The sequence below is a fragment of the Actinoplanes oryzae genome, assembly GCF_030757795.1.
Taxonomy (GTDB): Bacteria; Actinomycetota; Actinomycetes; order Mycobacteriales; family Micromonosporaceae; genus Actinoplanes.
The window spans coordinates 1-57,671 of record NZ_JAUQWH010000009.1 but is presented as its reverse complement, the minus strand read 5'-3'; the positions used below and the strand labels follow the sequence as shown (position 1 = coordinate 57,671).

The following is a 57,671-nucleotide window of genomic DNA, read 5'->3' as shown; positions in this document are numbered from 1 at the left end:
CACAACTTCCCCGAGGTGCTGGCCTACCGCGACGCCCGGGTCGGCGAGCTCGGCCTCAACCTGGTGGTCGCGAGCGTGCAGGAGGCGATCGACACCGGGATGGTGCGCGAGCTGCCCGACGGCACCCGCAACCGGATCCAGACCCCGGTGCTGCTCGCCGCGGTGGAGAAATACCGCTTCGACGCCCTCTTCGGCGGCGCCCGGCGCGACGAGGAGAAGGCCCGGGCCAAGGAGCGGATGTTCAGCTTCCGCGACGAGTTCGGCCAGTGGGACCCGAAGAACCAGCGCCCCGAGCTGTGGTCGCTCTACAACGGGCGGCACCACCCCGGCGAGTCGATCCGGGTCTTCCCGCTCTCCAACTGGACCGAGCTGGACGTCTGGCACTACATCGCCAAGGAGCGCATCGAGCTCCCCAGCATCTATTACGCCCACGACCGCGACGTCGTCGAGCGCAACGGCATGTTCTACGCGGTCAACGAGTTCATCGTGCCCCGCGACGGCGAGACCGTGGAGACCCGCCGCGTGCGCTACCGCACGGTCGGCGACGCCTCCCAGACGGCTGCCGTGCTCTCCGACGCGGACACGGTCGAGAAGGTCATCGACGAGGTGGCCGCCACCCGGATCACCGAGCGTGGCGCGACCCGCGGCGACGACAAGGTCAGCGAGGCCGCCATGGAAGACCGCAAGCGGGAAGGTTACTTCTGATGAGCCAGTCAGTGCTGGAGCCCGAGGCCGCGGCGGCCCGCAACATGGACATCCTGCGGTTCGCCACCGCGGGCAGCGTCGACGACGGCAAGTCGACCCTGATCGGCCGGCTGCTCTACGACACCAAGACGATCTTCGCCGACCAGCTCGAGGCGGTCGAGGCCGCCAGCGCCTCGCGCGGCGACGAGTACACGAACCTCGCGCTGCTCACCGACGGCCTGCGCGCCGAGCGGGAGCAGGGCATCACGATCGACGTGGCCTACCGCTACTTCGCGACGCCCAAGCGCAAGTTCATCATCGCCGACACCCCGGGCCACATCCAGTACACCCGGAACATGGTCACCGGCGCCTCCACGGCCGACCTGGCGCTGATCCTGGTCGACGCCCGCAAGGGCCTGGTCGAGCAGTCCCGCCGGCACGCCTTCCTGACCAGCCTGCTGCGGGTGCCGCACCTGGTGCTCTGCATCAACAAGATGGACCTCGTGGGCTGGGACAAGGAGGTGTACGACCGGATCGCCGACGAGTTCACCTCGTTCGCGGCGAAGCTGGACATCACCGACCTGACGATCATCCCGATCTCCGCGCTCGAGGGCGACAACATCGCCTCCCGCTCGGAGAAGAGCCCGTGGTACGAGGGCCCGTCGCTGCTGCACCACCTGGAGCACGTGCACATCGCCTCCGACCGCAACCTGGTCGACGTGCGCTTCCCGGTGCAGTATGTGATCCGGCCGCAGTCCACCACGGTCACCGACTACCGGGGCTATGCGGGGCAGGTCGCGTCGGGCGTGCTCAAGCCCGGCGACGACGTGCTCGTGCTGCCCTCGGGCATGACCAGCAAGATCGCGGCGATCGACACCGCGGACGGCCCGGTCGCCGAGGCCTTCCCGCCCATGTCGGTGACCGTCCGGCTGACCGACGAGATCGACATCTCGCGCGGCGACCTGATCTGCCGGCCGCACAACGCCCCGGCGGTCGCGCAGGACATCGAGGCGATGGTCTGCTGGATGGACGAGACCGCCCCGCTGCGCATCGGCGGGAAATACACCATCAAGCACACCACACGCACGGCCCGCACGGTCGTCCGTGGCCTGCAGTACAAGCTGGACGTCAACACGCTGCACCGCGACGAGGACGCGCCCGAGCTCAAGCTCAACGAGATCGGCCGGGTCCGGCTGCGCACGACGGTGCCGCTGCTCGCCGACGAATACCGGCGCAACCGCACGACCGGCGGCTTCATCCTGATCGACGAGGCCACCAACCGTACGGTCGGGGCCGGCATGATCATCGAAGCCGGCTGAGCCCCGGCTCGCTGTCCACCCCGATCGAGCCGCCCATCACCTCGGCCGTCCCGCGTCACCCGGCGCCCGTCCCGCTGCTCGCGGGGCGGGCGCCGTCCTTTTGTCGCGTTCGGATGATGGTGTCATCGGCTAGTGCCGGTCGGGTCGCCGTAGCAGGCTCGGGGGCATGCGACGGTTCCCGGCCGTGGTCACCGCGGTGCTCATGCTGCTCACCCCGGCTCCGGCGTCCGCCGCGCCGCCGCGGGGGCACAATCCCGTGTCGGCGAGCTTCGCGGACACGTTCGCGGACCCGATGGTCGTGCGCGGCGACGACGGCTGGTTCTACGCCTACGGCACCACTGATCCGCTGCGTGAGGGCGAGCGGACCCCGCACCGCATCCCGATGGCCCGGTCGGCCGACCTCAGGCACTGGGCGTACGTGGGAGATGCCTTCGCCGCCGGCCAGCGCCCCGCCTACGCCGCCGCGAACACCTCCTACTGGGCCCCGGACGTGCGCAGGATCGGCAACCGCTGGGTCATGTACGTCACCGTCACCGAGACGACGACCGCCCCCGGCGCCTCGGCCATCGGTGCGGCCACCGCGCCCACCCCGACCGGCCCGTGGACCTTCGCCGACGAGCCGGTCGTCGCGCCCCGGCCCAGCGGCGACGGCGGCTGGTGGTGGACGTTCGACCCGGCGCAGGTGACCACCCCGGACGGCCGCCGCTTCCTCTACTACGGCAGCTACTACGGCGGCGTCTGGACCAGCGAGCTCACCGCGGACGGCCTGCACCGCACCGGTACGCCCACCCGCGTCGCCATCGACAACAAGTTCGAGGGCTCCTTCGTCGTCCGCCGCGCCGGCTGGTACTACCTGTTCGCCTCCTCGGCCAACTGCTGCGCCGGCCCCACCACGGGCTACTCGGTGTCCGTGGGGCGGGCGCGTGACCCGCGTGGCCCGTTCGTGGACAAGCTCGGCCGGCCGCTGAACACCTCACGCGCGGGCGGCACCCCGGTCATCGCGCCCAACGGCAACCGCTGGGTCGGCACCGGGCACAACGCGGTGATCAGTGACGGACACCGGGACTGGTTCGTCTATCACGCGATCGACCGCGGGGACCCGTACCTGGACGAGCCGTCCGGGATCAACGAGCGGCCGATGCTGATCGACCGGCTGGACTGGATCGGGGGCTGGCCGACCGTACGCGCGGGGGCCTGGGCCTCCGACGGCCGCGACTCGGGCACCGCGCGGGAGCCGCAGCCCGGCCGCCCGCTGCCCCGGTGGTCCGATGAGTTCGACTCCAAGCAGAAGAGCTGGACCTTCGTACGCCCGGATCCCGCCGTCACGGTGACAGGCGGGCAGCTGCGCTGGCCGGTGCAGGGCGCCGACCTGACCGGCGACTCGGACGACGCCGGGGTGCTGCTGCGCGCCGCCCCGCCCGGGAACTGGATCGCCGAGACCCGGCTCACGCTGCCGCTGGGCGAGGACAGCGTCCGCAACTACCAGCAGGCGGGCCTGATCGCGTACGTCGGCGACGACCTGTTCGCCCGGCTGTCCGCGGTCGCCATCGGGAATACGCGGCAGGTCGAATTCGGTCACGAGATTCCCTACGCGGGCACGACCTCGTACGGCGGCACAATCGCCGGCACGCCGGGGCTGACCACCACGTGGCTGCGCCTGGCCCACCGCGTCGACCCGCGCAACGGCGAACACGAGTACCGAGCCGGGGTGAGCCGCGACGGCCGCACCTGGACGTGGGGCGGCGTGTGGACGCTGCCGGCGGGCACCCACCCGCGCATCGGGCTCGTGGCGCACGGCGGCGCCACGCCGCCCGTCACCGCGTCCTTCGACTACCTGCGGTTCAGCGGTCTCGCTGGGTAGCGTCCTCGATGGCCTCGGAGACCGACCCGGTGATGTCCCCGGCGGGCACGGCGATGCTCTCGGCCTCGTCGTGCAGCTGCTTGTCGTGGTCCCGGGTCGGCTGCGGCTCGGGCGCGGTGCCGTCGCCCGCGAAGCCGAACTCGTTGGGCTGGTTCTCTTCCCGCTGATCAGTCATGACCCGTCGCATACCCGCGCGTTCGCGCGGGTATGCGGGCCTGTCGCTCAGAGCTTGCGGGCCCCCGGGCCGGGCGTCGCCGACCAGGTGGTGGGGGCGGTGAAACCCTTCTCCTGGTACGCGCGCTCGACCGCGGCCGTGGTCTCGGCGGCCTTGTCCGCGTCGACCAGGGCCAGCACGCACCCGCCGAAGCCGCCGCCGGTCATGCGCGCCCCGTAGGCGCCGGCCGCCAGCGCCGCCTCGACCGCCACGTCGACCTGGGCGACGGTGATCTCGAAGTCGTCGCGCATGGAGGCGTGCGAGGCGGTGAGCAGCGGGCCGATCTCGCGGACGCGGCCCTCGCGCAGCAGGGCGACGGTGTCGAGCACGCGCTGGTTCTCGGTGACGATGTGCCGGACGCGGCGCTTGATCACGTCGTCGCCGATCCGGGCGAGCGCGGCGTCGAGGTCGCCGATCGCCACGTCGCGCAGGGCCGGGACGCCGAGCAGGCGGGCGCCCTCCTCGCACGACTTGCGCCGGGCGCCGTACTCCCCGTCGACGTGCTGGTGCGGGGCGTTGCTGTTGATGATCAGCATGGCGAGCCCGGCGGCCGCCAGGTCGAACGGGATCTGCTCGACCTCCTCCGAGCGGCAGTCCAGGAAGAGGGCCTTGCCCTCCTGGCAGCGGATGGAGGCCGACTGGTCCATGATCCCGGTCGGGGCGCCGACGTAGACGTTCTCCGCGCGCTGGGCGACCGCCGGCCGCCTGTCCACGGGCAGGTCGATGCCGCCGAGGTCGACCAGCGCGGTCAGTACGGCCGACTCGAGCGCGGCGGAGGAGGAGACCCCGGCACCCAGGGGCACGTCCGACGAGAGCGCGATGCGGGCCGGCGGCACGTCGAACCCGGCGTCCTGCAGGGCCCAGACGACGCCGGCAAGGTAGGCGGCCCAGTCCTTGACCTCGCCCGGCCCGGTCGTGCCGAAGCTGACCGGGGCGTCGGCGAAGCCGGAGCACACGGTCCAGCCGGGCCCGTCGTGCCGGGCCGCGGCGGCCACGACCTGCTGGGGCAGCGCGAAGGGCAGCACGAAGCCGTCGTTGTAGTCGGTGTGCTCACCGATCAGGTTGACCCGCCCGGGCGCCGCGTAGAGCGCGGTGGGCTCGGAGCCGTAGGTCGAGGTGAAGGCCGCTGCGGCCGAGGACGCGACTGTCATGTGCTTGATCCCATCACGCCAGGTTGTGGGACCGGTAGAACGCCCAGGCGTCCCCGATCATGTCCGCCAGGGTGTTCTTCTCCGGGACCCAGCCCAGCTCGTCGCGGGCCCGCTGCGACGACGCGACCAGGGTGGCCGGGTCGCCCTCGCGCGGCGGGGCGATCTCGAGCGGGATCTCCGCGCCGGTGACCTCGCGGGCCACCTCGACGACCTGGCGGTTGGAGAAGCCGTTGCCGTTGCCCAGGTTGTAGATCTTGTGCTCGCCGGCCGTGGCCGCGTCCAGGGCCAGCAGGTGGGCCCGGGCGAGGTCCTGCACGTGGATGTAGTCGCGCACGCAGGTGCCGTCGGCGGTGGGGTAGTCGTCGCCGAAGAGCTGCAGCTTGTCGCGCTTGCCCGCGGCGACCTGCAGGGTGATCGGGATGATGTGCGTCTCGGGGTCGTGCCGCTCGCCGACCTGGGTGCCGTCGGGGCGGATCAGGGCCCCGGCGACGTTGAAGTAGCGCAGCGACACCGCGGCCAGCCCGTGCGCGAAGGCCTCGGACGTGAGCGCGTAGTCGAAGGCGAGCTTGGTGGCGCCGTACGTGTTGGTCGGGGCCTTCGCCGCGCCCTCGGTGATCGGGTTCTCGCTCGGGTTGCCGTAGACCGCGGCGGTGGAGGAGAACACGAAGCGCCGGACGCCGGCCGCCCGGACCGCGTCGAGCAGCGCCAGGGAGCGCTTGACGTTGTGGTCCCAGTAGAGCTCCGGCTTGTGCATCGACTCGCCGGCCTGGATGAGCCCGGCGAAGTGCAGCACCGCGTCGAAGCCGGCCTCGGGGGTCAGCACCGTGGCCGCGTCCTTGATGTCCGCCTCGACGAACGTGGCCCCGGGGGCAACGGCCTCGCGGTGCCCGTTGCTCAGATTGTCCAGGACGGTGACCTCGTGCCCGGCCTCCAGCAACAGCCGGCTGGTGACGCTGCCGACATAGCCGGCGCCTCCGGTGACGAGCAGTTTCACGACTTTGACCTCCGGTCGACGACGCCAGCCACGCTCAGCGTAGGCGGCGCTGCTGTGCTCCGGCTTGCGGAACCCTGTGTTCGAGATTCCACCAAATTCGATCAGAAGTCAACATGCTCGAACATCGACCACCCTTCGTCGGCTTCCCTCCCAGCCAGGCGCGCCAGCGCCGGGCCCAAGTCGCACTTCGCCCGTCGATGGTTGGGGCGCCGATTTCCGGCCGGGCGCTCTTTCCCGGCCGGAAATCGGCGCCCCAACCATCGGCTGCTTTTGGGCGAAGTGCCCGCCGAGCGAAGCGAGGCCATGTGACAGCTGCTTTTGGGCGAAGTGCCCCGCCGAGCGAAGCGAGGCAATGTGGCACCATGGCGCTCATGTCCGACGCCGTTCACCGCCCCCGGGTGCTCTCCGGCATCCAGCCGACCGCCGACTCGTTCCACCTCGGCAACTATCTCGGCGCGGTGCGCAACTGGGTCGCGATGCAGGAGACAGCCGACGCGTTCTACTGCGTGGTGGACCTGCACGCCATCACGGCCGGGCACGACCCCGTGGCCCTGCGGAACAGGACGCGCCTGTCGGTCGCCCAGCTGCTCGCGGTCGGGCTCGACCCGGAGCGCTGCACCCTCTTCGTGCAGTCGCACGTCCCCGAGCACGCCCAGCTCGCCTGGGTGCTGAGCTGCATCACCGGCTTCGGCGAGGCCGGCCGCATGGTGCAGTTCAAGGACAAGTCCGCCAAGCAGGGCACCGACAGCGCCAGCGTCGGGCTGTTCACCTACCCGATTCTGCAGGCGGCGGACATCCTGCTCTACCAGGCCGACGCGGTGCCGGTCGGCGAGGACCAGCGGCAGCACCTGGAGCTGACCCGGGACCTGGCGCAGCGCTTCAACAGCCGGTTCGGCAAGACGTTCACGCAGCCCGAGGCGTACATCGTCAAGGACACCGCGAAGATCGTCGACCTGCAGGACCCGAGCTCCAAGATGAGCAAGTCGGCGTCCTCGCCCAACGGCATCATCGAGCTGCTCGAGGAGCCGGGCCGGTCGGCCAAGAAGATCAAGTCGGCGGTCACCGACACCGGGCGCGAGATCCTCTACGACGAGGTGAACAAGCCGGGCATCAGCAACCTGCTGACGATCTACGCGGCGCTCACCGGGCGGACCATAGACGATCTGCTGGAGGCGTACGACGGCCGCGGCTACGGCGACCTGAAGAAGGACCTCGCCGAGATTGTCGTCGACTTCGTCAAGCCGATCCAGGAGCGCACCCGGGCCTACCTCGAGGACCCGGCGCACCTCGACAAGGTGCTCACGATCGGGGCGGAGAAGGCGCGCGCGGTCTCCGCGGCGACCCTGGCCAAGGCCTATCAGAACGTCGGCTTCCTCGCGCCGGCGCGCGGGGCCTGAGGCCGGTGGGCCCGCTCGATCCGCCCGTCACCCGCATCGGGGTGGCGATCGACATCCCGGAGCCGTGGGGGCCGCTGCTCACCCGGCGCCGGGCGGAGGCCGGCGACCCGCAGGCGGCCTGGACCCCGGCGCACGTGACGCTGCTCGGCCCCACGGAGATCGACCCCGAGGCGCTGCCCCGGATCGAGAAGCACCTGGGGGCCGTCGCGGCGGAGCACCGGCCGTTCTCGATCCACCTGCGCGGCACGGGTACGTTCCGGCCGGTCACCGAGGTGGTCTTCGTGACGCTGGCGGTCGGCATCAGCGAGTGCGAGCTGCTCGCCGAGGCGATCGTGGCGGCTCCGGGGGTGCACCGCGACTCGCGGTTCCCCTACCACCCGCACGTGACCGTGGCACAGGACGTGCCCGGCGCGGCGCTCGACGCGGTCTTCGACGATCTGGCCGAGTTCGACGCGCGGTTCGAGGTGCCCGGATTCACGCTCTTCTCGCACGACCTCACCGACGGCGAGCGGCCCTGGCGGCGCCGTCGCGAGTACACACTGGGTGGCCTGCGACACCCGTAGTGGATCTTTCGGTACGGTCGGGCGCGTGAACGCCATCGACCGGGCGTACGCGGCGGTCGAGCAGCGCATCCTCGCTCTGCGGCACCGCTCGCCGTACTTCGACCACCTCGCACGCGCCGTCCTGCGCTACGACGAGGTGCTGGGCGGGCGCCTGGCCGCGGCCATCGCGTACTACGGCTTCTTCGCGGTGTTCGCGCTGGCCCTGATCGGCTACTCGGTCTTCGGCTTCCTGATCGACTCGAACGTCGGGCTGTTCGACATCGTGCAGCGCTTCCTGCGGGAGAACCTGCCCTTCCTCGACATCAAGGCCATTCTCGACAGCGGCAAGACCGTCGGGATCGTGGGCATCGTCGGCCTGGTGTTCACCGGCATCGGCTGGATCGAGGCGATCCGCTCGTCGCAGCGGCTGATCTGGCGGCTCAACGAGCAGCCCGGCTACATCGGCGTCCGGCAGGTGGTCGACCTGCTCGTGATGATCGGCATCCTGCTGCTGCTCATCGTGTCCGTGGGTGCGGTCTACGGGCTGGAGACGCTGCTGACCTGGGTGGCCGACGGCCGGGCCGGCACGGTGCTGTCGGTGATCAGCACGCTGCTCACGCTGGGCATCGACATGCTGCTGGCGGCGGCGTTGCTGGCCGCGGTGCCCCGGCTGCGGATGACCGTACGCCGCATGGCGCCCCCGGTCCTGCAGGTCGGCATCGGCATCTACCTGCTCAACACGGTCGGCAAGTCCTTCGTCGGCCTGATCCAGCGCAACCCGGCGTACGGTCTGGTGGCCAGCGCCGTCGGTGTGCTGGTCTACCTCTACGTCTTCAACCAGTTGCTGCTTTTCGGGGCGTCCTGGGCGGCGACGAGCCCGCACGGGCGGGTGGTGGACCTGTCGGCCGACGACAAAACCGCCCCGGTGGGACAAAATACCTGGATTCGGCACAACCGCCCGGAATGATGAGGCCCGTGGGCACACTCGTGACGCTGCACCTGCCGCCGGACTCGCCGGTGGCACACCTGCCGTGGATCATCACCATCGGCGCGCTGAACGACGACGAGGAGTGGGAGCCGCTCGTCTGCGGCCCCTACGAGCGGCCGCACGCCCTCGCCCTCGCGCAGGCCGTCGTCGCGGACGAGGAGCTGATGGCCGTCGTCGAGCCGCTCCTGCCGCTCGCCGACGCCGACGCCATCCGCAGCGAGGTGGCCCTGGCCAAGACCGGGCAGCCGGACGATCTCGAGGCGGAGAGCTTCGGCGACGACGAGCCCCGGCACACCACTCCCGGCCGGCCGCCGACCGAGGCCGAGGTCCGCGAGGGCTTCGCCCGCATCGCCGCCCAGCTGTCCGGCGGCTAACGGGCGAGCAGCGCGTGGAGTCCGGCGAGATACGTCGCCTTGTCGGGCGTGCCGATGAGCGTGTGCTGCAGCGCGTATCCCGGCAGTGAGCCGAACAGCACGGACGCGACCGCCTCGGGATCGGTGCCCGGCGGCAGCTCGCCGCGCTCGACGGCGCGCCGGGCGAGAGCCACGAAGGGCGTGCGCATCTCGCTGTAGCGCGCCTTGACGATCTCGGCGATAGCCGGGTCGCGCAGGGCCTCGCCCCACACCTGGATGCCCAGCGGGAACATCCCGCCCGGGGCGACCTGCGCGTCGACCAGGTCGAGGGCCCGGCTCATGGCATCCCGCAGGCCCAGCTCCGGGTCGTCCGAGACCTGCGTGAGGCCGGCGGTGATGGTCCCGGTGAAGGTCTGCGAGATCGCGTTGATGATCTCCGTCTTCGACTTGAAGTAGCGGTAGACCGCGCCCACCGAGAGCCCGGCCTCCTGGATCAGGTCCTGCATCGACGTGTTGTGGATCCCGTTGCGCAGGAAGCAGGTGCGGGCCGCGGCGAGGATCTGCTCGCGGCGGGCGTTCAGGTGGTCCTCGGAGACGCGGGGCATGCGCCAACTGTAAAACGAACGATCGTTCGTTGACAGTGCCGGGACCCGACGCGCATGCTCATGCAAAAGAACGAGCATTCGTTTTAGGAGTTGGTCATGACTCGCACCCTGCGACCGCTGCCCCTTGCCTTGCTGATAGCCGTCGCCGTCGTCGCCCTGCAGGCCCTGCTCGTGCCCCTCTTCGCGGGCCCCGCCTCGCACCTCGCGCCGCGCGACCTGCCGCTCGCCGTGGCCGGCCCGCAGCCCGCCGCGGAACAGATCGTCGCCCGGCTCGAGGCGGGCCGGCCCGGCGCGTTCGACCTCGAGATCGTGCCGGACGGCGACGCCGCGATCCGCGACCACGAGGCGTACGGCGCGATCGTCGTCGGCGCCGCCGGACCCGAGATGCACGTCTCCTCGGCCGCCGGCCCCACCGTGGCGGCCCTGCTCACCCAGGCCGCCGCCGAGATCAGCCCGGGGCGGCCGGTGACCGACGTGGTGCCCACCGCGGCGGGCGACCCGCGGGGTGCCGGCTTCGGCGCGGCGTTCCTGCCCCTGGCGATGACGAGCCTGGTCGCCGGGACGCTCGCCTTCCTGTTCGTCCGGCGGCGCGGGGCGCGTCTGCTGGCCCTGGTGACCTACGCGGCCGGTGCGGGCCTGGCCGGCGCGGCGGTGCAGCAGTACTGGCTGGACGTGCTGCCCGGTGACTACTTCGCGGTGTCCGGCGGCCTCGCGCTCTTCTCGCTGGCCGTCGCCGCCGCCGTGTGCGGGCTCGGGGCCGTCGCCGGTCGCCCCGGCGCCGTCCTGGCCATCGTGACGATCTTCCTGGTCGGCAACCCGCTGTCCGGGGTCTCCGCCGCCCCCGAGCTGTTGCCGCAGCCGTGGGGCACGGTGGGCCAGTACCTGCCGATCGGGGCGGGCGGCAGCGTGGTGCGGGCGGTGGCGTACTTCGGCGGGGCCGGGGCCGGGGTGGCCTTCGCGGTGCTGGGGGCGTACGCCCTCGGGGGTCTGCTGCTCGTCGCGGCCGGGCGCCGCGGCACGGACCTGGCCCCGCGAGGCCTCGCGGGCAGTGCCCCGCGGGTGAAGCCGGAGCCGGTGCCCGCGGGCTGACGGCGCATACTTGCGCGGTGACGCTCTCCCGGCGATGGTCCGCCTTCCTGATCGCGGTCGGCGTGTGGACCTGGCTCATCTGGCCCCGCTTCGGCCTGGCGATCTGGCGTGACGACCGGTCCTTCTCCGACGGCGCGCCGACCGCGTTCCTGACGGTCCACGCGCTCCTCATCGGGGCGTCGCTGGTCATCGGGACGGCGGTCGGCGTGCTCGGCGTCCGCGGCTGGCGGGCGGCCCGGTCCCCGCGGCGCGTTACCGACGATTCGTCGGTCGTTGGGGCCGGTGCGCCGAAAGATTAACGGCGTGTTACGCGGAAAACGGACGATTCGGTTCCTTCTGCAAGCTCGGACAGTCCGGATCGGACCGGCGATTGCGGACAGGTAACGGTGCGCCAACAGTACGGCCGGATTTCCTGACGCCGCCCTGGCCTGCGGCTACGCTCCCGTCCTGTGACGCACCGCGAGCGGTGGTGCGCTGTGGAAGGAGGGCGTGTTGCGCCCAGTACGTGCCAAGCGAATCGTTGCGATTCTCGCGGCGGGTGGGCTGTCGCTCGCCGCCGCGGCCTGTGGCGACGCCCCTGAGGACTCCCCGTCCGGTTCCGGCGCCAGCGCCGCCGCGGCATACAAGGCCTGCATGGTCACCGACACCGGCGGCATCGACGACCGGTCCTTCAACGCCTCGGCGTGGGCCGGCCTGCAGGCCGCCAAGGAGTCGGCGAGCAACGTCGACCCGAAGTACGTGGCGTCGACGGCCGAGGCCGACTACGAGCCCAACCTGCGCCAGTTCGTGACGCAGAAGTGCAACTTCATCCTCTCGGTCGGCGGCCTCATGGGCGACGCCACCAAGAAGGTCGCCACGGAGAACGCCAACCAGCAGTTCGGCATCGTGGACAGCAGCATCGCGGACGCCAAGAACGTCTACCCGATGCAGTTCCGCACCGACCAGGCCGCGTTCCTCGCCGGTTACCTCGCCGCGGGCTACTCGAAGTCCGGCAAGGTCGCCACCTACGGCGGTCTGAAGATCCCGCCGGTCACCATCTTCATGGACGGGTTCGCCGACGGCGTGGCCTACTACAACCAGCAGAAGAGCAAGAGCGTCCAGGTGCTCGGCTGGGACAAGGCCAAGCAGAACGGCACCTTCGCCGAGAACTTCGGCGACCAGAACAAGGGCAAGGCGATCACCAACACGTTCGTCGCCCAGGGCGCCGACGTGATCATGCCGGTCGCCGGCGGCACCGGCCTGGGCACCGCGGACGTCGCCAAGGCGTCCGGCGGCAAGACCACGGTCATCTGGGTCGACCAGGACGGCTGCAAGAGCGCCGAGCAGTACTGCGACGTGTTCCTCACCACGGTCGTCAAGAACATCACCGAGGCCGTCAAGGAAGCCGTGGAGTCGGGCGCGCAGGGCACGGCCCTCAACCCCACCCCCGGCTACCTGGGCAACCTGGAGAACGACGGGGTCGGCCTCGCGCCGTACAACCAGTTCGACAGCAAGGTCGACGCGACGCTGAAGTCCGAGGTCGAGAAGCTGAAGGCCGACATCATCGCGGGCACCGTGAAGGTCGAGTCGGTCAACGCGCCCAAGTGACGCCGAACCACTAGCACTTCCCGCCGCCGTGCGGGTCGCGGGAGGCACATCCTCCCCGGCCTGCGCGGCGGCTCTTCTCCGGCTGTTATAACGTCCCTCGCGTTACACGTCAGCACCTCGCCCCCAGGAGATCCCGCTGAGACTCGAGCTGCGTGGCATCACCAAGCGCTTCGGCGACCTGGTGGCCAACGACCACATCGACCTGACCGTCGAGCCCGGCGAGGTCCACGCCCTCCTCGGCGAGAACGGTGCCGGCAAGTCCACCCTGATGAACCAGCTCTACGGCATGCTGCAGCCGGACGAGGGCGAGATCCTGGTCGACGGCGAGGCGCGGACCTTCCGCAGCCCCCGCGACGCCATCGCCGCCGGCATCGGCATGGTCCACCAGCACTTCATGCTGGTCCCCGTCTTCACCGTCGCGGAGAACATCGCCCTCGGCTCCGAGCGCACGCGCCTCGGCTTCCTCGACCGCCGCCGGGCCCGCCGCGAGGTGCTCGAGGTCTCCGAGCGCTACGGCCTCCCGTGCGACCCCGACGCCCTGGTCGAGAACCTCCCGGTCGGCGCACAGCAGCGGGTCGAGATCGTCAAGGCCCTCACCCGCGACGTCGACCTGCTCATCCTCGACGAGCCCACGGCGGTGCTCACCCCGCAGGAGACCGAGGAGCTGCTCACGGTCATGCGCGGGCTCTGCGCGGCCGGCAAGTCGATCGTCTTCATCACCCACAAGCTCAAAGAGGTCAAGGCCATCGCCGACCGGATCACCGTGATCCGGCGCGGGCGGACCGTCGGCACGGCCACCCCGGATACTCCCGAGGACGAGCTCGCGGCCCTCATGGTCGGCCGGGCGGTCTCGCTCGAGGTCACCAAGGAGCCCGCCGAGCCCGGCCGCGAGGTGCTGAGCATCGCCGGCCTGGTGGTGGACGACGACCGGGGCGTCCGCGCCGTCGACGGCGTCGACCTGACCGTGCGCGCCGGCGAGGTGCTCGGCATCGCCGGTGTCCAAGGCAACGGCCAGACCGAGCTGGTCGAGGCGGTCATGGGGCTGCGCCCGGTGCGCGCGGGGTCGATCCAGGTCGACAACGAGGACCTGACCACCATGAGCACCAAGCAGATCCTGCGCTCCGGCATCGGCTACGTGCCCGAGGACCGCAGCCTCGACGGCGTGGTCAAGGAGTTCACCGTCGCGGAGAACCTGGTGCTCGACCAGTACGACCGGGAGCCGTACGGGAACGCCCTGCGGCTGGACCCGGCAGCGGTCGGCGCCAAGGCGCGCGAGCTGGTCGACGAGTTCGACATCCGCGCCTCCTCGACGGGCACCGCGGTCGGCACCCTCTCCGGCGGCAACCAGCAGAAGGTCGTCGTGGCCCGGGAGATGTCGCGGCCGCTGCGGCTCTTCATCGCCAGCCAGCCGACCCGGGGCGTGGACGTCGGCTCGATCGAGTTCATCCACGGCCGCATCGTGCGCGAGCGGGACGTGGGCACCGCGGTGCTGGTGGTCTCCAGCGAGCTGGACGAGGTGGTGGGGCTCGCCGACCGGATCGCCGTCATGTACCGCGGCAAGGTGCTGGCGATCGTGCCGCCGGACACGCCGCGCGACAAGCTCGGCCTGCTGATGGCCGGCATCACCGGCGACGCTGTTATCGAGGGGACAGAGTGACCACCGAGGTGAAGGCCGCGCCCCCGGCGAAGGAGCCCGAGAAGACCGAGGACTCCTTCCTCAGCCACTTCCTGCACAACCTGTGGGCCGCGAACACGGTCACGGTGACGGTGCTGTCGATCGTGCTGTCGATCGTCATCGGCGCGATTCTGATCATCATCTCCGACCCGGACGTGCTGAACACCTTCAGCTACTTCACGGCCCGCCCCACCGACGCGCTCACCGCCAGCTGGGACCTGGTCGGCAACGCGTACGCGGACCTCTTCAAGGGCGCGATCTTCGACCCGGCGGCGATCTCCGCGGCGGCGGACGGCAGCGGCACCTGGAAGCAGGTGTTCTTCCCGATCTCCGAGACCCTGACGTACGCGGCCCCGCTGGTCTTCACCGGCCTGTCGGTGGCCCTGGCGTTCCGCGGCGGCCTGTTCAACATCGGCGGCCAGGGTCAGGCGATCATGGGCACGGTCCTGGCGGGCGTGGCCGGCTTCGCGCTGCCGCTGCCCCCCGTCATCCACCTCATCGCCGCGCTGCTGGCCGGCGCGCTCGGCGGGGCGCTCTGGGGCTTCGTGCCGGGCATCCTCAAGGCCCGCACCGGCGCCCACGAGGTCATCGTCTGCATCATGCTCAACTACACGGCCAACCTCTTCCTGGGCTGGCTGATCCTGCAGAAGGGCGTGCAGCAGGAGGGCCGCTCCGACGCGATCAGCGAGACGGTGAAGGGCTCGGCCCAGCTCCCGTCGTTCGGCGGCGAACTGCGGGCCAACCTCGGCATCGTGCTCGCCGTCCTGGCCACGGCCGGGGTCGCGTGGCTGCTCAACCGCTCGGCCTTCGGCTTCGAGCTGCGGGCGGTCGGCGCCAACTCGCACGCCGCGCGGACGGCGGGCATCAGCGTCGCCAAGACGTACACGCTGCTCATGGTCGTGGCCGGCGCCCTGGCCGGGCTGGGCGGTGCGACGCAGGTGCTCGGCACGGCGTACGCGCTGACGCCGGCGGTGGCGGGCAACATCGGCTTCGACGGCCTGCTCGTCGCGCTGCTCGGCCGCAACCGGCCGTGGGGCACGCTGTGGGCGGCGCTGCTCTTCGGGGCGCTGCGCGCCGGCGGCAACCGGATGCAGTCCTTCTCCGGCATCTCGCTGGAGCTGGTGACCGTGCTGCAGGCGCTCATCGTCATCTTCATCGCCGCCCCCGCGCTGGTGAAGGCCATCTTCCACCTCCGCGCCGCCCGCGCCGTGCGGCTCGGTACCTCGATCGCGAAGGGCTGGTGACCGGGGTGTCCACCGCGACTGTGGAACGGCCGGAAACTTCGGCCGCGGCCCCTTTCTGGGACAGGCAGCGCCGGCTGGGTGTGGGTGTGGTCGCCATCGGCCTGCTCGCCGTCGTCCTCTTCGGGGCGCTCGCACCGTCGGAGACCGCGCGCTTCACCCTGAGCGACGACGCCGAGGGTGCCGCGTTCAGCATCAACGGGCAGCTCGGCGCGATCCTCTTCGGCGTGGTCGCGCTGGCCGCCGGCGGCGTGCTGCTGGCCGGCCTGTGGCGCCGCTTCCAGACGAGCATGCTCTCGCTGGGCATCCTCGCCTTCGTCCTGTCCTTCCTCTGCTGGCAGGTGGCGGGCAAGTTCCTGCCGCTCGTCGACACCGTCAGCGGCACGCTCGAGCTGGCCGTGCCGCTGATCCTCGGCGCCCTCGCGGGCGTGCTGGGGGAGCGCTCCGGCGTGATCAACGTGGCCATCGAGGGGCAGTTCCTCATGGGCGCGTTCTTCGCGGCGCTGGTCGGCACGATGGCCACCAGCGTGTGGGCCGGCCTGTTCAGCGCGGCCGTCGGCGGCGTGATCATCGCGGGCATCCTCGCCGTGCTGGCCATCCGCTACCTGGTCGACCAGACCGTCGTCGGCATCGTGCTCAACCTGCTGGCACTGGGTGTGACGGGCTTCCTCTACGAGCGGCTCATGCAGCCGAACGCCCAGTCCTACAACGAGCCGCCGAAGATGCCCGAGTGGCGCATCCCCGGCCTCGCCGACATCCCGGTCGTCGGCCCGGTGCTCTTCGACACGAACCTGCTCGTGTGGCTCGCGCTGATCCTGGTCTTCGTCGTGCACTTCGGCCTGACCCGCACGCGGTGGGGCCTGCGCACCCGCGCGGTCGGCGAGCACCCCACCGCGGCGGACACGGTCGGCATCCGGGTGCGCGGCCTGCGCTACCTCAACGTTCTGCTCGGCGGCCTGATCGCGGGGGCCGGCGGCGCCTACTTCACGCTCGTGGCCACGGGCAGCTTCAACAAGAACATGACGGCCGGCGCCGGCTTCATCGCCCTGGCGGCCCTCATCTTCGGCCGGTGGACGCCCTTCGGGGCCCTCGGGGCGGCGCTGTTCTTCGGCTTCGCGCAGAAGCTGGCGACCTATCTGAGCGCCGTGGGCAGCCCGGTGCCGAGCCAGTTCCTCAACATGCTGCCCTATCTGGCGACGATCGTGGCGGTCGCCGGGCTCGTCGGGCGGGTGCGGGCGCCGGCCGCCGACGGCCAGCCCTACGTGAAGAGCTGACCTGGCAGAATCGGCGTCATGGAGATCGACTGGGGAGCTTTGCGGACCGCGGCCATCGAGGCGATGCGGCATGCGTACGCGCCCTACTCCGACTTTCCCGTGGGAGTCGCCGCCCTGGTGGACGACGGCCGCGTGATCGTCGGGTGCAACGTGGAGAACGCGTCGTACGGTGTCGGCCTCTGCGCCGAGTGCGGGCTGGTCAGCTCGCTGCACGCCACGGGTGGCGGGCGGCTGGTGGCCATGTCGTGCGTCGACGCCACCGGCCAGCCGCTGATGCCGTGCGGGCGCTGCCGGCAGCTGCTCTACGAGCACGGTGGCAAGGACATGCTGGTCGAGGCGCTGCCCCGGCCGCTGACCATGGCGGAGCTGTTGCCGCACGCCTTCGGGCCGGAGGACCTGGACAAGGTCACCGGGCCGGCCGCGGTGCAGGACGTGCCGGTGCAGCTCGCCAAGTGGCGCGGGCGCGGGACGGTGTTCGTGCACCCCGACCTGGCCGGCGGCGCGCAGGTGTGGACCGGCTACTGGGAGCGGTCCGGCGGCAGCCCGGGGGAGAGCGACGCCGACAAGGGCGTGCTCGAGGAGGGGCCCAACTTCGCCAGCGCCGCCGAGGCGGTGACCTGGGGACGGATCCGGACCTCCCGGATCGTCGTCGTGGACGCCGACGGCGGCCTGTCGTGGGCCGGCGAGGGCGAGGCGCCCGAGGGCATCGGGACGAGGTGGGAAGAGTGAGCGGCGAGTTCGCAGCCGTCGACGTCATCCGGGCGAAGCGGGACGGGCACGCGCTGTCCGACGCGCAGATCGACTGGGTCGTCGACGCGTACACCCGGGGTGTGGTGGCCGACGAGCAGATGTCGGCGCTCGCCATGGCGATCCTGCTGCGCGGCATGTCGGGCGGCGAGATCGCCCGGTGGACGGCGGCGATGATCGCGAGCGGGGAGCGGCTGGACCTGTCCGCCGTCCCGCGGCCGACCGTGGACAAGCACTCCACGGGCGGCGTCGGCGACAAGATCACGCTGCCGCTGACCCCGCTCGTGGCGGCGTGCGGGGCGGCCGTACCCCAGCTGTCCGGGCGCGGGCTCGGGCACACGGGCGGGACGCTCGACAAGCTGGAGTCGATCCCCGGCTGGCGCGCCCGGCTGAGCAACGAGGAGTTCGTCGGGCAGCTCAGCGACGTGGGCGCCGTCATCTGCGCGGCGGGGGAGGGGCTGGCCCCGGCCGACCGCAAGCTCTACGCCCTGCGCGACGTCACCGGCACGGTCGAGGCCATCCCGCTCATCGCCAGCTCGATCATGAGCAAGAAGATCGCCGAGGGCACGGGTGCCCTGGTCCTCGACGTGAAGGTCGGCACCGGCGCGTTCATGAAGGACGAGGCCGACGCCCGGGAGCTCGCCCGCACGATGGTGGAGCTCGGCAAGGCGCACGGGGTGAAGACCGTGGCACTGCTCACCGACATGAGTACGCCGCTGGGGCTGACGATCGGCAATGCCGTCGAGGTGACCGAGTCCGTCGAGGTGCTGGCCGGTGGCGGGCCCGCCGATGTCGTCGAGCTGACCGTGGCGCTGGCCCGGGAGATGCTCGACGCGGCCGGGATCGACGCCGACCCGGCGCAGGTGCTCGCCTCCGGCAAGGCCATGGACACCTGGAACGCCATGATCCGGGCGCAGGGCGGCGACCCGTCGGCGCCGCTGCCCGTCGCCCGGGAGACGGAAGTCCTGCGGGCCACCGAGGACGGGGTCGTCGCCTCCGTCGATGCCCTGGGTGCCGGGCTGGCCGCGTGGCGGCTCGGGGCGGGACGGGCCCGCAAGGAGGACCCGGTGAGCTTCGGCGCGGGCGTCGTGCTGCACAAACGGCCCGGTGACGCGGTGCGGGCGGGAGACGTGCTGCTGGAGTTGCGTACGGACGAAGCCGCCCGCATCCCGGCCGCGCTGGCCGACGCCCGGGCGGCCGTGACCGTGGCGCAGAGCGCGCCCACCCGTGAGCGGCTGCTCATCGACCGCATAGCCTGACCCGTCATGAAGGCCGCCCCCGACCCCCGCGCGGTCCGCGACGCCAGCCTCGACGAGCTGGAACGACTGGGCCTGCCGTTGCCGCCGCCGAGCTTCCCACTGGTCTGGGAGCCCGGCGACGGCATCGAGCTGCGGCCCGTGGCCGAGCTGGAGGCGCGGGCGGCCGTGCTGCACGTGGTCGTCGCCTGCTGCTTCGGCTTCCCGACCGAGGCCGCGATGAGCTGGCTGCTCAACTCGAAGATCGTGGACTGGGTCACCCCGCCCGAGTGGCAGTTCGTCGCCGGGGACGTGGGTGACCACCGGTCGTTCGTGCTGCACCACGACGCGGTCTTCGCCCTGGCGTGGCTGCTCGGGCTCAGCCGGCACCTCGACCCCACCGCGCCGCCCGAGCCGCAGATGATGACCCGGATGCCGGACCTGCCGGGCAACGAGCTCTTCAACGACTGGCGCTCCCGGGTGCTGCCGGCGCCCCGGGATGCGGTCGACGCGGCGGTGCTGCTGGACCTGTACTACTGCCTCGACTGGGCGTTCCAGGAGGCGGAGAAGACCGGCGTGCCGCTGCCCGGCGAGGTGGACAGCAACGCCATCGGACAGCGGCGGTGGGCCCTCGAATGGGCAGTGATCTTCACCGGGCCGTACCACGAGGCTCCCCCGGAGTGGGAAGAAGTCGACCTGTCGGTCTAGATCGCTTGATAAACGGTTATTTCCACAGCGGCGGTTGTCGTCAGGCCGGCGATCCCGTCCAGGTGCACGTGCCTGGCGCTCGGCGTCATCCCGACCAGGGTGCGTGCCTCGGCGGCGGTGAGGTCGATCATCCGGCGACGGGTGGTCGTGCTCTTCATCGTGAAATGGCCGCCGAGCGACTCGGCGACACGTTCCGCCTTGCCCGGATCGACTTGGATCAGGTCGTGCGCGGCGATCAGCTCGCCCAGATGATCCGGCGCCGGGGTGACCACCATCAATGTCCCGCCCTCGCGCAGCACGCGACGGAACTCGGGGCCGTTGCGTGGGGCGAAGACGTTCAGCACCAGAGCTGCCGCCCCGTCCGCCACCGGAAGCGGGCGCCACAGGTCGGCGAGCGCCGCGGCGGCCCGGGGGTGGGCCCGGGCGGCGCGGCGCAGGGCCGGCTTGGAGACGTCGATGCCGAGGCCCGTGGTGTCCTCCCGCGCGTCGAGCAGCCGGGCCAGGTAGTGGCCCGTGCCCGTGCCCGCGTCGACGATCAGCCCTTCCGGGGGCACGGCCGGGATCAGGGCGTCCGTGACGAAGTCGTAGTGACCCGCGCCCAGGAACGCGACCCGGTCGGCCACCATCTCCGCCGAGTCGCCGGCGTGCGGGGAGCGGCCGGTGGTGAGGTTCACGTAGCCCTGCCGCGCTATGTCGAAGGAATGCCGCCGCGGGCACCGCACGGTCGCCGGGTCCGGGCGGGTCAATGTGTCGTGGCACACCGGGCACCGCAAATACGGCAAGGCTCCATCGATCATTCGGTGCTTACCTCTAGCATCTGGTGATGGCTGTCATTTCCCACGCCGACATCGTGCAGGCTCCGAAGGCCCTCCTCCACGACCACCTCGACGGCGGGCTGCGGCCCGCCACGATCGTGGAGCTGGCGGCAGCCGTCGGTCACGAGCTGCCGGAGACCGACCCGGCCCGCCTCGGGGAGTGGTTCGTCGCCGCCGCGGACTCCGGATCGCTGGAACGCTACCTGGAGACCTTCGCGCACACGGTGGCGGTGATGCAGACCGAGGAGGGCCTGCACCGCGTCGCCAAGGAGTGTGCGCTGGACCTGGCCGCCGACGGCGTCGTCTACGCCGAGGTCCGCTATGCCCCTGAGCAGCACCTCGAGCGCGGCCTGACCCTCGACGCGGTCGTCGACGCCGTGCACGCTGGCTTCCAGGAGGGGTGCGCCGAGGCGGCCGCCGCCGGGCGCCGGATCCGGGTCGGCACGCTGCTGACGGCCATGCGGCACGCCGCGCGCTCGCAGGAGATCGCCGAGCTGGCCGTGCGCTACCGGGACACCGGTGTGGTGGGCTTCGACATCGCCGGGGCGGAGGCGGGCTTCCCGCCCACCCGGCACCTCGACGCCTTCGAGTACCTGCAGCGGGAGAACTTCCACTTCACCATCCACGCGGGCGAGGCCTTCGGGCTGCCGTCGATCTGGCAGGCGATCCAGTGGTGCGGGGCCGACCGGCTGGGGCACGGCGTGCGCATCGTGGACGACATCACCGGCGGGAAGCTGGGCCGGCTGTCGTCGTACGTGCGGGACAAGCGCATCCCCCTGGAGCTGTGCCCCTCCTCCAACGTGCAGACCGGCGCCGCCGAGTCGATCGCGACGCACCCGATCAAGCTCCTGCACGACCTGCGGTTCCGGGTCACCGTCAACACGGACAATCGGCTCATGAGCGGAACTTCCATGTCCCGGGAGATGGCGCTGCTGTCCGAGGCGTTCGGCTGGGGCTGGAGTGAACTGCAGTGGCTCACGATCAACGCGATGAAATCCGCCTTCATCCCGTACGACGAGCGGCTCGCGCTCATCAACGACGTGATCAAGCCGGCGTACGGGAAGTTGGTCCGCTGATGTCCGGATTGACAGGGCATTAGCGACACGGGCGTACTTTCGTCCGGCGAAACTGGCGATTCGGTCAGCCGGATCAGCCGTTCGGACAGTCTCCTCCCTACAAACACTGCACAATCCGGCATCTTGCCTTGCCGTCGGCGTCCCCGCGAGCCATCGTCTGTGCTGCCGCGATCGCAGATCGATCCGGCCGGAAAGGCACCCGTGGGGACCCCGCGGAGCCCGCCCGAAAGAGTGACGCTTAGAGAAGCACCAATATACGAGCAGTGATGATCCACCGGCGAGGTCCGTAACTTAGGACGCGACTTCGCATCACACAAACGGTCCGGGTCAGGCTGCTCTTTCTCTTTGACACTCGTCGTGATGGAATCTCGGGGGCCCGACCCGGTGAGTCGGCCGTGTGCGGTGCCCGGTGATCCGAAAGCCGGGTCCGAATCAGGAGGACGGTGACGTGAGCAAGCGCCCTGAGACGGCGAACGCGGTCATGTCGCGTCTCCGCCGGCCGGCCGGCCGGTTGCGGGATCTGCCGATCTGGTCGAAGCTCGGGCTGATCATGCTCGTGCCGACGTTGGCGACGATCATCGTCGGTACCAACGGGCTCATCGACCACATCGACGAGGCGGACAACGCCGAGAACGCCCGCACGCTGTCCGTGCTCTCGCAGGCCGCCGGTGGACTTGTCGACCACCTGCAGAACGAGCGCGCATTCGGCGTGGAGATCGCGACCACCCCGAAGAGCAGTGCCGACCGAGAGTCCGCGGGCACGTCCTACGGTCGTGAGCACGCGAAGGTCGACGAGGCCAAGAAGAACTACTCGCAGCAGAAGAGCACCCTGAAGGACCTGCCCGAGCAGGCGCAGACGCTGCTGACCCGCCTCGACCGCAACCTCGAGGAGCTGCCCTCCATCCGCAGCCAGGCGGCGAACGGCGACCTCGGTGCCGACGACGTCGAGACCGCCTACCGCCCGCTGATCGACGACCTGCTGACCGTGCGTGACGTCGCCGCCCAGCAGGCCAACGACACCGAACTGAGTGGCCGCCTCCGCGTCGTCGCCGCGGTCGCCCGGGCGAAGGACTACATCTCCCAGCAGCGCGACGTGGGCCACATGACCCTCGGCGCGGGCGACTTCAACGCCACCATGCGCAAGAAGTACCTGGTGACGGTCGCCGGCTACGACATCTCCGACTCGACGATGCGCCAGGTCGCCACGACCGACGACCTCAACCTCATCGACAAGGTCATCAGCGGTCCCGCCGAGCGTGCCGCCACCAACCTGACCCAGCCGCTCGACGGCCTCAGCGGTGACAACACGAAGAAGATCCCGTTCAACCGGGACCAGTGGGAAACCGCGATGATCGGCTACAACGACCTGTTCCGCAGTGTGGAGAACAGGCTCGACGGCCAGATCGTCGACCAGGCCACCGCCCTGCGCAACGACGTGCAGCGCCAGGTCATCATCGAGTCCAGCCTGCTGCTGGGCATGCTCCTGCTGGCCATCGCGTTCGCCTGGCTCGTCGCCCGGTCGATGGCCCGCTCGCTGCGCGAGCTGCGCCAGGGCGCGCTCAACGTCGCCCAGTTCGGCCTGCCCCAGGCGGTCGAGCGGCTGCGTGACCCGGCGCTGAGCGGCTCGCTCACCCCGGCGCAGGTCGCCGACCAGGTCGCCGAGCCCCTCCCGGTGCGCAGCCGGGACGAGTTCGGGCAGGTGACCGAGGCGTTCAACGCGGTTCACCTCGAGGCGGTGCGCACCGCGGCCGAGCAGGCCGCCCTGCGGGCCTCCGTCGCGACGATGTTCGTCAACCTCGCCCGCCGTTCCCAGATCCTGGTCGACCGGCTCATCGGTCACCTCGACCGGCTGGAGCGCGGCGAGGAGGACCCGGACCGCCTGGCCGAGCTCTTCCAGCTCGACCACCTGGCCACCCGAATGCGCCGCAACGACGAGAACCTCCTGGTGCTCGCCGGCGCCGACTCGACCCGTGTGCAGCGCGAGCCCGCCGCCCTCATCGACGTGCTCCGCGCCGCCCAGTCCGAGGTCGAGCACTACACCCGCATCGAGTTCGGCACGATCGACCGGGACATCGAGGTGGCCGCCCACGCGGTCAACGACATGGTCCACCTGGTCGCCGAGCTCTTCGACAACGCGACCGCGTTCTCCCCGCCGAACAGCCACGTCATCGTCGAGGCGCGCCGCCTGGGCGACGGCGCGGTGCTCTCGGTCGAGGACCGCGGCATCGGCATCAGCCGCGAGCAGCTGCGCGACCTCAACGAGCGGCTCGCCAACCCGCCGATGGTGGACGTCGCCGTCTCCCGCATGATGGGCCTCGTCGTGGTCGCCCGCCTGGCCAACAGGCACGGCGTCCGGGTCGAGCTGCGCCCGGCCGACAGCGAGCGGGGCACGGTGGCCGACGTCGGCCTGCCCGTGAGCGTGCTCGTGGTGTCCAGCGCGGCCGGTCGCCTGCCGTCCGGCGAGAGCGGCTTCGTGCCCGACGACCAGCCCCGCCCCGCCTTCGCCGAGCCGCCGCTGGCGCTCGAGAGCGGCCGGGGTGGCTTCGGCGGCGGACGCCCGTTCGAGCCCAACGCCCCGGTGTCCAACGGCGGCATGGTCGGCGCCGGCGCGGGCCGCTCGGTCCCGGCCTGGTCCGACCTCACCGGCGCGCCGACCGGCAGCTTCGACGCCCCCACCGGCTTCGGTGGCGGCAGCAACGGCTTCGGCGGCGGCACCGGGACCAACGGCAGCAACGGCTTCGCCGGTGTCAACGGCGGCTCCAACGGGTTCGGCGGTGCCAACGGCTTCGGCGGTGGCAGCAACGGCTCGCAGGGCGCCAACGGCTTCGGCGGCAGCAACGGCTCGCAGGGCGCCAACGGCTTCCACGGCCCGCGCAGCAACGAGCCGATCCCGCCGCTGCCCCAGACCGGGCCGCAGGGCTTCGACAACCTGCCGCAGCGTCGCAACGGCGAGAACATGCGGCCGGACGAGACCGTGTCCTTCGGGCACACGATCCCGCGCCAGCTGCCGCCCAGCCCGGAGACGCAGGGCCGTCCGCCCTTCGTGCCGCCGGTCTCGGCGCCCCCGGTTCCGCCGATCTCCGCGCCGCCCGCGCCCGCCGCGTTCGCCGGCCCGAGCTCGGCGCCGCCCGTCCCGGGCCAGCCGATCTCGGCGCCGCCCGTCCGGCCGCAGTCGGCGCAGCCGGCCTCGGGTCAGCCCGCCTACGGGCAGCCCGTGAGCCCGGCCCAGCCGCAGTCGGCGCCGCCCGTGCCCGCCTCGCCGCCGGCCTGGCCGCCGGTGTCGGCGGAGCGCGACCAGAACGCGCCGCACGTCCCGGAGAGCCTCGCGGCCGCCCTGGACATGACGGCCGAGCTGCCGCGCTACCGGCCCAACGGCACGGGACCGCAGCCGCAGGTCGCGCCGCCCGGCGTCCCGCAGAACGGCACCCCCGTGGCGCCGGTCTCGGCGCCGCAGCAGGCCAGCGCCGCCGCGCAGATCGCCGCCGCCCAGGCCGCCGCCCGTCAGCGCGCCGCGGGTGACGTCGAGACGCAGTTCGCGGACGAGACGATGGAGCTGCCGATCTTCCGGGAGCTCGAGTCGGCCTGGTTCATGACGGCCAAGCCCGCCAAGCCGAAGACCTCTCCCGAGACCGAGCCCCAGGCCGGCCCCTCGGACGAGTCGGTCCTGTCGGCCCGGCGGATCCCGACCGGCGAGCCGGTCCGCACGCCCCCGCCCGTCTCTCCGGCCCCCCGGCCGGAGCCGGCTCCGGCGCCGGTCGTGCAGGCTCCGCCCGCCCCGGTCGTCCAGGCCCCCGTGGCACCGGCGGCCCCGGTGGTCCAGGAGCAGGTCCTCCCCGTGCGGGACCCGGAGCCCGTGGGCGCGGTAGCGTCGAGTGGTGGCCACCACGGCGCCGCCGGCGCCGGCACCGACTCGAACCCGTGGCGGACCGCGGCCGACGACGGCTGGTCGGCGGCCCGCAAGGCGGCCGAGATGCCCGTGGACACCACGACGACGGCCGGTCTGCCGCGCCGCACGCCGATGGCACAGCTCGTCCCGGGCGGTGTCGACCGGGCCGAGACCTCGGTGCAGCGTCGCACCCCCGAGGCGGTTCGCGGGCTCCTGTCCGCCTACCACCGCGGTGTGCAACGGGGTCGCACCAAGGAGCAATCGACCAACCCGGAGGTCGCTCCGGGCGGGATGCAGTCCTCGCAGGCTGGCAAGGAGCATGAGGCATGACAAGTACGCAGGATCTGGGTTGGCTCCTCGCCAACTTTGCCGACCGCGTTCCCGGGGTGGCGCACGCGATCGCGGTCTCCGCCGACGGTCTGCTGCTCGCGGCCTCGCGGGACCTTCCCCGCGACCGCGCTGACCAGCTGGCGGCCATCGCCTCCGGCCTGGTCAGCCTGACCCAGGGTGCCGCCCGCTGCTTCGAGGGCGGCGCGGTGCTCCAGACGGTCGTCGAGATGGACAACGGGTTCCTCTTCCTGATGTCGATCTCCGACGGTTCGTCGTTCGCCGTTCTCGCCGCCCGCAGCTGCGACGTCGGCCAGGTGGGCTACGAGATGGCTCTCCTGGTGGACCGCGTGGGTGAGGCCTTGACGCCGGCGCCGCGATCGGCCGCCGGGGTCCTCGGCTGAACGGGTGAAGATCCGGATCCGTCCGGTATCTGTCCAAAACCTTGACAACGCGAGAAACTTCTATGGGCCGAGGGATGAGGTGAGCGGTGACGATGCCTGAACGTGATGAGCCGACCGGCGCGCTGGTCAGGCCGTATGCCGTGACCCGTGGCCGTACCCGGCCCAAGCTGGAGATAGCGCTGGAAGCGCTCGTCGAGACCACCGTTCGTGGCCGGAGCACCGGTACGGGCCGCGGCGGGAGCGAACACCAGTACATCGCTGCGATGTGTGACGGCGGCCGTGTTCAGTCGCTGGCAGAAATCGCCGCACGCATGCAACTACCGCTCGGGGTGGCCCGGGTGATCGTCGCCGACATGGCCCATGACGGGCTGGTGGCGGTCTACGAGCCCACATCGCTCGACGATGAGACCGATGCGGTGGGTACGGAACTGCTGGAAAGGGTGCTGAGTGGACTTCGCAGGCTCTGACATGTCGCGCCGGCCGACAGCCGGGCGCGTGACCTCGGCCAAGATCGTGATTGCCGGTGGGTTCGGTGTCGGTAAGACGACGCTGGTGGGGTCGGTCTCGGAGATCACTCCGCTGACCACCGAGGCCATCATGACGTCCGCCGGCGTGGGTGTCGACGACAACCGGCAGGTGCCGGGGAAGACGACAACCACGGTGGCCATGGACTTCGGCCGCATCAGCATCGACCGGGACCTGATCCTGTACCTGTTCGGAACGCCGGGCCAGACGCGTTTCTGGTTCATGTGGGACGAGCTGGTGCGCGGTGCCATCGGGGCGGTCGTCATGGTGGACACACGTCGGCTCGCCGACTGCTTCGCCGCCATCGACTTCTTCGAGCACCGTCGGCTGCCGTACCTGGTCGCCATAAACTGCTTCGACGGCATGCAGTATCACAACGCCCAGGACGTGCGGGACGCGCTCGCGATCTCGTCCGACGTCCCGGTCGTGAGCTGCGACGCCCGCAACCGCGAGTCGACGAAGAACGTGCTGATCTCCCTGGTCGAGTACGTTCTGACGATGCGTCGCTCGCGCGCGGTCGCGCCGGCCTGACAGTTCGTCGCAGGTCCCGCTCTGGCGACAGAGCGGGATTTTTGCGTACCCGCCCGGGCGACACGGCCGGTCTACGGCCGGTCGTGTCTTCGTGCTGCCCACGTCCGGGCGGCCGGGATCACCGCGGCCTGCGCCCGAGCGTCGCCGATCTCGCGACGCCCGCCTCCCGCAACTCCTCACCCCGCCGGCCCTGAGCGGCCCTCTCCGGGCGCGAGGAGTCGAAGCCTCCCGGAGCCAGCGTGACGGTGCCGCGACGGCTCTGGCTGCGCCTGAGGGCCTTTCCCGGCTGAGTGGAGCGGTCCCGCACCAGAGCGGTTCCGTCTGGCGGCCGTGTGCTGGACGAGCGGGATGACATGGCCCGTCATGAGCCGACCCAGGAGGGTTTGGGTGGCCCGCTCAGCGGCAGCCGCCCTGTCGCTCGATGGCAGAATGCGGCGGTGCTCCTCGCCCGGAGTTCCCGCCATGACCGCGTCGCCGCGTCGCTTGCTGGGCGCTCCGACGGCGAGCTGGCGGCTTTCCTGCAGGCAGCGACACTCAACGGCGTGGGCGTAGGCGGTGGCTCGTCGATCGCCGACGTCGACGGCGTGCCCGTGTTCGTCAAGCGAATCCCGATCACCGACCTGGAGTTGGCTCATCCGCTGAGCACGGCGAATCTGTTCGATCTGCCCGTCCACTGGCAGTACGGCATGTATCGCCTGGCCGGCCCAGGGTTCAGCGCGTGGCGCGAGGTGTCCGCGAACTTGAGCGTCACCAAAGGTGTCCTCGCCGGTGACGCGGAATCGTTCCCGCTGCTTCATCACTGGCGGGTGCTGCCCGGCCGCCCACCGGTTGCGGCCGAGCACGCTGACATCGACGCCGTCGTCGCCCAGTTCGGCGGCAATCAGGCAGTGCGTGCCCGGTTCGAAGCGTTGGCGGGCGCCACTGCGAGCCTGGTGCTGTTCCTCGAGTACCTTCCGGACGGGCTGTCCTGCTGGCTGAACGACCCGGTCGGCATGGCGTCGACGGTCGAGCGGCAGCTGGTCGAGATGGTGGCGTTCCTGCGTCAGCGTCAGCTGCTGCACTTGGACGGGCACTTCGGCAATATCCGGGCCGACGACGACCGGCTCTATCTTGTCGACTTCGGGCTCGCCACCTCGCCGCGTTTCGAGCTGTCGGACGCTGAGCGCGACTTCGCCGCTCGCAACGCCGGCCACGATGCCGACTACGCTTCCATGCGGCTGGTGAACTGGCTGGTCACCTCCGCGTGTGGTGTGCCCTTGCCCGCCGGCAGCCGTTCCATCGCCCGCGACCAGTTCGTGAAGCGATGCGCGGTCGGCGACATCCCACCGGATGTGCCGCCTCCCGTGGCGGAGATCATCACCAGACACGCCCCTGCCGCCGCACGAATGAACGACTTCTGCCGCCGCCTGTTCGACGGCGACCTTCACGCCGAGTACCCAGGCCCGTAGAGCGGCCGGCCTCAAGCGGCGAGCAGGACTCGTTTGCGCAGCCTGCCGATGACCTCATCACACCATCGCCCAACGATCGATCACGATCAGCATCGATCACTCTCCGCGGGACAGAACCCGGAAGTCGCGAACATAAACACCACCGCGGCGGCGCCGCCGCGGGTGCTGCTCCGTGGGCCGGGCTCACACGTCGAGATCGCGCGGCTCGCGGCTCGGTGGGGCTCGATGCGCAGCGGGCTGATGGCATCGACGTCGGCTCACCGAGGGGCGATGCACCTTGGGCAAAAAGGCAGCAGCCCGGCACCGTGAGGGGTGCCGGGCTGCGAGGGTCAGCGGCTCGGGAAGCCCGCGTTGCGGACGTCGTCCTGGGCCTGGCCGTCGCGGCTGGAGTGCCAGCCGTGCGTGGTGTGCGGGGTCAGCGGCTCGGGAAGCCCGCGTTGCGGACGTCGTCCTCGGGCTGGCCGTCGCGGCTGAAGTCCCAGCCGCCCGCCGACTCGCGGCCGGGGCGGCCGCCGATGGCGTAGCCGCCGATCTCCTGGCCCCGGCGCCAGCCGCGGAAGTAGCCCGTGGTGTGGGCGGCGATGCTGGCGGCGTCGCGGACGATGCGCAGCGGGCGCTGCTCCTCGCGCTGCGGCGAGCCGGGGACCAGGTTGGCCCGGGGGACGCGCTTGGGCAGGCCGGCCGAGGTCTCCTCGGAGATCTCGGGAGCGGCTGCCTTCTCCGCCGCGCGCCAGCCGCTGTCCATGGGGCTGGTCCACTCGACGTTGTCGGAGGACGGGTCGCTGTGGCCGGTGAACCAGGCCGAGCGGGCCGCGGCGAAGATCAGCAGGTCGCCGTCGCCCTCGTTGGCCGCGACCGGCGGGGTGGTGCTGCGGTCGAGGGCCGTGAGGGTCGGGGTGCGGCGGGCCTGGGCCCGGGCGTTGCGGCCCTCCACGAGGCGCAGCGACGGGGGTTCCGCGCCGCCGGCGCCGGGATCGCCGAAGCCGTTGACCCCGTCGACCAGGCGCAGCGCCGCCGGCTCCTTGGGCATGTCTTGCCACGGGGGCTTGACGCGGCCCTCGGCCGGAGGAGCGCTCGCGGCGGCGGGTGCGGCGTCGTCGCCCTGGTTGAGCAGGGGCCAGTTGGCGCGGGAGCCGGGCTCGGGCGTCTCGGCGGCGGCCCGCTGCGTGGGCATGGGCAGCGAGAAGTCGGTCGCGCCGCCGGCCGCGGGCGAGGCGCCGTTGCGGGTGCTCGGGCGGGGCGGGATCACCGAGCGCTGGCGCTCGGCGCGGGCGCTGTTGATCGCGGCGTTGGTCAGGGTCGGGCGGAACGGCTCGCCGGCGTCGGCCGGGGGCACCGAGCCGGGGCGGGTGCCCGGGGTGATCGGCGTCATGCCGGGCGGGGGCGGCGGCACGGAGACGGGCCGGCCGGGGGTGCCGCTCGTCGGCCGGGTGGGCAGGCCACCGGCCAGGCCGCTGGTGGGCCGGGTCGGCATGCTGCTGGTCGGCCGGGTCGGCATGCTGCTGGTGGGGCGCGTCGGCAGGCCGCTGGTGGGCCGGGTGGACGTGCCGCTCGTCGGGCGGGTGGGCAGGCCGGCGGCCGGGGCCGCGGGCGTGCCGGCCGGCGGGGTGAGTGGGCGCGGCGCGAGCGGCGGCGCGTTCAGCGGGTCGGGGGCGAGCGGCGGCGCGTTCAGCGGGCTGGGGGAGATGGGCCCCCCGCTGGCGGCGGCCGGCTCGGGGCGGGTGCGGCGCAGGCGGGTGCCGGTCTCGCCGGAACGCATCGACTGCAGCGACTGGATGCCGGTGCTGGCGGGGTCGGCGGCGCGGCGGGAGCCCGCCGGGCGGCGCCCGGGGACGAGGCCGGCCTGCTGGCCGTTGCGGGCGGCGAGCGTGCCGACGAGGGCCTCGCACGCGGCGTCGCACGACCTGACCGCGGCGACGGAGTGCCGGACGGTGTCGGCCGCGGCCGGGGCGAGCGACTTGTTGACGCCGCCGCGGCGCGGGGACTCGTTGACCGCCACGACCAGCGCGGTCAGGGCGGCGACGACCTGGTCCTCGGTGCCGGCGCCGGCGCGGGTGAGCTCGGCGGCGACCTCCTCGGCGACCCGCTCGGGGTTGCCGTTGCTGGTCAGGCGGCCGGGCTCGGGCAGGGCGTCGAGGACGGCCAGGGCGAGCGGGTGCGACGGGTCGGGATAGGCCCGCAGCGCCGCCGGGTAGAGCTCGCGCAGGACCTCGCGCAGCGCCAGGGCGGCGGCGTGCCGGCCGTTGAGCATCGCCACGTGGGCGGCGAGCACCGGCTTGTAGCTGGTGAGCTCGCGCGGCGCCGGGATCGTGACGGCGGCGATGGCGCCCGCCTGCAACGCCCGGGCCAGGCCCACGGCACGCCGGGCGGCCGGGGGCGCGGCCCGCTCCTCCGGGGAGCCGTCGTCGGAGAAGCGCTCCGCGAACTTGTCGGCGGAGTCGTCGTCCGCGACCACGAGGGGACGCCCGGCGGCGGTCAGCAGCGAGGTGACCATGTGGTCGTCGCTGTCGGCGGCCACCGCGGACTCGGCGAAGCCGCTCGTCCGCTCCACGAGCAGCGCGCCGAGCTGGGCATAGCCCGCCGGGTCGTCGCTGATCTCATGGACTCCGAGCAGCCGGCCCGCGTCGTCCACCACGGCGATGGTCAGTGCGGAACCGGCCGAGGCCGCTCGCACCCTCTCATCAGCCGACGCCAGACCGCAGTACACGCGCACGAGCGCCACGGCGTCGTCCTCCTCCCCGGGACTGCGAATGTCAGGCCAAGGACCGATGGTCCCTGGTGAGGGGTCAGTCGCGCCAGTCCACGGCCGCGGAGATCTTGCCGATCACCGAACGCCAACCCAGACTCGCCTGCTGTGCCCCGATTTTACGGAGCTTGCGGCGACCGAAGAAACCGCCCATTCCGCCACTCTCGGCCGACCGCAGGGACTCATCGAGGTCGTCGAGCGGCGAGCCGGGCGCGAGGGCCAGGATCACCGGCTTGAGCCGGAGTGCGTGACCCAGATCACGGGCGACCTCGCCAGCCGCGATGAGCAGCGGCAGATCCCACGTGTCGTGCCCGCCGCGCAGGTTCTCCACCACGAGGTCGAGCTCGTAGCGGTCCTCCGGCGCCGGGTCGATGTCAGTCGACTGTACCCGCTCGGCGACGATCGGCCAGGTGTCGAGCTGGGCCAGGTCGTGCGGGGCCCCGGACCGCAGGAAGGACACCAGCGACTCGGGCGTCTTGAAGGCGAGGAGCTTGCCGCGGTGGCTGAGGAACATCGGGACTTCCTCGTCGGACGCCTGGTCGGCGGCCTCCGCCTCGGGCTCGTCCTCCTCGAACTCCTCCGGCGACGGCTCCTCGACCAGCTCGCCGTCCTCGTTGCGCAGCTCGGTGCCCGGCGACTTCTTGGCCTTGGTGTCGGCCTCGCCCTCGGCCACCAGGGCCGCGAACTCGTCGTCGACGAAGACCTCTTCCTCCTCGGCGGCGCGCGCGGCGGCCGCGCGCTCCCGGGCCTCGAAGGGGTCGTCCTCGTCCACCTCGATCTCGGTGGGCGTGAGCTCGGAGGCCTTCCTGTACGCCCGGAGGGTCAGCGCCACGCCGCCGGGCATGGCGATCTCGACCGGGGTGATGCGCACCTCGTCCCACAGCTCACGGCCGGAGGGGCTCGACGCGCTCTCCTCCACCGCCGCCTCCGCGGCCTCTTCGGGCGTCTGGCTGGCCACGCTGACCTCCGGGTTGGTTCTCTCGAGCTGTTCGGACGGGTGAGTCTGGGCACACACCTTAGTGGTCTCCGCTGTGAACGGCCCGACCGCGGTCACGAACCGCCGCCCGCCGCCCCTCCCGCCGCGCGCGGACCGGCGCCGGCGGCGCGGCTCAGAACCCCTTCGGATGCCACACGGTCTTGATCTCCAGGAAGGCCGTCATCGAACCCAGCCCGGGGTCCGAGAAGAAGTCGATCTCCGATGCGGACGGCCGCCGCACCCGCTTGAGGCTGCCCGCGGCGGCGCGCTCCCACTCGGTGGCGAGCGTGGCGTCGGTCACCCCGGTGAGGTCGAGCCCGTTGACGTCGTCGTGCGACGCCAGCCACGGCGCGGTCTCGGCGGGGTTGCCGGTGAGGATGTTCACGACCCCGCCCGGAACGTCCGACGTGGCGAGCACCTCGGCCAGCGTGATCGCGGCCTGCGGCGCGGCGGCCAGCACCACGACCGTGTTGCCCGTGACGATCGCCGGGGCGACGACGCTGACCAGTCCGAGGAACGACGCCGGGGCCACCACGGCCACGACGCCGGTGGGCTCGGGCGCGGAGATGTTGAAATAGGGCCCGGCGACGGGGTTGGCGCCGCCGTGCACCTGGGCGATCTTGTCGGACCAGCCCGCGTACCAGACCCAGCGGTCGATCGCGGCGTCCACCTCGGCGGCCGGGACGCCCACCGCGACGAACTCCGCCCGCCGCGCCTCCAGCATCTCGGCGATCCGATAGAGCACCTGGCCGCGGTTGTAGGCGGTGGCCCCGGCCCACTTCGGCTGCGCCTTGCGGGCCGCGAGCACGGCGTCGCGGGCGTCCTTGCGCGAGGCGAGCGCCACGTTGTCGCCGTCCACGAGGTAGGTCCGTCCTGACTCACTGCGGGGGAACGCCCCGCCGATGAACAGCTTGTACGTCTTGCGCACCGCCAGCCGCACCGAGCCACCAGCAGCCGGCGACCCGGCAGCCGGCTCCGACGACAAGGCGGCGTCCGGCGAAGAAGCGACGGCAGGAGACGCAGCGTCCGGTGCGGAAGCGACGGCAGGAGACACGGCAGGAGACGCAGCGTCCGGTGCGGAAGCGGCGGCGCGAGACGCGGCGACGGAAGAGGACTTCTTAGGCAAGGTAGGCCTCCAGGCCGTGGCGACCGCCTTCACGGCCGTAACCGGACTCCTTGTAGCCACCGAACGGCGACGCGGGGTCGAACTTGTTGAACGTGTTGGCCCACACCACGCCGGCCCGCAGCTTGTCGGCGACGGCGAGGATCAGCGAACCCTTGTCGGACCAGATGCCGGCGGACAACCCGTACGGCGTGTTGTTGGCCTTCTCGATCGCCTCGGCCGGGGTGCGGAAGGTCAGCACGGACAGCACCGGCCCGAAGATCTCCTCGCGGGCGATCCGGTGCGCCTGCGTGACCCCGGTGAAGATCGTCGGCGCGAACCAGAAGCCCTGCCCGGGCAGCTCGCACGGCGGGGACCAGCGCTCGGCGCCCTCCGCGGAGCCGGCGTCGGCGAGCGTGCGGATGCGGTCCAGTTGCTCGGCCGAGTTGATGGCGCCGATGTCCGTGTTCTTGTCCAGCGGGTCGCCGACGCGCAGCGTGGCCATCCGGCGCTTGAGCGACTCGAGCAGCTCGTCGCGGATCGACTCCTGGACCAGCAGCCGGGAGCCGGCGCAGCACACGTGGCCCTGGTTGAAGAAGATGCCGTTGACGATGCCCTCGACGGCCTGGTCGATCGGCGCGTCGTCGAAGACGATGTTGGCCGCCTTGCCGCCCAGCTCGAGCGTGAGCCGCTTGCGGGTGCCGGCGACCGAGCGGGCGATCTGCCGGCCGACCTCGGTCGAGCCGGTGAAGGCGACCTTGTCGACGCCGGGGTGCTCGACCAGCGCGCGGCCGGTGTCGCCGGCGCCGGTGACGATGTTCACCACGCCGGGCGGCAGGTCGGCCTGCCGGCAGATGTCGGCGAAGAACAGCGCGGACAGCGGCGTGGTCTCGGCCGGCTTGAGCACCACGGTGTTGCCCGTGGCCAGCGCCGGGGCGACCTTCCACGCGAGCATGAGCAGCGGGAAGTTCCACGGGATGACCTGCGCGGCCACGCCCAGCGGGCGCGGGTCGGCGCCGAAGCCGGCGTACTTCAGCTTGTCGGCCCAGCCCGCGTAGTGGAAGAAGTGCGCGGCGACCAGCGGCAGGTCGACGTCGCGCGACTCCTTGATCGGCTTGCCGTTGTCGAGGGACTCGAGCACGGCGAGCTCGCGGGAGCGCTCCTGGATGATCCGGGCGATCCGGAAGAGATATTTGGCCCGCTCGGACCCGGGCAGCGCGGACCACGGCCCGAAGGCGCGGCGGGCGGCGGCGACGGCGAGGTCGATGTCCTCCGCCGAGCCCATGGTGACCTCGGCGAGCACCTCCTCGGTCGCCGGATTGACCGTCTTGAAGGAGCCGGCGGCCGACTCGCGGAAGGAGCCGTCGATGAAGAGTCCGTAGGAGCCGGCGATGTCGACGACCGACCGGGACTCGGGTGCGGGGGCATACTCGAACATCGCGGCCTCAGTCCAGCGTGAAGTAGTCGGGGCCGGCGTAGTGGCCGGTCGTGAGCTTGGTGCGCTGCATGAGCAGGTCGTTGAGCAGCGAGGACGCGCCGAAGCGGAACCAGTCGGGAGCGAGCCAGCCGTCGCCCACGGTCTCGTTGATCATCACCAGGTATCTGATGGCGTCCTTGGTGGTCCGGATGCCGCCCGCCGGCTTCACACCCACCTGGCGGCCGGTCCTGGCCCGGAAGTCGCGCACCGCCTCCAGCATGACCAGCGTCACGGGCAGCGTCGCCGCGAGCGGCACTTTGCCCGTGGAGGTCTTGATGAAGTCGGCCCCGGCGAGCATGGCCAGCCAGGAGGCGCGGCGCACGTTGTCGTATGTCCCGAGCTCCCCGGTCTCGAGGATGACCTTGAGATGGGCGCTGCCGCAGGCCTCCTTGACCGCGACGATCTCCTCGAAGACCCTGTCGTAGCGCCCGGCCAGGAACTCGCCCCGGCTGATGACCATGTCGATCTCGTCCGCCCCGGCGGCGACGGCGTCGCGGGTGTCGGCGAGCTTCACGTCGAGCGGCGCCTGCCCGGACGGGAAGGCGGTCGCCACGCTGGCCAGGTGCACTCCGCTGCCGGCGAGCACCTCCGCCGCGTGCGGCACCATGGCGGGATAGACGCAGACGGCGGCGACCGGCGGGCAGGACGCGTCGGCGGGATCGGGACGCAGGGCCTTGGCGGCCAGCGCGCGCACCTTGCCGGGGGTGTCGGCGCCCTCGAGCGTGGTCAGGTCCACCATCCGGATCGCCAGGTCGATGGCGGCGGCCTTGGCGGTCGTCTTCACCGACCGGGTGCCGAGGGCGGCGGCCCGCGCCTCCAGGCCCACCTTGTCGACCCCGGGCAGCCCGTGCAGGAAGGACCGGAGATCGAGTCCGGCCGGAGTCGTCACAGTCATGAGAGGAATTCTACGCGGCCCACCGACAGTTGATCTTGGTGAACCCCGGTAGGTTGTCGGCGTGGACGTACTCGTCGTAGATCACCCGCTGGCTCAGACCCGACTCACCGCGATGCGCAAGGCCGAGACCGACCCCGGAGTCTTCCGGGCGGCCCTGCATGAGCTGACGACGATGGTGGTCTACGAGGCGGCGCGCTCATTCGCCACCGAGAGCTACCCGATCGAGACGCCGGTCGCGCCGACGCAGGGCAGCCGGCTGGCCAACCCGCCGCTGATCGTGCCCGTGCTCCGCGCCGGCCTGGGCATGGCGGACTCCGCGCTCGCGCTGATCCCGGAGTCGTCGATGGGCTTCGTGGGCCTGGCGCGCGACGAGCACACGTTCGAGCCGCGGGCGTACATGGAGTCGCTGCCCGCGGACCTCACCGGCCAGCCGGTCCTGGTGCTCGACCCGATGGTGGCGACCGGCGGCTCGCTGATCCACTGCTGTCAGCTGCTCGTCGACCGCGGGTGCACCGACATCATCATCGGCTGCGTGCTGGCCGCCCCCGAGGGCATCGCCCGGCTGCGCGACTCGGGCCTGCCGCTGCGCCTGGTCACCGCCAGCATCGACGAGGGCCTGAACGACAAGATGTACATCGTCCCGGGCCTCGGCGACGCCGGCGACCGCCAGTTCGGAGGCCACCGCCGCTTCTGAGGCAGGGCTGCGGCGGGCCAAGACATGAAGCAGGCCTCAGGCCTCCGAAACGCTCCAGCCGACCGCGCGGCCGTTCGCGAAGGGCATGACCCCGTGGAACGGCCGCGGCGCCGCGGCGAAGACGAGCGGCAGGAAATGGCGGTCCGACTCCCACATCGGCACCGCACCCGCCAAGACGTCGGCGACGTCCACCCAATGCAGGCTGCCCTCGTGATTGCCGCTCGACGGCGTCCCCGTCCACGCCGGGATGCGGAAGAGAAAGCCGAACCAGTTCGACCCGTCCCGCCCGAAGCCCGGCCACGAGACCGTGCCCGCGAAATCAACGACGGAGCAGGTCAGCCCCGACTCCTCGAGGATCTCCCGGCGCATCCCGGCGACCACGTCCTCGTCCGGTGCGAGCTTGCCGCCGAGCCCGTTGTAATAGCCGTAGTGCTGATCGTCCGGGCGAGTGTCCCGCCGGATCATCAGGACTTTGTTACCGTCCGGAGAAAGCACATAGCCGAGAGTGGCGATAATCGCTTGCACGGAAACGGACTCTAACGGCCGGAAAAACCACGGGTGGCCACGCGGGGTGGCATTGGTTTCCTAGCCTGTCCGCATGGTCGAATCCGTCCTGAGCATCGTGGTGCCCGTCTACAACGTGGCTCCGTACCTCGAGGAGTGTCTGGAGTCGCTGGCCGGGCAGTACCGCGGTGCCCTCGAAGTGATCGTGGTGGACGACGGGTCGACCGACGACAGCGCCACGATCGCCGAGCGGTTCGTGGCCGCCGATCCGCGCTTCCAGCTGGTCCGGCAGGAGAACGCGGGGCTGGGGGCGGCCCGCAACACCGGCATCGACCGGGCCACCGGCGAATACCTCATGTTCGTCGACAGCGACGACGTGCTCGCCCCCTACGCGGCGGAGCTGCTGATCGGCTCGCTGGAGCAGACCGGCTCCGACTTCTCCTGCGCCAACGTGCTGCGCCTCACGACCCGGGGGCTGAGCCAGTCGCCGATGCACCGGGCGCCCTTCGCCGCCACGCATCTGAGCACCCATGTGAGCAAGCTCCCGGTGCTGCTCGGCGACCGCACGGCCTGGAACAAGGTGTACCGCCGCGACTTCTGGGACAAGCACAACTTCCGGTTCCCCGAGGGCGTCCTGTACGAGGACATCCCCGTCACCGTCCCGGCACACGTGCTCGCCCGGGCGGTCGACGTGCTCGAAGCACCCGTCTACTACTGGCGCGAGCGCGAGGGCCCGGACAAGTCGATCACGCAGCGCCGCGAGGAGATCTCCGCCTTCATCGACCGGCTCACCAACTGCTGGGGCGTCAGCCGGGTGCTCGGCGAGGCGGGCCACCGGGCCCTCAAGCGCCAGTACGACGAGTCGGTCCTCAAGAGCGACCTGATGCTCTTCCTCCGCGTGCTGCCCCGGGTCGACGACGAGTACAGGGCGGTGTTCCTGGAGCGCTGCAACGCCTACCTCGACACCGTCGACTCCGAGGCGATCCTGGAGCTGCCCGCCGTGGAGCGGGTGCTCTGGACCCTGGTTCGCAACCAGATGCTGCCGGAGCTGCTGGAGATGCTGCCCGAGCTGCGCCGCCAGCGCCGGATCGCCCGGCGGGGCCTGCGCCGCTACCACGACATGGATCTGCTGCACGCGAAGCTGCCCCAGCTGCCGGCGGAGCTGTTCGTCGCCGGCACGCCACGCCCGCGCAGCAAGGTGCACGAGGTGGAGTGGGTGGACGGCAAGCTGCGGGTCCGCGGTCACGCCTTCATTCCCGGCCAGCCCGCGAACCGGCCGTGGAGCACCTCGCGGCTGATCTGGCTCAAGCAGGCCGGCAGCAGCCGGCGCACGCGGCGGCAGCCGATGCCCCCGCGGCGGTGCATCGATGCCACCGCGGACCACGGGTCGCCCCGGACGGCGTACGACTGGTCGGGTTTCGAGGCCCTGCTCGACCCCGCCGCCCTGCGCACCGACAAGGGCGAGTGGCGCGAGGGCGACTGGAACGTCGTCGTCGGCGTGCTCGGCGTGGGCCGCAAGAGCAAGGGCGGCCTGGAGATCGGGCAGCCGGCGCAGCCGATCCGGCTGACGCCGCGCGAGTTCGGCGACGTCCGGATCGTCCCGCACATCGCGGGCGGCAAGCTGGTGCTGCGGGTGGAGCGGATCCCGGCCCGGGTGACGGGGCTGCGGATCGACGGCGACGGGCTGCTGGTGGAGGGGACGATCGGGCATGCCGCGCCGGCGAGCGCGACGCTGTCCCGGGTGCCGGGCGTCGTCTCCCGCCGCTATCCGGTGCAGGTGACGGGGGAGGAGTTCCGCTTCCGGATCCCGGCCGAGGACCTGCGCCACATCGAGGGTGGACGGCTGCCGCTGCGGGTGGGCGAGCCCGCCGACCGGTGGACCATCGGCCTGGCCGCCGGCGCCGACGGGGGCGCCTCGTTGCCCTGCACGGCGGTGGCGAGCGCCGGGGAGCCGCTGGCGCTGACCGCCCACACCGTGCACGTCACCACGGTGCGCAACGGGGAGGCCGTGATCGTCGCGCTCCCGACCGGGCCGCTGCTGACCGGGCTGGCCACGGGCGACCGCCGGTTCCGGCTCTCCGGGCGGCTGCACGGCCGCTCCGCCGACGACTTCCGGATCATCATCCGGCCGGGCAACGCCCGGGAGACCAAGACCTTCCCCGTACGCGCGGACGGCGACACGTGGTGGACCGAAGTCGACCCCGACGCCGTCCCGTCCTTCGGCGCCGCGATCCGGATGCGCGCCGGCACCTGGCACATCCTCTGCCGCAGTGGCACCGGCCGGGTCGAGCCGCTGCCCGCCATCCCCGCCGCCCTGGAGGCCCTGCCCCTGCCGCTGGCCGGGGACGCGCCCCGCGTCTCGCTGGAGTGGCACAACGACGAGCGCGTGCACCTGCGGATCCGCTCGGCGCTGGCCGACGAGGAGCGGGGCCGCCGCAACCAGGCGCTGCTGCGCGAGGGGCACTATCCCGCCGTACGCAAGCAGCCGCTGCGCGACGTCGTCCTCTACAACGCCTTCACCGGCCGGCAGTACTCGGACAGCCCCAAGGCTGTCCACGAGGAGCTGCTCGCCCGGGGCCTGCCGCTGGAGCACCAGTGGGTGTCGGTGGACGGTCAGGCGCCGCTGCCGCACAGCGCGGAGCCCGTGGCGCTGTGGAGCAAGCGGTGGATCGAGTCGCTCGCCACCTCCCGGTACATCGTCACCAACCAGCACCTCCCGGAGTGGTTCCGGCGCCGCGAGGGGCAGGTGGTCGTCCAGACCTGGCACGGCACGCCGCTCAAGCGGATCGGCTTCGACATCGAGGACGTGCAGTTCACCGACCGCCGCTACCTGGAGAAGCTGACCGAGGAGGCGCCGAACTGGAGCTTCCTGGTCTCGCCGAACACGTTCAGCACGCCGTTGCTGCGCCGCGCGTTCCGCTACGGCGGCGAGATCCTGGAGATCGGCTACCCGCGCAACGACGTCCTGTTCCGCGACCGGGCCGAGATCGCCGCGCGGGTCCGGGCCGTCGTCGGGCTCCCGCCCGGGCGCAAGATCGTCCTGTACGCCCCCACGTGGCGCGACGACGAGTCCAGCGGCGGCGTCTACAAGATGAGCATGCAGCTCGACGTGGCAGCGGCGGCCGCCCGCCTCGGCGCGGACCACGTGCTGCTCGTCCGCCGGCACCCGAACGTGATCGACGAGATCCCGGGCGCGGGCGACGGCTTCGTGTACGACGTCTCCGCCTACCCGGACATGGCCGACCTGCTCGCCGCGGCGGACATCCTGATCACCGACTACTCGTCGGTGATGTTCGACTTCGCGAGCACCGGCCGGCCGATGCTGTTCTTCACCTACGACCTCGCCTACTACCGCGACGAGCTGCGTGGCTTCTACTTCGACTTCGAGGCCGAGGCGCCGGGGCCGTTGCTGGCGACGTCGGACGAAGTGATCACCGCCATCCGGGACATCGACACGGTCGTCCCCGGGTACACCGAGCGGTACGCCGCATTCGCCGCCAAGGCGTCCGACCTCGACGACGGCCACGCCGCCGCCCGGCTCGCCGACCGCATGCTGGCCGAGGGAAGGAAGCACCGATGACCAACGCCTGGCGCCGCACCAAGGGCCTCATCAAGCGCCGCCTCGAACCGCCCAAGCCGGACCCGCGGGTCCTCAAGGCGGTCCAGGAGACGAACTCGCTGCTCTACGACATCCGCTGGGAGCTCAAGGAGCAGCGCAAGTATCTGGAGGGCTTCCGCGCCTTCGCGTCCACCGCGATGTTCGCCGAGATCCGCGAGTTCACCGAGGCGCAGCAGCTGGGCTTCGAGGAGACCATGCGCCGCGTCGCCCACGACCGGCTCAGCCTGGCCCGCTTCGGCGACGGCGAGCTGAAGATCATGCTCCGCCCGCAGTACAACCTGCGCTTTCAGCCGTGGTCGGCCGGGCTCGCCGGGGACCTGCGGGCGGTGCTCGGGATGGACGGGTACGACCCGGAGCGGCTGCTGGTCGGCTTCCCGTACACCTTCCGGGACGCGCACTGGACCTCCGTCTGGCTGGACATCTGGCCCGAGGTCAAGCCCCTGCTCAACCCGCACGTCCAGTACGGGACGGCGCACGTGTCCCGGCCGATCTACTTCTCGCATCTCGGCAACCGCGGCGCCCAGTTGTGGCGGGACGTGTGGGACGGGCAGCAGGTCGTCATCGTCACCGGGGAGGGGTCCCGCTTCCACCTGGAGCCGCAGCTGTTCGGCAACGCCAAGTCGATCGACTTCGTGTATTCGGCGGCCCGGGACGCGTACGCGGATCTGCCGCGCCTGATGGCCGAACTCGACCAGCATGATCCCGACAGGCTGTATCTTCTCGCTCTCGGACCGTGCGGAACGCTCGTCGCCGCCTGGCTCTCGCAGCGCGGCCGGTGGGCGGTCGACATGGGGCATATCAGCGAGAGCTGGGCAAACGTGTTCGCGGGCGGCGCATGGCCCGAAGCACTCGAGGTGGTCCGCAAGTAGTCCGATCCCCGACCTCCGGCCATTGCGCCGGTGACACCGGCCACTATCGTTTGCGACATGACCTCCATCGCGCTCGCTGAGGAACTCCTCCTCCTCGCGTATGACGACCGGACCGGCAAGGCGACCGGTTCCCGCATCGGACTCGACCTCGGCATGGCCGCGGCGGTGCTGGTCGACCTCGCGCTGGCCGGTCGGGTCGCGTACGTGGCCGGAAACCTCGTCGTCAACGACCCCACGCCGACGGGCGACCCGATCGCCGACCAGATCCTCGCCAAGGCCGCCGCCGACGACCCGCACACCCCCGCCCAGTGGGTGCAGCGGCTGCGGCACCGGCTGCGCCAGCACGTGCTCGACGACCTCATCGCCCGCGGCGTCATCCAGGACGTGGACGAGACCCAGATGGACGGCTACGTCCACGTGCACCGCTACCCGACCTGCGACCCGTCCTTCGAGGCGGAGATCCGCAAGCGCCTCGCGGACGCGCTCACCACCGACCAGATCCCGGACGAGCGCACGGCCGCCCTGTGCACCCTGCTGGTGGCCACCCGCATGGAGCCCGCCCTGCGCCTGCCCCCGGAGGAGGCGGCCCGCGCCCACGAGCGCCTCGAGCAGATCGCCAGCGGCGCCGGCTTCTCCGGCACCGGCAACCTGGAGGACTCGATCGTCCGCCCGAGCGTCGCCCTGGTCGTCGCCACCCTGAGCCGGGCCATCACCGCCGCCCTCGGCGTCCCCAAGGTCATCTGAGAGCCGCCCCGGCCCGGCGCGTGGAGGAACGCGCCGGGCGGACAGGCGGGGTCAGCGGCCGAGGGCCCTAGTGACCTCGCCGCGCAGCTGGGCCACCTCGGCGCCCGCCTGGAACTGGGCGTTGATCAGCTTGCCGGTGACCGGGACAATCACCTCGAGGTACGCCTTGAGCTTCGGCTCGGTGCCGGACGGGCGGACCACCACGCGGATGCGGTCGGTGCGCAGGGTCACCACGTTGTCGGCCTCGCGGTCCTCGACGGCGGTGACCGGCTCTCCCGACAGCTCCTTGGGCGGGTTCGCGCGCAGGTGGGCCATCATGGCGGCGATGTCGGACAGGTCCTCGACGCGGATGGAGACCTGGTCGGTGCGGTGGACGCCGAACTCGGTGTCCAGCTCGTTCAGGCGGTCGAGCAGCGACTTGCCCTCGGCCTTCAGGCTCGCGGCGAGGTCGGCGACGACCAGGGCGGCGGTGATGCCGTCCTTGTCGCGGACCAGCCCCGGCGCGACGCAGTAGCCGAGCGCCTCCTCGTAGCCGAAGGCCAGCTCCTCGGCGGCGCGGACGATCCACTTGAAGCCGGTGAGGGTCTCCTCGTACGCGACGCCGCGGGCCCGGCAGAGGGCGCCGAGCCGGCTGGAGGAGACGATCGTGGTCGCGTAGGTGCCCGGCATCCCCCGGCGGATCAGGTGGTCGGCGAGCAGCACGCCCAGCTCGTCGCCGGTGAGGGGACGCCAGCTGTCGCCGAGGGGTACGGCCACCGCGCACCGGTCCGCGTCGGGGTCGTTGGCGACGGCGAGGTCGGCCCCCGTCTCCTTGGCCAGCGCCAGGAGCAGGTCCATGGCGCCCTTCTCCTCCGGGTTCGGGAAGGCGACCGTCGGAAAGTCGGGGTCCGGCTCGGCCTGCTCGGCCACGACCGCCGGGGCGGGGAAGCCGGCCGCGGCGAAGGCGGCCGTCAGCACCGGGCCACCGACGCCGTGCAGGGGCGTGTACGCCACGGTGAGGTCCCGGGGGCCGGCTCCGGCGACCGCGGCGGCGCTCCGGACGTACCCGTCGATGAGCTCCTCGCCGAGGACCGTGCCGGGCTCGCCGAGCGGGACCCCCACCGCGGACGGGACCGCCCGGATGGCGGCCTCGATGCCCGCGTCGGCGGGCGGGACGATCTGCGCGCCGGCGCCGGCGGGACCGCCCAGCTGCGCGCCGAGATAGACCTTGTAGCCGTTGTCCTGCGGCGGGTTGTGGCTGGCGGTGACCATCACGCCGGCGACCGCGCCGAGCTCCCGGACGGCGTAGGCCAGCACGGGGGTGGGCAGCGGCCGGGGCAGGAGCAGGGCCTCGCGGCCGACGGCGGTGGCCACCCGGGCGGTCTGCTCGGCGAACTGCCGGGAGCCGTGGCGGGCGTCGTAGCCGATCACCAGCGGGCCCGTGCCGTCGTTGGCGGCCAGCCAGGCGACCAGGCCGGCCGCGGCGCGGGTGACCACGGCCAGGTTCATGCCGTTCGGCCCGGCGCGGAGCCGGCCGCGCAGCCCGGCGGTGCCGAAGGTGAGCGGGCCCGCGAACCGGTCGGCGAGCTCCGCCTCGGTCTCCGGAAGCCGGTCCAGCAGGTCCTGCAGCTCGGCCCGGCCGGCCGGGTCGGGGTCGTCGGCCAGCCAGGTCTCGGCCGGCGTGCGGAGGTCGTCAGTCGCCATGCCTTGTGGATAGCACGACGACCCGGCCGCCACAGCCGAGGGGCCGAACCCCCGGCTCAGCCGATGGTGAAGCTCTGCACCATCGCGTCGAAGATCGGCTTGCTCTCGGCGAACTGCTCCTCGGTGCTGGTCATGTAGAACGAGTAGGCCTTGCCGTCCTGGACGACCGCGCCCCACAGCCCGTGGCGGGTGGTGGAGCAGGTGTACTCCAGCACGCCGCCCTGCTTGCCGTTGACCTCCTGGTCGGCGAGGCCGACCCGGGCGTACGGCTTCGGGCAGCTGGAGCCCTTCTTCTTCAGGCCGCTCTCGGCGACCTTGAGGAAGCTCTGCGGCGTGGCCTTGGACGACGCGTCCTCGATCAGCAGCCGGACCTTGCGGTCGTTGTCCGGGTCCACGAAGTCGACCCAGGTGGCGCCGCTGACCGTCTTCTTCTCCCAGCCCTGCGGCACGTCGACCGAGGTGCCGCGGCCCTTGTACTGCTGGGTGGCGCCGGCGGCCTCGGCGGGCGCGGAGGCCTGGGGAGCGCTCGCGCCGGTGGTCTCGGGGTCGCCGCCGCCGGTGGAGGTCAGCACGATCACGAGCACCACCAGCAGCGCGGCGGCGCTGGCGGCGATGATCTGGGTGTTGCGCGGCCAGCCCTTGACCGTGGTGACGGCCCTGGCCGAGGTGTCGCGCACGGCGGTGACCGTCTGGTCGATCATCCGCTTGCGCTTGGCGCCGGGGCTCATGACCACCGTGCCGCCGCCGGGGGCGGCGGGCGAGATCGGGTCACGGGCGGCCCGGGCGCCGTCCCACTGCCGGCGCGGCGGCAGCATCGCGGTCGCGTCCGCCGAACCGCCGCGGCCCTGGTGGGCGGCGTGCGGCGGGATCACGCTCGTGGCGTCGCCGGCGGCCGAGCCCGGCATCGGCGGAGGCGGCGGGTAGGCGCCGGTCTTCACGTCGGCCGCCGGCGAGGCCGGGGCCGGGGAGGACGCGGGGCGCTCGCCCTTCTTGAGCTTCGCCAGGTGTCCGGAGAGCGACTCGCCGGGCGCGAGCATGGCCCGGCCGCCGATCTGGCCGCTGGGCTTGGGCTGCGGCGGCGGGATCGGCTGGGTCTCGGCGGCCGGCGGGCGCTGCGACGGGACCACCGAGTAGGGGTCGGTGGCCAGGTGCGGCGGGGCCTTGCTGGCCAGCGGGCCGGCCAGCTGCTGGCGGAGCATGGTGCGCGCGGTCTGCACGTCGAAGCGGCGGGCCGGGTCCTTCTCCAGCAGGCCCATGAGCACGGGGGTCAGCGAGCCGGCCCGGACGGCGGGCGCCGGCGGGTCCTCGACGACGGCGTGCATGGTCTCGATGGGGTCGCCCTTGTCGAACGGCGGCCGGCCCTCGATCGCGGTGTAGAGCGTCACGCCGAGCGAGAACAGGTCGCTGGGCGGGCCGAAGTCGCTGCCCATCGCGCGCTCGGGGGAGATGAAGTGCGGCGAGCCCAGCACCATGCCGGGCGTGGTCAGCTGCACGTCGGTGGGCATCCGGGCGACGCCGAAGTCGGTGAGGACGCAGCGGCCGTCGGTGCAGATCAGCACGTTGGCCGGCTTGACGTCGCGGTGCAGCACGCCGTGCGCGTGGGCCACCTCGAGCGCGCCCAGCAGGGCGATGCCGATCTTGGCCACGACCCGCGGGTTGACCGGCCCGTCCTCAATCACCATGTCCGCGAGGCTGCGCGCCTCGAGCAGCTCCATGACGATCCACGGCCGGCCGTTCTCGTGCACGACGTCGTAGACCTGCACGACGGCGGGGTGCTGCAGGGCGGCGGCGGCGCGGGCCTCGCGCATGGTCCGCTCGTACATGGCGTCGCGGTCGCTCGGGGCGAGGCCGGGCGGGAGGATGACCTCCTTGATCGCCACGTCGCGGCGGAGCAGCGTGTCGGCGGCACGCCAGACGGTGCCCATGCCGCCGTGGCCGACCGCGGCCCGCAGGGTGTAACGCCCGCCGATGAGCGTGCCCGGGGCTGCGCGTCCGCTGGTCGGAGCGGTGTTCCCACTGCTCCACGTCGGAATCTGAGTCACAGAGATGCCACCGAAGGGGTTGAGGGTCGGTCGGCCAACCCCGCTATCTTGCCCGGTACCCCCCGCTTTCCGGAAGTCGGTCGCCCAGTGTTTGCACAAGCTCGACGCGCCGTGTTCGCGCCGTTGCTTTGAGTGGAACTTTTCGGACTCTGAGTGCAAAATGGTTCACCCTCTAGGATCAAGGCGTGAACGCAGAGTCCGGGTTCGAGATCAAGCCGGTCTACGACAGCGGAGACCTCCCCGACGACCTCGACGAGCGGCTCGGCCGCCCGGGCGAGTACCCGTACACCCGGGGTGTCTACCCGACGATGTACACCAAGCGGCCGTGGACCATGCGGCAGTACGCCGGCTTCGGCACGGCCGCCGAGTCCAATGCGCGCTATCACCAGCTGCTCAAGGCCGGAACCATGGGCCTGTCGGTGGCGTTCGACCTGCCCACCCAGATGGGGTACGACTCGGACGACCCGATCGCCCACGGCGAGGTCGGCAAGGTCGGGGTCGCCATCGACTCGATCGACGACATGCGGCGCCTCTTCGACGGCATCCCGCTGGACCAGGTGTCCACCTCGATGACGATCAACGCCCCGGGCTCGGTGCTGCTGCTGCTCTATCAGCTGGTCGCCGAGGAGCAGGGCGTGCCGGGCAAGGCGCTGCAGGGCACGATCCAGAACGACATCCTCAAGGAGTACATCGCCCGCGGCACGTACATCTTCCCGCCCAAGCCGTCGCTGCGGCTGGTCGCGGACACGTTCGCCTACTGCCGCACCGAGATCCCGCGGTGGAACACGATCTCGATCTCCGGCTACCACATGGCCGAGGCGGGGGCCACGCCCGCGCAGGAGATCGCGTTCACCCTGGCCAACGGCATCGAGTACGTGCGGACGGCCGTCGCCGCGGGCCTGGCGGTCGACGACTTCGCGCCCCGGCTCTCCTTCTTCTTCGTGGCGCGCACCACGCTGCTGGAGGAAATCGCCAAGTTCCGGGCGGCCCGCCGGATGTGGGCCCGGATCATGCGCGAGGAGTTCGGCGCCACCAACCCGAAGTCGCTCATGCTCCGCTTCCACACCCAGACCGCCGGCGTGCAGCTGACGGCCCAGCAGCCCGAGGTCAACCTGGTGCGGGTCGCGGTCCAGGCGCTCGGCGCGGTCGCCGGCGGCACCCAGTCGCTGCACACCAACTCGTACGACGAGGCGATCGCCCTGCCCACCGAGAAGGCGGCCCGGCTCGCGCTGCGCACCCAGCAGGTCCTCGCGTACGAGAGCGGGCTGGTCGACACCGTGGACCCGTTCGCCGGCTCCTACGTCATCGAGGCCATGACCGACGAGGTGGAGGCGGCCGCCACGGCGCTGATCGAGCGCGTCTTCGACCACGGGTCCGCCGTCGAGGCGATCGAGCAGGGCTTTCAGAAGCTCCAGATCGAGTCGTCGGCGTACCGGATCGCGCAGCAGATCGACGGCGGAGAGCGCGTCGTGGTCGGGGTCAACCGGTTCGTCTCGGACGACGAGGAGCACTACGAGCCGCTGCGGGTGGACCCGAAGATCGAGGCCGACCAGGCCGCCCGGCTCGCGGCGCTGCGGTCGGAGCGGGACGGCGCCGCGGTCGAAGCCGCCCTCGCCGACCTCCGCAAGGCCGCCGAGGGCACGGAGAACGTCCTGCCGCCGATGCGCGAGGCGTTGCGCCGGCGCGCCACTGTGGGAGAGGTCTGCCACACCCTCCGCGGGGTGTGGGGCGTCTATCACCCGGTAGAGCATTTCTGAACGCGGTGGAAATCCGTTGCGAGGGTATTCGTAACGGACAGCGACCTCCAAGGGTCTACGCTGTCGCGCGTTGCGGAAAGCGGAGAGACGAGACGACGGAAGCGATCATCACGTGTCGAGTGCAGTGAAGGCGTCCGAGGGCGCCCCGGCGGCGCCGTTCCCCGGGCCGCCACCAGGAGCCGAACCCCTCCCCGGCCAGCTGGACCGCTGGCTCGCCGCCCACGGCACCGAGCTGGTGGCGATCCGCCGGCACATCCACGCGCATCCGGAGCCGTCGTACTCCGAGTTCGCCACCGCCGAGCTGATCGCCCGCGAACTCGCCGCGGCCGGGCTGCGCCCCGAGCTGCTGCCCGCCGGCAACGGCCTGATCTGCGACATCGGCGAGGGCGACCGGGTCATCGCGTTCCGCGCCGACCTCGACGCGCTGCCGCTGCCCGACACCAAGGACGTGCCCTACCGCTCGACCGTGCCCAACGTGACCCACGCGTGCGGCCACGACGTGCACACCACCGTGATGCTCGGGCTGGGCCTGGCGCTGGCTCAGCTCAACGAGGCCGGCGAACTGCCCGGCCGGGTGCGGCTGATCTTCCAGCCGGCCGAGGAGGCGGTGCCCTCGGGCGCCCCGGGCGTCATCGAGGCCGGCGCGCTCAAGGACGTCGCCGCCGTGTACGCGCTGCATTGTTACCCACAGTTGCCGGCCGGGCTGGTGGGCGTACGGTCGGGGCCCTTCACCGCGGCCGCCGACACGGTCCGGGTCCGCCTCACCGGGCCGGGTGGCCACACCGCCCGCCCGCACCTGACCGCCGACCTCGTGCACGCCCTCGGCCGGGTGATCGTCGACGTGCCGTCGCTGCTGGGCCGCCGCGTCGACCCGCGCGCGGGCGTCTCGATGGTGTGGGGCGCCGTGCACGCCGGCAAGGCGTTCAACGCGATCCCCGGCGAGGGCGAGGTGCTGGGCACGGTCCGCATCCTCAACCGTGAGGCGTGGCGCGAGGCGCCCGAGCTGATCACCCGCCTGATCCGCGACGTGGTCGCGGCGACCGGCGCGGAGGCCGAGGTCGTCTACACCCGCGGGGTCCCGCCGGTCATCAACGACCGGATGGCCGCCGCCGTCATCGCCGGGGCCGCGGGCGCCGCGCTCGGCGCCGACCGGGTGGTCGAGGCCGAGGTCAGCATGGGCGGCGAGGACTTCGCGTTCTACCTGGAGCACGTGCCGGGCGCCATGATCCGCCTCGGCACCGGCACGCCGGGCGCCGAGCGGCACCACGACCTGCACCAGAGCGGCTTCGACGTGGACGAGCGCTGCATCGGCTACGGCGTGCGCGTGATGGTGCACACCGCCCTGGCAGCGCTCGCCACGGCTGCCTTCTAGGCGGTCCTGACTTCTAGGCGGTCCTGGCCTTTCTCCGCCGCACGATGATCACCGCGACGGGAACGGCCAGGATGGCGAGCCACGGCAGGAGGTAGCCGAGCACGGTCGCCGCCACCCCCAGCGACGTGGTGAAGCCGTGCCAGCCGCCGCGCAGCCCGCCGAGGAACCCTCCCTGGGCGGGCTCGTCCTCCTCGGCCGAGGGGTCGAGCAGGACGAGCGTGATCGTGGACAGCGCGGTCAGATCGGCCAGCCGGCGCTGCTTGGCCTGCAGCGACGCCAGGTCGGACTCGCGGGTCGCCACCTCGCGCTCCAGCATCACCAGGTCCTCCAGATCCTTGGCCTGGGCCAGCAGCGTGCGCCCGCTGTCGACCCGGGCCTGCTGGGTCTTGATCCGGGCGTCCAGGTCGACGGACTCGTCGGTGACGTCCTCGGTGCTGATCGCCCGCTTCTCCTCGGTGCCCAGCCCGGCGAGCTGGTCGATCACGCCGCCGAACCCGGCCGCGGGCACGCGCAGGGTCAGCGTGGCGTCGGACGAGCCGTCGGCCCCGTTGCTCGTGCGCTGGTCGCCGCCGATGAAGCCCTTGGCCCCGGCGACGATGCCGGTGGTGCGCGCGGCGGCGGCGTTGACGTCGTCCACGCGTACGGTGATGGATCCGGTGTAAATGATCGCCCGCTGGTCGACGCTCAGGTCCGGCGCCTTGGCGGGGGTGTCCTCGGCCTTCTGCGCCGCCGGCTGCTCCGCCACACCGGCCGCTCCCACCGTCGAGCTGTCGTCGCTCGCTCCGCTGGTGCACGCGCTCAGCGCCAGCACCACGGCCGCCGCCGCCCACCACCTTGATGTCCGCATGGCTCCTCCGCTCCCCGTTCCGGTCTGCCCGCTGGGACGTGCGACGCCCCGGGGGCGGTTCCGGCAGACTGCACCTCAAGTGGTCACGATTCGGCAGCGGAGGAAGCCCGTGCGCATCACGAAATACACTCACTCCTGCCTGCGGTTCACCGGCGACGGGGTGCTCGTCGTCGATCCGGGGGCGTGGAGCGAGCGGTCCGCGCTCAACGACGCCGACGCCGTGCTGATCACCCACGAGCACCCGGACCACCTGGACGTGGACGCGCTCGCCGACGCGGTCGCCCGCCGGCCGCAGCTGCGCGTCTTCGCCCACCCCGACGTGCTGCCGAAACTGACGGCCTTCTCCGACGTGGTCACCGCGGTGCCGCCCGGCACGCGCTTCGAGGCTGCCGGCTTCACCCTTTCCTCGTACGGGGGACAGCACGCCGTCATCCACGAGGACATCCCGCGCGTGGCGAACCTCGGCTTCCTCGTCTCGGACGGCGCTCAGTCGGTCTACACGCCGGGGGACTCGTTCACCGTGCCGGACGTGCATGTGGACACTCTGTTCGTACCGTTGAACGCTCCTTGGATGAAGTTGAGCGAGGCGATCGACTTCGTCCGGAAGGTCCGGCCCGGGCGGGCGTACGCGCTGCACGACGCCCTGCTGACGGCGACCGGCGCCGGCGTGTCCAACGGCCACCTCGAGCGGCTCGGCGGGACGAAGTACGCCCAGCTGGCCCCGGAAACCACGCTCGGCTGACCATGGCAGTCGACATCGACGAGCTGGCCCGGAGGCTGTACGAGGCGCCGCCGGACGGGTTCGTCGCGGCCCGCTCCGCCGCCGTGGCGGACGCCAAGAAGTCCGGTGACCCGCAGGCGGCCAGGCAGATCGCCGCCCTGCGCAAGCCGACCGTGGCCGCGTGGCTGGTCAACCTCCTCGCCCTGCGCCGGCCGGAGCTGATCGACGAGCTCGTGGAGCTGGCCACGGCCCTGCGCGACGCCCAGCGCGGGTTGCGCGGCGACGAGCTGCGGGAGCTGTCGGTGCAGCGGCGGCAGGTCGTGTCCTCGCTCGTCGCCGAGGCGCAGAAGCTCGCCGTCGCACAGGATCCCGCCCTGCGGCGGGTCAAGCTGCCGACCGGGGAGGTGGAGGCGACGCTCACCGCGGCGCTGGCCGAGCCGGAGGTCGCCGAGCAGGTGCAGAGCGGGCGGCTGGTGCGCGCGGCGACGTACGCGGGGTTCGGCGAGGTGCCGCGCCCGCGCCTGCGCCTGGTCACCGACGCCGCCGCTGCGCCGTCCGGCGCCGCCGAGCCGGCCGCTGCCGAGCCCGATGTGGACCCTGCGCTGGGTGACTGGTCGGCGCCGGTCTCCAAGCTGGACGAGCGGCGTCATCGGGCCGAGGAGAAGGCGCGCGCCGAGCGGGAGGCACGGCGACGGGAGCTGAAACGGGAGCTGACCCAGGCGCGCCGGGCCGAGGAGAAGGCCACCGCCGCGTTGGAACAGGCCCGCAGCGCGGAGAGTGACGCAGGCCACTCCATCGATGAGATCGAGGAGCAGATCGCGGAACTCGAACGGCAGCGGATCGTGGCGCAGGCCGAGCTCTCCCGGCGCAAGCTGGCGCGACGCTCCGCCGAACGCGATGCATCGGCGGCTCGGCGGCGTACGGGGGACGTCGAGGCAGCCATCGAAGACCTGGAGGCCGATGAACCGGTCTAGCCGCCGGTTTTCCTGAACAGCGGATGAAGAGCAGAATCGGGCGGTGACCCCCGAACAGGCAGCCGCCAAGGCCCGTCCGGCGCTCGCCACCGTCGCCCGGGCATTCGCCGAGTCGCCCCGCACGCTGCAGCGGGCCCGGCTCCTCGGCCTGTCCGGCTGGGCCTACCACGTGTCCGCCCGCGCCGGCGCCCTCGGCGACGTCCGTCCCGAGACCGTCGCGGCCGCCGTCGGCTTCATCGCGCCCGACGCGATCAACGACGGCTGGGAGGCCGCCGCCAAGGTCACGCCGCCCGCGGAGGTGGCCGGCTGGCACCTGCACGAGCTGTGCCAGTGGGGCGCCGCCGAGCTGGGCTCGTTCCCGCGGCTCGCGCGCCTCTCCGAGCTGGCCGGCCGGGTGGTGTCGGCAGTGGACATCTCCGCCCTGCCGCTGTTCGCGGCGTGGCGTGCCGTGCCGGTGACGTCGGAGGAGCCCGGCGCCCAGGCGGCGCACCTGCTGTTCCTGCTGCACGAGCACCGGCTGGGCATCCAGGTGGTCTCCGTGCGCGCGAGCGGCATGACCCCGCTGCAGGCGATCATCGCCGGGCCGGACGGCGAGACGGAGGCCGTCGCCTTCGGGTGGCAGCCGCCCTATCCGCCGGCCGGGCCGCTCGTGCGCCGCCGCATGTGGGCCGAGTCGATCGCCGACTCGCTCAGCGGGCAGGCCTATGCGGCCCTCGACGGCCCCGAGCGCGTCGAGTTCTGCGGCCTGCTCGAAAGTCTGTCGCACCGGCTGACCGCCTGAGGCAGGCTGTCGGCGTGACTGATCTCCCCGCCGGGTGGACCACGCGCCGCCCGACGCTCGACGACGTTCCCGAGCTGCTGGCGCTCTGCCACGCCAGCGACATCGCCTCGGTGGGGGAGCCCGACTTCACGCCCGATGACATCCGTGAGGGCCTCACCGGCGCCAACACCGACATGGGCCGGGACTGCTGGGTGGCGCTCGACGAGACCGGCGCCATCGTCGGCTGGGCCTATCCGGGCAACGCGGACCGCGGCGACCGGGACTTCCTGGAGATCTACGTGTGGCCGTCGCGCGGGGAGCCGGCCCTGCGGCCGCTGCTCGGGCTGCTGCTCGCGCGGGCTGCCGAGCGCGGGGCCGCCTTCGGGCATGAGACCTATCACGTACGGGCGGGAGCCATCCCGACCGAGCAGTCGTGGATCTCGGCGCTGACGGAGGCGGGGTTCAGCTTCGTCAAGCAGCACGCGCGGATGGCCGTGGCGCTGACGGGCCGGGCGGAGTCCGACCCGCCGCCCGGCGTGACCGTGCGACCCGTGGAGCAGTCGGAGCTGCGGCGCTTCCACGCGACGATCGAGGAGGCCTTCCGGGACACCGATCACCACGCGACGGACTACGAGACGTGGCTGTCCCGGGTGCGGGCCGAGACGAGCGTGTCCTGGGACGAGTGGCTGGTCGGGCTGGTCGACGGGGAATGGGCCGGCGTGCTCCAGTCGTCGGACTCGTCGGCGGCGGACGGCGAGGGCTGGGTGCGGTCGCTGGCGGTGCTGGGGGCGTACAGGCGCAGGGGTGTGGGGGAAGCCCTGCTGCGGCGCGCCTTCGCGATCTATGCCGCCAAGGGCCGGTCCTCGGCCGGGCTCGGCGTCGACATGGCGAATCCCACGCGAGCCGCGCGGCTCTATCACCGGGTGGGCATGACCCCGCTCTACCGGGCGAACATCTATCAGCGGACGCTCTAGAGCTCCGGCTTCGACGTGCGGGTGGGGCGGCGGCGCAGCTCCTGCACGTAGTCGTCGGGGGCGCCCGCCTTCTCCGCGGCGTTGGCCACCTCGGAGAGATACCACGCCGTGGGCATGCCGCCCTCGTAGCCGTCGAAGACGTAGACCCCGGCGCTGACGTCACCCTCCAGCGTCGACACCCGCACGGTGAGCTTCTGGTAGGTGCCCGCCGTGACGCCCTCGAGCTCCTCGAGCTGTGCCGCGTCCCACGGGTGCACGTCGTAGAGCGCGACGAAGACCCGGTCGCCGGGGGACTCCACGATCGTGGTGACCGCGCCCTCCCAGCCCAGCTCGCCCTCGCCGGCGAAGGTCAGCCGCCAGCCCTCGACCCAGCCGACCCCCACCATCGGGGAGTGCGGACAATAGGCCCGCATCCGGGCCGGATCGAGGTTTGCACCGTACGCGGCGTAATGACCCACGGCGATGACGATAGCCCGACTCGTGGTTGGTGGAGAATAGAAGCCGTGCGTGTCGAGCTTCTTCGGCACGAAGCTTACGGTACGTGACGTTGGAGGTTGTTTCTCGTGAGCCGCATCGTGATCATCGGTGGGGGCCCCGGCGGGTACGAGGCGGCGCTGGTCGCCGCGCAGCTCGACGCGGACGTGACTCTCGTCGAGGCCGAGGGGGCCGGTGGTGCGTGCGTGCTCTCCGACTGTGTGCCCTCCAAGACCTTCATCGCCAGCTCGGAGATCGTCACCGGCTATCGGCACAACGACCGCTTCGGCGTACGGTCGGCGGGGCTGGACGCGGTCTCGGTGGACGCGGCGGCCGTCAACAAGCGGGTCAAGCAGCTCGCCCTCGCCCAGTCCGGCGACATCCAGGCCAAGCTGATCAAGGCCGGCGTCGACGTCGTGCACGGCACCGCCCGCCTCGGCGAGGACACCCTCGGCCACACCCACCAGGTGCTCGTCACCCCGCACGGCCGCGACGAGTACGCGATCGACGCCACCACGGTTCTCATCGCCACCGGCGCCACGCCGCGGGTCCTGCCCACGGCCGTCCCGGACGGCGAGCGCATCCTCAACTGGCGGCAGGTCTACGACCTCGAGGAGCTTCCCGAGCACCTCGTCGTCATCGGCTCCGGCGTGACCGGCGCCGAGTTCGCCAGCGCCTACCTCGCCATGGGCGTCCGGGTGACGCTCGTCTCCAGCCGCGAACGCGTCATGCCCCACGAGGACGCGGACGCCGCCATGGCCATCGAGCGCGTCTTCCGCGAGCGCGGCATGGCGATCCTCAACCAGTCGCGCGCCGACTCGGTCGTCAACACCGGCTCCGGGGTGACCGTCACGCTCTCCGACGGGCGTACGGTCGAGGGCTCCCACGCCCTCATCACGGTCGGCGCGGTGCCCAACACCGCCGACCTGGGTCTCCGGGAGTACGGCGTGGATCTCGGCGCGGGCGGCTACGTGGCCGTCGACCGGGTCTCGCGCACGAACGTGCCGGGCATCTACGCGGCCGGCGACTGCACCGGCGTCCTCGCCCTGGCCAGCGTCGCCGCCATGCAGGGGCGGATCGCCGTGTGGCACGCGATGGGCGAGGCCGTCGCGCCGCTGCGCCTGCGCACGGTCTCGGCCAACGTCTTCACCGACCCGGAGCTGGCCACCGTCGGCGTCTCCCAGAACGACGTCGACCAGGGCAAGGTGCCCGCCCGCCAGGTGATGCTCCCGCTGACCGGCAACGCGCGCGCGAAGATGGCGGGGCTGCAGGACGGGTTCGTCAAGCTCTTCTGCCGGCCCGCGACCGGCCAGATCGTCGGCGGCGTGGTCGTGGCGCCGAAGGCGAGCGAGCTGATCCTGCCGATCACCATGGCCGTCGAGAACAATCTGACGGTCGACCAGCTCGCGCACACGATCACGATCTACCCGTCGCTGTCCGGGTCGATTGCGGAGGCGGCGCGGCAGCTGATGCAGCACGAGCTGCAGTAGCTTTCCGGTTCTGCGCTTCCCCCGGGGTCTCGCGCGTGGTGCTTCTCCGGGGTCTTGCGTGTAGTGCTTCCCCGGGGGCTTGCGCGTAGTGGTTCCGCGGGGTTTTGCGCGTGGTGCTTCCCCGGGGTCTTGTGCGTGGTGCTTCCTCGCTTGCCCGGCGGGGGTCAGCGGCGGGCGGGGCGGTCCGCGGTGGGCGGGGCGTCGTGGACCGGCTCGTCCTCGGTGGCGGCGTCGCCGGCCTCGAGCTCCCCGGCCAGGCCCCCGGCGAGCTCCTCGGACAGCTCCTCCGACAGCTCTTCGGACAGCTCCTCCGACAGTTCCTCGTCGACCGCCTTGCGACCGCCGAAGAGGGCCAGGATCCAGCCGGCCGTGCCGAAGATCACCGCCGCGGTGGCCGCGATGGCGAAGAGCCGCCAGGCCGACTGGGTGATCGCCGTGCCGCCGACGTGGCCGACGAGCCCGCCGTAGGTCGCCCAGGCCAGGGCGGCGCCCCCGTCGTACAGCAGGAAGAGCTTGAACGGGTAACCGGTGCGGCCGGCGTGCCACCCTGCCGCCATGCGGCCGCCCGGCACGAAGCGGCAGAGCAGCAGGACCAGCGGCCCCGGCCGGCGCAGGCCACGGGTGAAGCGCTCGGCGGCCCGCTTGGTGCGCGACTCCTTGTCGCGCTCCTCCGACTTGGGCGCGAACCGCCGGCGGAAGGCGGCCAGCTTGCCGCTCAGCCAGCGGCCGCCGCTGTGCCCGGCGGCGCCGCGGCCCAGCATGAAGGCGATCGAGTCGCCGGCGAACATGCCCAGGGCGCCGACCGTGATGACCAGCGGCAGGTTGAGGTTGCCGTAGACCGTCAGGGCGCCCGAGGTGATCATGATGGCCTGGATCGGCATGACCGGGACCATGGCGTCGACGGCGATGAACCCGAAAATGGCAAGGTAAGCCCAAGCCGGTGTTGCCAGAACGGTCAACAGGTCGGTCATCGGGTCGGTCACCTCACGGGCTCCAGGGTCCACGGCATTGTCCGTGGGCGCACCTGAGAATGGGCTGAGTTCAGCATGCGCCCTGATGAGGCCCAGCTGACGGTGATGCCGGACACGCTACGTCCTTCGTCGGCCACCGGGGGTCCAAGACGCGACACCAGGCGACGACTGTCTCACACCGTGCCGCCGGGTGCTGCCCCGCTTCTGGTGCGGCTCCCGCGCGCGTACCTTGGTAGCTGCCACGCACACCGGGTCCCCCGTTCCTGGTGTCGGGCGAAAGGCGCCCACCTGGTGCAACCAGGCATGGCGCGCCCGGGCCGTCGGTAGGTCCCGTACCGACGGCCCGTCTTTACCAAGCTGATACCGACGAGCCCGTCTGTGCAACACGTCACTCTTACGATGACGTGTCCGGCCGCGCACGCTCCTTGCCCGTCGGGGCGCGTATCCGGGGTAGCAGGTCGCGCGGCCGCCGGCTCTCGTCCGGGGAGGATCGCCCGGGATCGCGTGTTTGCGCTGTTCAACTAGCCAGTGCCTAGTTAGGGTCGGCCCATGGTGAGGGACACCTACCACCACGGCGACCTGCGGCGGGTGCTGCTGGCCGAGGCCGTTCGCGCCATCGACGAGGCGGGCCCCGCCGCGCTGAGCCTGCGCGACATCGCCCGGCGCGCCGAGGTCTCGCACGCGGCGCCGACCCACCACTTCGGCGACAAGAAGGGGCTGCTCACGGCCCTGGCGGCGGAGGGCTTCACCGGGCTGGCGGCGGCGCTCGAGGCGTCGTGGGAGCGCGACGGGAGCCGGCTGGAGCTGGGTGTCGCCTATGTCCGCTACGCCGTGGAGCACCGCGCCCACTTTGAAGTGATGTTCCACCCGGACCTGTGCCACGCGACCGACCGCAGCCTGCTCACCGCCCGCCGCCGCGTGACCCGGGCCCTGCACCTCGGCGCGAGCCCGGATGCCGCCGCCGCCGCGAACACCGAGGCCGGCGGGCTGGCCCTCTGGTCGGCCGCCCACGGGCTCGCCACCCTCTGGAACGGCGGCGCGCTGACGGACCACCCGGCCACCCCGGACGACACCGCCCGCGCGGTCATGAGCAAACTGACCTGACGTCCCCGGCGCCGGCTCCGGCCGCGATGCTGTTCCGGCATGACGAGGCTCCGCCCGCGGGCTGGCTGGGACGGCGCCGCTCGCGTTTCGGCATGGCCCCGACGCGTGGCGCTGCGCTGGACACCGCTCGTCCCACCGCGACACTCTGCTCGGTGCGGTGCGGTGCGGTGCGGTGCGGTGCGGTGCGGTGCGGTGCGGTG

50 protein-coding genes (1 of these 50 running past the window's edge) are annotated in these 57,671 nt (G+C 72.0%); 34 read left to right on the top strand and 16 right to left on the bottom strand.

Features of this window, described 5'->3' with window-relative positions:
- The 3 genes from cysD to RBH18_RS05305 form a co-directional block, all read left to right on the top strand.
- Positions 1 to 705: the 3' portion of a sulfate adenylyltransferase subunit CysD gene (gene cysD, locus RBH18_RS05315; RefSeq protein ID WP_306204800.1), read on the top strand. The gene continues 207 nt to the left of window position 1, outside the view; only the last 705 of its 912 coding nucleotides appear in the window; its start codon lies off the left edge, out of view; its stop codon occupies positions 703 to 705.
- Positions 705 to 2,003: a sulfate adenylyltransferase subunit CysN gene (gene cysN / locus RBH18_RS05310; RefSeq protein ID WP_306204799.1), complete on the top strand. Its 1,299-nt coding sequence runs from the start codon at positions 705 to 707 to the stop codon at positions 2,001 to 2,003. The genes cysD and cysN overlap by 1 nt, the downstream gene beginning before the upstream one ends.
- A gap of 166 nt (positions 2,004 to 2,169) precedes the next feature.
- On the top strand, positions 2,170 to 3,864 hold the full coding sequence (locus RBH18_RS05305) for a family 43 glycosylhydrolase (protein ID WP_306204798.1): 1,695 nt from the start codon (positions 2,170 to 2,172) through the stop codon (positions 3,862 to 3,864).
- On the opposite strand, the gene RBH18_RS05300 is transcribed toward RBH18_RS05305, so the two are convergent.
- The 3 genes from RBH18_RS05300 to galE are packed head-to-tail and all read right to left on the bottom strand — an operon-like array spanning position 3,845 to position 6,223.
- Complete coding sequence (locus tag RBH18_RS05300) at positions 3,845 to 4,039, bottom strand: hypothetical protein (protein WP_306204797.1); 195 nt, start codon at positions 4,037 to 4,039, stop codon at positions 3,845 to 3,847. The two genes, RBH18_RS05305 and RBH18_RS05300, sit on opposite strands and share 20 nt — an antisense overlap.
- 47 nt (positions 4,040 to 4,086) lie before the next feature.
- Positions 4,087 to 5,229 carry a galactokinase gene (gene galK, locus RBH18_RS05295; RefSeq protein ID WP_306204796.1) on the bottom strand — a complete coding sequence of 381 codons (1,143 nt, stop codon included), beginning with the start codon at positions 5,227 to 5,229 and terminating at the stop codon, positions 4,087 to 4,089.
- Between the two features lie 13 nt (positions 5,230 to 5,242).
- Entirely contained in the window at positions 5,243 to 6,223 is a 981-nt protein-coding gene (gene galE, locus RBH18_RS05290; RefSeq protein WP_306204795.1) for a UDP-glucose 4-epimerase GalE, read from the bottom strand.
- Positions 6,224 to 6,594: 371 nt separating this feature from the next.
- Here galE and trpS point away from each other — a divergent pair, with 371 nt between their 5' ends.
- The 4 genes from trpS to RBH18_RS05270 are packed head-to-tail and all read left to right on the top strand — an operon-like array spanning position 6,595 to position 9,524.
- On the top strand, positions 6,595 to 7,620 hold the full coding sequence (gene trpS / locus RBH18_RS05285; RefSeq protein WP_306204794.1) for a tryptophan--tRNA ligase: 1,026 nt from the start codon (positions 6,595 to 6,597) through the stop codon (positions 7,618 to 7,620).
- Positions 7,617 to 8,183 carry a 2'-5' RNA ligase family protein gene (locus tag RBH18_RS05280; RefSeq protein ID WP_372338869.1) on the top strand — a complete coding sequence of 189 codons (567 nt, stop codon included), beginning with the start codon at positions 7,617 to 7,619 and terminating at the stop codon, positions 8,181 to 8,183. The genes trpS and RBH18_RS05280 overlap by 4 nt, the downstream gene beginning before the upstream one ends.
- A 25-nt stretch (positions 8,184 to 8,208) precedes the next feature.
- Entirely contained in the window at positions 8,209 to 9,129 is a 921-nt protein-coding gene (locus RBH18_RS05275) for a YihY/virulence factor BrkB family protein (RefSeq protein WP_306204792.1), read from the top strand.
- 8 nt (positions 9,130 to 9,137) lie between these two features.
- Positions 9,138 to 9,524 carry a hypothetical protein gene (locus tag RBH18_RS05270; RefSeq protein WP_306204791.1) on the top strand — a complete coding sequence of 129 codons (387 nt, stop codon included), beginning with the start codon at positions 9,138 to 9,140 and terminating at the stop codon, positions 9,522 to 9,524.
- Here RBH18_RS05270 and RBH18_RS05265 read toward each other — a convergent pair.
- Positions 9,521 to 10,108 carry a TetR/AcrR family transcriptional regulator gene (locus RBH18_RS05265; protein WP_306204790.1) on the bottom strand — a complete coding sequence of 196 codons (588 nt, stop codon included), beginning with the start codon at positions 10,106 to 10,108 and terminating at the stop codon, positions 9,521 to 9,523. The two genes, RBH18_RS05270 and RBH18_RS05265, sit on opposite strands and share 4 nt — an antisense overlap.
- Positions 10,109 to 10,204: 96 nt before the next feature.
- Between RBH18_RS05265 and RBH18_RS05260 the strand changes: the two genes are divergently transcribed.
- The 9 genes from RBH18_RS05260 (at position 10,205) to RBH18_RS05220 (ending at position 19,664) form a co-directional block, all read left to right on the top strand.
- Entirely contained in the window at positions 10,205 to 11,197 is a 993-nt protein-coding gene (locus RBH18_RS05260; RefSeq protein WP_306204789.1) for a hypothetical protein, read from the top strand.
- 17 nt (positions 11,198 to 11,214) lie between these two features.
- Entirely contained in the window at positions 11,215 to 11,496 is a 282-nt protein-coding gene (locus RBH18_RS05255; RefSeq protein WP_306204788.1) for an SCO4848 family membrane protein, read from the top strand.
- A gap of 193 nt (positions 11,497 to 11,689) precedes the next feature.
- Positions 11,690 to 12,784: a BMP family lipoprotein gene (locus RBH18_RS05250; RefSeq protein ID WP_306204787.1), complete on the top strand. Its 1,095-nt coding sequence runs from the start codon at positions 11,690 to 11,692 to the stop codon at positions 12,782 to 12,784.
- A gap of 181 nt (positions 12,785 to 12,965) precedes the next feature.
- Positions 12,966 to 14,441 carry an ABC transporter ATP-binding protein gene (locus RBH18_RS05245; protein ID WP_372338867.1) on the top strand — a complete coding sequence of 492 codons (1,476 nt, stop codon included), beginning with the start codon at positions 12,966 to 12,968 and terminating at the stop codon, positions 14,439 to 14,441.
- A gap of 8 nt (positions 14,442 to 14,449) precedes the next feature.
- Complete coding sequence (locus RBH18_RS05240) at positions 14,450 to 15,703, top strand: ABC transporter permease (RefSeq protein WP_306204828.1); 1,254 nt, start codon at positions 14,450 to 14,452, stop codon at positions 15,701 to 15,703.
- Positions 15,704 to 15,708: 5 nt separating this feature from the next.
- Positions 15,709 to 16,974, top strand: coding sequence for an ABC transporter permease (locus RBH18_RS05235; protein ID WP_306204786.1), 1,266 nt, complete (start codon positions 15,709 to 15,711; stop codon positions 16,972 to 16,974).
- Between the two features lie 18 nt (positions 16,975 to 16,992).
- Positions 16,993 to 17,703: a cytidine deaminase gene (locus tag RBH18_RS05230; RefSeq protein ID WP_306204784.1), complete on the top strand. Its 711-nt coding sequence runs from the start codon at positions 16,993 to 16,995 to the stop codon at positions 17,701 to 17,703.
- Positions 17,700 to 18,980 (top strand): thymidine phosphorylase, encoded by a 1,281-nt coding sequence (locus RBH18_RS05225; RefSeq protein WP_306204783.1) that lies wholly within the window; start codon positions 17,700 to 17,702, stop codon positions 18,978 to 18,980. Before RBH18_RS05230 ends, RBH18_RS05225 begins: the two co-directional genes overlap by 4 nt.
- A gap of 6 nt (positions 18,981 to 18,986) precedes the next feature.
- The gene (locus RBH18_RS05220; RefSeq protein ID WP_306204782.1) at positions 18,987 to 19,664 is read left to right on the top strand and encodes a DUF4272 domain-containing protein; all 678 of its coding nucleotides are present in this window, start codon (positions 18,987 to 18,989) and stop codon (positions 19,662 to 19,664) included.
- Here RBH18_RS05220 and RBH18_RS05215 read toward each other — a convergent pair.
- The gene (locus RBH18_RS05215; RefSeq protein ID WP_306204781.1) at positions 19,661 to 20,461 is read right to left on the bottom strand and encodes a putative RNA methyltransferase; all 801 of its coding nucleotides are present in this window, start codon (positions 20,459 to 20,461) and stop codon (positions 19,661 to 19,663) included. The two genes, RBH18_RS05220 and RBH18_RS05215, sit on opposite strands and share 4 nt — an antisense overlap.
- Before the next feature lie 26 nt (positions 20,462 to 20,487).
- Between RBH18_RS05215 and RBH18_RS05210 the strand changes: the two genes are divergently transcribed.
- From RBH18_RS05210 to RBH18_RS05185, 6 genes are all read left to right on the top strand, one after another.
- Positions 20,488 to 21,555, top strand: a complete 1,068-nt coding sequence (locus RBH18_RS05210) for an adenosine deaminase (protein ID WP_306204780.1) — start codon at positions 20,488 to 20,490, stop codon at positions 21,553 to 21,555.
- 448 nt (positions 21,556 to 22,003) lie between these two features.
- The gene (locus RBH18_RS05205) at positions 22,004 to 25,771 is read left to right on the top strand and encodes a sensor histidine kinase (RefSeq protein WP_306204779.1); all 3,768 of its coding nucleotides are present in this window, start codon (positions 22,004 to 22,006) and stop codon (positions 25,769 to 25,771) included.
- Positions 25,768 to 26,172 carry a roadblock/LC7 domain-containing protein gene (locus RBH18_RS05200; RefSeq protein ID WP_014447580.1) on the top strand — a complete coding sequence of 135 codons (405 nt, stop codon included), beginning with the start codon at positions 25,768 to 25,770 and terminating at the stop codon, positions 26,170 to 26,172. Before RBH18_RS05205 ends, RBH18_RS05200 begins: the two co-directional genes overlap by 4 nt.
- Positions 26,173 to 26,264: 92 nt before the next feature.
- Positions 26,265 to 26,639 (top strand): DUF742 domain-containing protein, encoded by a 375-nt coding sequence (locus tag RBH18_RS05195; RefSeq protein WP_041834455.1) that lies wholly within the window; start codon positions 26,265 to 26,267, stop codon positions 26,637 to 26,639.
- 1 nt (position 26,640) lies between these two features.
- Complete coding sequence (locus RBH18_RS05190) at positions 26,641 to 27,228, top strand: GTP-binding protein (RefSeq protein WP_041832917.1); 588 nt, start codon at positions 26,641 to 26,643, stop codon at positions 27,226 to 27,228.
- Positions 27,229 to 27,665: 437 nt separating this feature from the next.
- Positions 27,666 to 28,676 carry a phosphotransferase gene (locus RBH18_RS05185; RefSeq protein WP_306204777.1) on the top strand — a complete coding sequence of 337 codons (1,011 nt, stop codon included), beginning with the start codon at positions 27,666 to 27,668 and terminating at the stop codon, positions 28,674 to 28,676.
- A gap of 415 nt (positions 28,677 to 29,091) precedes the next feature.
- Here RBH18_RS05185 and RBH18_RS05180 read toward each other — a convergent pair whose 3' ends face one another.
- The 5 genes from RBH18_RS05180 to deoC all read right to left on the bottom strand — a co-directional run bounded on the left by RBH18_RS05180 (position 29,092) and on the right by deoC (position 35,872).
- Positions 29,092 to 31,428, bottom strand: coding sequence for a serine/threonine-protein kinase (locus tag RBH18_RS05180; protein ID WP_372338868.1), 2,337 nt, complete (start codon positions 31,426 to 31,428; stop codon positions 29,092 to 29,094).
- 34 nt (positions 31,429 to 31,462) lie between these two features.
- Positions 31,463 to 32,380 carry a DNA primase gene (locus tag RBH18_RS05175; RefSeq protein ID WP_306204774.1) on the bottom strand — a complete coding sequence of 306 codons (918 nt, stop codon included), beginning with the start codon at positions 32,378 to 32,380 and terminating at the stop codon, positions 31,463 to 31,465.
- A gap of 151 nt (positions 32,381 to 32,531) precedes the next feature.
- Positions 32,532 to 33,383 (bottom strand): aldehyde dehydrogenase family protein, encoded by an 852-nt coding sequence (locus RBH18_RS05170; protein WP_306204772.1) that lies wholly within the window; start codon positions 33,381 to 33,383, stop codon positions 32,532 to 32,534.
- A gap of 133 nt (positions 33,384 to 33,516) precedes the next feature.
- Positions 33,517 to 34,938: an aldehyde dehydrogenase family protein gene (locus RBH18_RS05165; protein ID WP_306204771.1), complete on the bottom strand. Its 1,422-nt coding sequence runs from the start codon at positions 34,936 to 34,938 to the stop codon at positions 33,517 to 33,519.
- 7 nt (positions 34,939 to 34,945) lie between these two features.
- Entirely contained in the window at positions 34,946 to 35,872 is a 927-nt protein-coding gene (gene deoC / locus RBH18_RS05160; RefSeq protein ID WP_306204770.1) for a deoxyribose-phosphate aldolase, read from the bottom strand.
- A gap of 61 nt (positions 35,873 to 35,933) precedes the next feature.
- On the opposite strand from deoC, the gene upp reads away from it, so the two are divergent.
- Positions 35,934 to 36,566, top strand: coding sequence for a uracil phosphoribosyltransferase (upp, locus tag RBH18_RS05155; RefSeq protein ID WP_306204769.1), 633 nt, complete (start codon positions 35,934 to 35,936; stop codon positions 36,564 to 36,566).
- Between the two features lie 36 nt (positions 36,567 to 36,602).
- Here the strand turns inward: upp and RBH18_RS05150 are convergent, their stop codons facing one another.
- Complete coding sequence (locus tag RBH18_RS05150; RefSeq protein ID WP_306204768.1) at positions 36,603 to 37,091, bottom strand: NUDIX hydrolase; 489 nt, start codon at positions 37,089 to 37,091, stop codon at positions 36,603 to 36,605.
- A 73-nt stretch (positions 37,092 to 37,164) separates the two neighbouring features.
- Between RBH18_RS05150 and RBH18_RS05145 the strand changes: the two genes are divergently transcribed.
- From RBH18_RS05145 to RBH18_RS05135, 3 genes are read left to right on the top strand one after another with little or no spacing between them, the layout of a single operon-like run.
- On the top strand, positions 37,165 to 40,650 hold the full coding sequence (locus RBH18_RS05145) for a bifunctional glycosyltransferase/CDP-glycerol:glycerophosphate glycerophosphotransferase (RefSeq protein ID WP_306204767.1): 3,486 nt from the start codon (positions 37,165 to 37,167) through the stop codon (positions 40,648 to 40,650).
- Positions 40,647 to 41,558: a GT-D fold domain-containing glycosyltransferase gene (locus tag RBH18_RS05140; RefSeq protein WP_306204766.1), complete on the top strand. Its 912-nt coding sequence runs from the start codon at positions 40,647 to 40,649 to the stop codon at positions 41,556 to 41,558. The genes RBH18_RS05145 and RBH18_RS05140 overlap by 4 nt, the downstream gene beginning before the upstream one ends.
- Positions 41,559 to 41,615: 57 nt before the next feature.
- Positions 41,616 to 42,302, top strand: a complete 687-nt coding sequence (locus RBH18_RS05135) for a GOLPH3/VPS74 family protein (RefSeq protein WP_306204765.1) — start codon at positions 41,616 to 41,618, stop codon at positions 42,300 to 42,302.
- 51 nt (positions 42,303 to 42,353) lie between these two features.
- On the opposite strand, the gene RBH18_RS05130 is transcribed toward RBH18_RS05135, so the two are convergent.
- Entirely contained in the window at positions 42,354 to 43,985 is a 1,632-nt protein-coding gene (locus RBH18_RS05130; RefSeq protein WP_306204764.1) for a phospho-sugar mutase, read from the bottom strand.
- A 56-nt stretch (positions 43,986 to 44,041) separates the two neighbouring features.
- Entirely contained in the window at positions 44,042 to 46,027 is a 1,986-nt protein-coding gene (locus tag RBH18_RS05125) for a serine/threonine-protein kinase (protein ID WP_306204763.1), read from the bottom strand.
- A 185-nt stretch (positions 46,028 to 46,212) separates the two neighbouring features.
- On the opposite strand from RBH18_RS05125, the gene RBH18_RS05120 reads away from it, so the two are divergent.
- A complete protein-coding gene (locus RBH18_RS05120) occupies positions 46,213 to 47,784 on the top strand; it encodes an acyl-CoA mutase large subunit family protein (RefSeq protein ID WP_306204762.1) in 1,572 nt (523 codons plus the stop codon).
- 112 nt (positions 47,785 to 47,896) lie between these two features.
- Positions 47,897 to 49,156 (top strand): amidohydrolase, encoded by a 1,260-nt coding sequence (locus tag RBH18_RS05115; RefSeq protein WP_306204761.1) that lies wholly within the window; start codon positions 47,897 to 47,899, stop codon positions 49,154 to 49,156.
- A gap of 13 nt (positions 49,157 to 49,169) precedes the next feature.
- Here the strand turns inward: RBH18_RS05115 and RBH18_RS05110 are convergent, their stop codons facing one another.
- Positions 49,170 to 50,003 carry a DUF4349 domain-containing protein gene (locus tag RBH18_RS05110; RefSeq protein ID WP_306204760.1) on the bottom strand — a complete coding sequence of 278 codons (834 nt, stop codon included), beginning with the start codon at positions 50,001 to 50,003 and terminating at the stop codon, positions 49,170 to 49,172.
- 109 nt (positions 50,004 to 50,112) lie between these two features.
- On the opposite strand from RBH18_RS05110, the gene RBH18_RS05105 reads away from it, so the two are divergent.
- Genes RBH18_RS05105 through RBH18_RS05090 form a run of 4 tightly spaced genes read left to right on the top strand, consistent with a single transcriptional unit; the run spans position 50,113 to position 53,432 of the window.
- Positions 50,113 to 50,745: an MBL fold metallo-hydrolase gene (locus RBH18_RS05105; RefSeq protein WP_306204759.1), complete on the top strand. Its 633-nt coding sequence runs from the start codon at positions 50,113 to 50,115 to the stop codon at positions 50,743 to 50,745.
- Positions 50,746 to 50,747: 2 nt separating this feature from the next.
- Positions 50,748 to 51,698: a hypothetical protein gene (locus tag RBH18_RS05100; RefSeq protein ID WP_306204758.1), complete on the top strand. Its 951-nt coding sequence runs from the start codon at positions 50,748 to 50,750 to the stop codon at positions 51,696 to 51,698.
- A 43-nt stretch (positions 51,699 to 51,741) separates the two neighbouring features.
- Positions 51,742 to 52,479, top strand: a complete 738-nt coding sequence (locus tag RBH18_RS05095) for an SCO6745 family protein (RefSeq protein ID WP_306204757.1) — start codon at positions 51,742 to 51,744, stop codon at positions 52,477 to 52,479.
- A 14-nt stretch (positions 52,480 to 52,493) separates the two neighbouring features.
- Positions 52,494 to 53,432: a GNAT family N-acetyltransferase gene (locus RBH18_RS05090; protein WP_306204756.1), complete on the top strand. Its 939-nt coding sequence runs from the start codon at positions 52,494 to 52,496 to the stop codon at positions 53,430 to 53,432.
- On the opposite strand, the gene RBH18_RS05085 is transcribed toward RBH18_RS05090, so the two are convergent.
- Positions 53,429 to 53,890, bottom strand: a complete 462-nt coding sequence (locus RBH18_RS05085) for a gamma-glutamylcyclotransferase (RefSeq protein WP_306204755.1) — start codon at positions 53,888 to 53,890, stop codon at positions 53,429 to 53,431. The genes RBH18_RS05090 and RBH18_RS05085 overlap by 4 nt on opposite strands.
- Positions 53,891 to 53,995: 105 nt before the next feature.
- On the opposite strand from RBH18_RS05085, the gene RBH18_RS05080 reads away from it, so the two are divergent.
- Positions 53,996 to 55,396, top strand: coding sequence for an NAD(P)H-quinone dehydrogenase (locus RBH18_RS05080; RefSeq protein WP_306204754.1), 1,401 nt, complete (start codon positions 53,996 to 53,998; stop codon positions 55,394 to 55,396).
- A 164-nt stretch (positions 55,397 to 55,560) separates the two neighbouring features.
- Here RBH18_RS05080 and RBH18_RS05075 read toward each other — a convergent pair whose 3' ends face one another.
- Positions 55,561 to 56,367, bottom strand: a complete 807-nt coding sequence (locus RBH18_RS05075) for a DedA family protein (RefSeq protein WP_306204753.1) — start codon at positions 56,365 to 56,367, stop codon at positions 55,561 to 55,563.
- Positions 56,368 to 56,916: 549 nt separating this feature from the next.
- On the opposite strand from RBH18_RS05075, the gene RBH18_RS05070 reads away from it, so the two are divergent.
- Positions 56,917 to 57,471: a TetR/AcrR family transcriptional regulator gene (locus tag RBH18_RS05070; protein ID WP_306204752.1), complete on the top strand. Its 555-nt coding sequence runs from the start codon at positions 56,917 to 56,919 to the stop codon at positions 57,469 to 57,471.
- The last annotated feature ends 200 nt before the right edge of the window (positions 57,472 to 57,671 follow it).

Coding starts and splice junctions, on each gene's coding strand:
- cysN (WP_306204799.1), top strand. CDS start 705: ATGAGCCAGTCAGTGCTGGAGCCCGAGGCCGCGGCGGCCCGCAACATG.
- RBH18_RS05305 (WP_306204798.1), top strand. CDS start 2,170: ATGCGACGGTTCCCGGCCGTGGTCACCGCGGTGCTCATGCTGCTCACC.
- RBH18_RS05300 (WP_306204797.1), bottom strand. CDS start 4,039: ATGACTGATCAGCGGGAAGAGAACCAGCCCAACGAGTTCGGCTTCGCG.
- galK (WP_306204796.1), bottom strand. CDS start 5,229: ATGACAGTCGCGTCCTCGGCCGCAGCGGCCTTCACCTCGACCTACGGC.
- trpS (WP_306204794.1), top strand. CDS start 6,595: ATGTCCGACGCCGTTCACCGCCCCCGGGTGCTCTCCGGCATCCAGCCG.
- RBH18_RS05265 (WP_306204790.1), bottom strand. CDS start 10,108: ATGCCCCGCGTCTCCGAGGACCACCTGAACGCCCGCCGCGAGCAGATC.
- RBH18_RS05260 (WP_306204789.1), top strand. CDS start 10,205: ATGACTCGCACCCTGCGACCGCTGCCCCTTGCCTTGCTGATAGCCGTC.
- RBH18_RS05230 (WP_306204784.1), top strand. CDS start 16,993: ATGGAGATCGACTGGGGAGCTTTGCGGACCGCGGCCATCGAGGCGATG.
- RBH18_RS05220 (WP_306204782.1), top strand. CDS start 18,987: ATGAAGGCCGCCCCCGACCCCCGCGCGGTCCGCGACGCCAGCCTCGAC.
- RBH18_RS05215 (WP_306204781.1), bottom strand. CDS start 20,461: ATGATCGATGGAGCCTTGCCGTATTTGCGGTGCCCGGTGTGCCACGAC.
- RBH18_RS05210 (WP_306204780.1), top strand. CDS start 20,488: ATGGCTGTCATTTCCCACGCCGACATCGTGCAGGCTCCGAAGGCCCTC.
- RBH18_RS05200 (WP_014447580.1), top strand. CDS start 25,768: ATGACAAGTACGCAGGATCTGGGTTGGCTCCTCGCCAACTTTGCCGAC.
- RBH18_RS05195 (WP_041834455.1), top strand. CDS start 26,265: ATGCCTGAACGTGATGAGCCGACCGGCGCGCTGGTCAGGCCGTATGCC.
- RBH18_RS05190 (WP_041832917.1), top strand. CDS start 26,641: ATGTCGCGCCGGCCGACAGCCGGGCGCGTGACCTCGGCCAAGATCGTG.
- RBH18_RS05165 (WP_306204771.1), bottom strand. CDS start 34,938: ATGTTCGAGTATGCCCCCGCACCCGAGTCCCGGTCGGTCGTCGACATC.
- deoC (WP_306204770.1), bottom strand. CDS start 35,872: ATGACTGTGACGACTCCGGCCGGACTCGATCTCCGGTCCTTCCTGCAC.
- RBH18_RS05145 (WP_306204767.1), top strand. CDS start 37,165: ATGGTCGAATCCGTCCTGAGCATCGTGGTGCCCGTCTACAACGTGGCT.
- RBH18_RS05140 (WP_306204766.1), top strand. CDS start 40,647: ATGACCAACGCCTGGCGCCGCACCAAGGGCCTCATCAAGCGCCGCCTC.
- RBH18_RS05135 (WP_306204765.1), top strand. CDS start 41,616: ATGACCTCCATCGCGCTCGCTGAGGAACTCCTCCTCCTCGCGTATGAC.
- RBH18_RS05130 (WP_306204764.1), bottom strand. CDS start 43,985: ATGGCGACTGACGACCTCCGCACGCCGGCCGAGACCTGGCTGGCCGAC.
- RBH18_RS05110 (WP_306204760.1), bottom strand. CDS start 50,003: ATGCGGACATCAAGGTGGTGGGCGGCGGCGGCCGTGGTGCTGGCGCTG.
- RBH18_RS05100 (WP_306204758.1), top strand. CDS start 50,748: ATGGCAGTCGACATCGACGAGCTGGCCCGGAGGCTGTACGAGGCGCCG.
- RBH18_RS05075 (WP_306204753.1), bottom strand. CDS start 56,367: ATGACCGACCTGTTGACCGTTCTGGCAACACCGGCTTGGGCTTACCTT.
- RBH18_RS05070 (WP_306204752.1), top strand. CDS start 56,917: ATGGTGAGGGACACCTACCACCACGGCGACCTGCGGCGGGTGCTGCTG.